Annotated in this window: 45 protein-coding genes and 6 pseudogenes (2 of these 51 only partly in view); 21 read left to right on the top strand and 30 right to left on the bottom strand. The window is 61.6% G+C overall.

From position 1 onward, the window contains the following. Nucleotides 1-98 carry the end of a LysE family translocator gene (locus KI609_RS16760; RefSeq protein ID WP_226444698.1) on the top strand. Its footprint begins 535 nt before the window's first position, so only the last 98 of its 633 coding nucleotides appear in the window; its start codon lies beyond the left edge, outside the window; the stop codon is at nucleotides 96-98. An 18-nt stretch (nucleotides 99-116) separates the two neighbouring features. Here KI609_RS16760 and KI609_RS16755 read toward each other — a convergent pair whose 3' ends face one another. The 6 genes from KI609_RS16755 to KI609_RS16730 all read right to left on the bottom strand — a co-directional run bounded on the left by KI609_RS16755 (nucleotide 117) and on the right by KI609_RS16730 (nucleotide 3,990). Next, nucleotides 117-956 (bottom strand): LytR/AlgR family response regulator transcription factor, encoded by an 840-nt coding sequence (locus tag KI609_RS16755; protein WP_226444697.1) that lies wholly within the window; start codon nucleotides 954-956, stop codon nucleotides 117-119. After that, on the bottom strand, nucleotides 953-2,014 hold the full coding sequence (locus KI609_RS16750; protein WP_226444696.1) for a sensor histidine kinase: 1,062 nt from the start codon (nucleotides 2,012-2,014) through the stop codon (nucleotides 953-955). Before KI609_RS16750 ends, KI609_RS16755 begins: the two co-directional genes overlap by 4 nt. Nucleotides 2,015-2,040: 26 nt before the next feature. Then, nucleotides 2,041-2,331 carry a 2TM domain-containing protein gene (locus KI609_RS16745; RefSeq protein WP_226444695.1) on the bottom strand — a complete coding sequence of 97 codons (291 nt, stop codon included), beginning with the start codon at nucleotides 2,329-2,331 and terminating at the stop codon, nucleotides 2,041-2,043. A 226-nt stretch (nucleotides 2,332-2,557) separates the two neighbouring features. Continuing rightward, nucleotides 2,558-2,854 (bottom strand): 2TM domain-containing protein, encoded by a 297-nt coding sequence (locus KI609_RS16740; RefSeq protein WP_226444694.1) that lies wholly within the window; start codon nucleotides 2,852-2,854, stop codon nucleotides 2,558-2,560. Nucleotides 2,855-2,907: 53 nt separating this feature from the next. Continuing rightward, a complete protein-coding gene (locus tag KI609_RS16735; RefSeq protein WP_226450492.1) occupies nucleotides 2,908-3,516 on the bottom strand; it encodes a DUF6622 family protein in 609 nt (202 codons plus the stop codon). Between the two features lie 60 nt (nucleotides 3,517-3,576). Then, the gene (locus KI609_RS16730; RefSeq protein WP_226444693.1) at nucleotides 3,577-3,990 is read right to left on the bottom strand and encodes a DUF2306 domain-containing protein; all 414 of its coding nucleotides are present in this window, start codon (nucleotides 3,988-3,990) and stop codon (nucleotides 3,577-3,579) included. 287 nt (nucleotides 3,991-4,277) lie between these two features. Here KI609_RS16730 and KI609_RS16725 point away from each other — a divergent pair, with 287 nt between their 5' ends. The 6 genes from KI609_RS16725 (at nucleotide 4,278) to KI609_RS16700 (ending at nucleotide 15,142) form a co-directional block, all read left to right on the top strand. After that, nucleotides 4,278-5,624, top strand: a complete 1,347-nt coding sequence (locus tag KI609_RS16725) for an efflux RND transporter periplasmic adaptor subunit (RefSeq protein ID WP_226444692.1) — start codon at nucleotides 4,278-4,280, stop codon at nucleotides 5,622-5,624. 15 nt (nucleotides 5,625-5,639) lie between these two features. After that, on the top strand, nucleotides 5,640-8,744 hold the full coding sequence (locus KI609_RS16720) for an efflux RND transporter permease subunit (protein ID WP_226444691.1): 3,105 nt from the start codon (nucleotides 5,640-5,642) through the stop codon (nucleotides 8,742-8,744). After that, a complete protein-coding gene (locus tag KI609_RS16715) occupies nucleotides 8,741-11,923 on the top strand; it encodes an efflux RND transporter permease subunit (protein WP_226444690.1) in 3,183 nt (1,060 codons plus the stop codon). Before KI609_RS16720 ends, KI609_RS16715 begins: the two co-directional genes overlap by 4 nt. A 10-nt stretch (nucleotides 11,924-11,933) precedes the next feature. Continuing rightward, the gene (locus KI609_RS16710; protein WP_413463332.1) at nucleotides 11,934-13,367 is read left to right on the top strand and encodes an efflux transporter outer membrane subunit; all 1,434 of its coding nucleotides are present in this window, start codon (nucleotides 11,934-11,936) and stop codon (nucleotides 13,365-13,367) included. A gap of 94 nt (nucleotides 13,368-13,461) precedes the next feature. After that, the gene (locus tag KI609_RS16705) at nucleotides 13,462-14,286 is read left to right on the top strand and encodes an undecaprenyl-diphosphate phosphatase (RefSeq protein ID WP_226444689.1); all 825 of its coding nucleotides are present in this window, start codon (nucleotides 13,462-13,464) and stop codon (nucleotides 14,284-14,286) included. Nucleotides 14,287-14,296: 10 nt separating this feature from the next. Continuing rightward, nucleotides 14,297-15,142, top strand: coding sequence for a MipA/OmpV family protein (locus tag KI609_RS16700; RefSeq protein WP_226444688.1), 846 nt, complete (start codon nucleotides 14,297-14,299; stop codon nucleotides 15,140-15,142). A 25-nt stretch (nucleotides 15,143-15,167) separates the two neighbouring features. Here the strand turns inward: KI609_RS16700 and KI609_RS22970 are convergent, their stop codons facing one another. The 7 genes and pseudogenes from KI609_RS22970 to mutS form a co-directional block, all read right to left on the bottom strand. After that, nucleotides 15,168-16,958 (bottom strand): diguanylate cyclase, encoded by a 1,791-nt coding sequence (locus tag KI609_RS22970; RefSeq protein ID WP_319003112.1) that lies wholly within the window; start codon nucleotides 16,956-16,958, stop codon nucleotides 15,168-15,170. A gap of 283 nt (nucleotides 16,959-17,241) precedes the next feature. Beyond that, entirely contained in the window at nucleotides 17,242-18,063 is an 822-nt protein-coding gene (locus KI609_RS16685) for an alpha/beta fold hydrolase (protein ID WP_226444687.1), read from the bottom strand. Nucleotides 18,064-18,186: 123 nt separating this feature from the next. Beyond that, complete coding sequence (locus KI609_RS16680) at nucleotides 18,187-19,014, bottom strand: proteasome-type protease (RefSeq protein WP_226444686.1); 828 nt, start codon at nucleotides 19,012-19,014, stop codon at nucleotides 18,187-18,189. A gap of 54 nt (nucleotides 19,015-19,068) precedes the next feature. Continuing rightward, nucleotides 19,069-19,332 carry a hypothetical protein gene (locus KI609_RS16675; RefSeq protein WP_226444685.1) on the bottom strand — a complete coding sequence of 88 codons (264 nt, stop codon included), beginning with the start codon at nucleotides 19,330-19,332 and terminating at the stop codon, nucleotides 19,069-19,071. 1 nt (nucleotide 19,333) lies between these two features. Next, nucleotides 19,334-20,239 carry a type IIL restriction-modification enzyme MmeI gene (locus KI609_RS16670; RefSeq protein WP_226444684.1) on the bottom strand — a complete coding sequence of 302 codons (906 nt, stop codon included), beginning with the start codon at nucleotides 20,237-20,239 and terminating at the stop codon, nucleotides 19,334-19,336. Between the two features lie 31 nt (nucleotides 20,240-20,270). Then, nucleotides 20,271-20,750 (bottom strand): annotated as a pseudogene (locus KI609_RS23070) (type IIL restriction-modification enzyme MmeI); the annotation flags it as partial. A 58-nt stretch (nucleotides 20,751-20,808) separates the two neighbouring features. Next, nucleotides 20,809-23,400, bottom strand: a complete 2,592-nt coding sequence (gene mutS / locus KI609_RS16660) for a DNA mismatch repair protein MutS (protein WP_226444682.1) — start codon at nucleotides 23,398-23,400, stop codon at nucleotides 20,809-20,811. A 191-nt stretch (nucleotides 23,401-23,591) separates the two neighbouring features. On the opposite strand from mutS, the gene KI609_RS16655 reads away from it, so the two are divergent. Both KI609_RS16655 and KI609_RS16650 read left to right on the top strand, forming a co-directional pair. Beyond that, the gene (locus KI609_RS16655) at nucleotides 23,592-25,109 is read left to right on the top strand and encodes a tyrosine-type recombinase/integrase (RefSeq protein WP_226444681.1); all 1,518 of its coding nucleotides are present in this window, start codon (nucleotides 23,592-23,594) and stop codon (nucleotides 25,107-25,109) included. 10 nt (nucleotides 25,110-25,119) lie between these two features. Continuing rightward, nucleotides 25,120-25,773 carry a hypothetical protein gene (locus tag KI609_RS16650; protein WP_226444680.1) on the top strand — a complete coding sequence of 218 codons (654 nt, stop codon included), beginning with the start codon at nucleotides 25,120-25,122 and terminating at the stop codon, nucleotides 25,771-25,773. A gap of 7 nt (nucleotides 25,774-25,780) precedes the next feature. On the opposite strand, the gene KI609_RS16645 is transcribed toward KI609_RS16650, so the two are convergent. Then, entirely contained in the window at nucleotides 25,781-26,062 is a 282-nt protein-coding gene (locus KI609_RS16645; protein WP_226444679.1) for a hypothetical protein, read from the bottom strand. Between the two features lie 416 nt (nucleotides 26,063-26,478). Then, nucleotides 26,479-26,736, bottom strand: a complete 258-nt coding sequence (locus KI609_RS16640) for a helix-turn-helix domain-containing protein (protein WP_226444678.1) — start codon at nucleotides 26,734-26,736, stop codon at nucleotides 26,479-26,481. A gap of 144 nt (nucleotides 26,737-26,880) precedes the next feature. Here KI609_RS16640 and KI609_RS22920 point away from each other — a divergent pair, with 144 nt between their 5' ends. Genes KI609_RS22920 through KI609_RS16630 form a run of 3 tightly spaced genes read left to right on the top strand, consistent with a single transcriptional unit; the run spans nucleotide 26,881 to nucleotide 28,312 of the window. After that, nucleotides 26,881-27,003 (top strand): hypothetical protein, encoded by a 123-nt coding sequence (locus tag KI609_RS22920; RefSeq protein WP_264181344.1) that lies wholly within the window; start codon nucleotides 26,881-26,883, stop codon nucleotides 27,001-27,003. Between the two features lie 14 nt (nucleotides 27,004-27,017). Beyond that, complete coding sequence (locus KI609_RS16635; protein WP_226444677.1) at nucleotides 27,018-27,377, top strand: hypothetical protein; 360 nt, start codon at nucleotides 27,018-27,020, stop codon at nucleotides 27,375-27,377. Beyond that, entirely contained in the window at nucleotides 27,314-28,312 is a 999-nt protein-coding gene (locus KI609_RS16630; RefSeq protein ID WP_226444676.1) for a Bug family tripartite tricarboxylate transporter substrate binding protein, read from the top strand. Before KI609_RS16635 ends, KI609_RS16630 begins: the two co-directional genes overlap by 64 nt. A 35-nt stretch (nucleotides 28,313-28,347) precedes the next feature. On the opposite strand, the gene KI609_RS16625 is transcribed toward KI609_RS16630, so the two are convergent. Then, the gene (locus KI609_RS16625; protein ID WP_226444675.1) at nucleotides 28,348-29,256 is read right to left on the bottom strand and encodes a LysR family transcriptional regulator; all 909 of its coding nucleotides are present in this window, start codon (nucleotides 29,254-29,256) and stop codon (nucleotides 28,348-28,350) included. A 134-nt stretch (nucleotides 29,257-29,390) separates the two neighbouring features. On the opposite strand from KI609_RS16625, the pseudogene KI609_RS16620 reads away from it, so the two are divergent. Further along, nucleotides 29,391-30,674 (top strand): annotated as a pseudogene (locus tag KI609_RS16620) (DNA polymerase II); the annotation flags it as partial. 197 nt (nucleotides 30,675-30,871) lie between these two features. Continuing rightward, nucleotides 30,872-31,147 (top strand): annotated as a pseudogene (locus KI609_RS16615) (transposase); the annotation flags it as partial. Between the two features lie 8 nt (nucleotides 31,148-31,155). Here KI609_RS16615 and KI609_RS16610 read toward each other — a convergent pair. From KI609_RS16610 to KI609_RS16600, 3 genes are all read right to left on the bottom strand, one after another. Next, nucleotides 31,156-32,316, bottom strand: coding sequence for an IS30 family transposase (locus KI609_RS16610; protein WP_226450124.1), 1,161 nt, complete (start codon nucleotides 32,314-32,316; stop codon nucleotides 31,156-31,158). Between the two features lie 122 nt (nucleotides 32,317-32,438). After that, nucleotides 32,439-32,834, bottom strand: a complete 396-nt coding sequence (locus KI609_RS16605) for a VOC family protein (RefSeq protein WP_226444674.1) — start codon at nucleotides 32,832-32,834, stop codon at nucleotides 32,439-32,441. Nucleotides 32,835-32,861: 27 nt separating this feature from the next. Beyond that, nucleotides 32,862-33,278 (bottom strand): hypothetical protein, encoded by a 417-nt coding sequence (locus tag KI609_RS16600; RefSeq protein WP_021007135.1) that lies wholly within the window; start codon nucleotides 33,276-33,278, stop codon nucleotides 32,862-32,864. A 98-nt stretch (nucleotides 33,279-33,376) separates the two neighbouring features. Between KI609_RS16600 and KI609_RS16595 the strand changes: the two genes are divergently transcribed. Continuing rightward, a complete protein-coding gene (locus KI609_RS16595) occupies nucleotides 33,377-34,051 on the top strand; it encodes a TetR/AcrR family transcriptional regulator (RefSeq protein ID WP_226444673.1) in 675 nt (224 codons plus the stop codon). A gap of 15 nt (nucleotides 34,052-34,066) precedes the next feature. Here the strand turns inward: KI609_RS16595 and KI609_RS16590 are convergent. The 8 genes and pseudogenes from KI609_RS16590 to KI609_RS23065 form a co-directional block, all read right to left on the bottom strand. After that, nucleotides 34,067-35,605, bottom strand: a pseudogene (locus KI609_RS16590) (IS3 family transposase). A 175-nt stretch (nucleotides 35,606-35,780) separates the two neighbouring features. Further along, nucleotides 35,781-36,314 carry a response regulator gene (locus tag KI609_RS16585; RefSeq protein WP_226444672.1) on the bottom strand — a complete coding sequence of 178 codons (534 nt, stop codon included), beginning with the start codon at nucleotides 36,312-36,314 and terminating at the stop codon, nucleotides 35,781-35,783. 18 nt (nucleotides 36,315-36,332) lie between these two features. After that, the gene (locus KI609_RS16580) at nucleotides 36,333-37,673 is read right to left on the bottom strand and encodes an HD domain-containing phosphohydrolase (protein WP_226444671.1); all 1,341 of its coding nucleotides are present in this window, start codon (nucleotides 37,671-37,673) and stop codon (nucleotides 36,333-36,335) included. Continuing rightward, nucleotides 37,670-38,671 carry an ATP-binding protein gene (locus KI609_RS16575; RefSeq protein ID WP_226444670.1) on the bottom strand — a complete coding sequence of 334 codons (1,002 nt, stop codon included), beginning with the start codon at nucleotides 38,669-38,671 and terminating at the stop codon, nucleotides 37,670-37,672. The genes KI609_RS16580 and KI609_RS16575 overlap by 4 nt, the downstream gene beginning before the upstream one ends. Continuing rightward, a complete protein-coding gene (locus tag KI609_RS16570) occupies nucleotides 38,640-39,482 on the bottom strand; it encodes an HDOD domain-containing protein (RefSeq protein ID WP_226444669.1) in 843 nt (280 codons plus the stop codon). Before KI609_RS16570 ends, KI609_RS16575 begins: the two co-directional genes overlap by 32 nt. After that, nucleotides 39,479-39,805, bottom strand: coding sequence for a hypothetical protein (locus tag KI609_RS16565; protein ID WP_226444668.1), 327 nt, complete (start codon nucleotides 39,803-39,805; stop codon nucleotides 39,479-39,481). Before KI609_RS16565 ends, KI609_RS16570 begins: the two co-directional genes overlap by 4 nt. Nucleotides 39,806-39,814: 9 nt before the next feature. Beyond that, complete coding sequence (locus KI609_RS16560; RefSeq protein ID WP_226444667.1) at nucleotides 39,815-42,751, bottom strand: EAL domain-containing protein; 2,937 nt, start codon at nucleotides 42,749-42,751, stop codon at nucleotides 39,815-39,817. Nucleotides 42,752-43,027: 276 nt separating this feature from the next. Then, nucleotides 43,028-43,364 (bottom strand): annotated as a pseudogene (locus KI609_RS23065) (IS3 family transposase); the annotation flags it as partial. 251 nt (nucleotides 43,365-43,615) lie between these two features. Between KI609_RS23065 and KI609_RS16555 the strand changes: the two are divergent. Together KI609_RS16555 and KI609_RS16550 are read left to right on the top strand one after the other, a co-directional pair. Next, nucleotides 43,616-44,131 carry a chemotaxis protein CheW gene (locus KI609_RS16555; RefSeq protein ID WP_226444666.1) on the top strand — a complete coding sequence of 172 codons (516 nt, stop codon included), beginning with the start codon at nucleotides 43,616-43,618 and terminating at the stop codon, nucleotides 44,129-44,131. Nucleotides 44,132-44,140: 9 nt separating this feature from the next. Next, nucleotides 44,141-45,877 carry a methyl-accepting chemotaxis protein gene (locus KI609_RS16550; protein ID WP_226444665.1) on the top strand — a complete coding sequence of 579 codons (1,737 nt, stop codon included), beginning with the start codon at nucleotides 44,141-44,143 and terminating at the stop codon, nucleotides 45,875-45,877. Nucleotides 45,878-46,005: 128 nt separating this feature from the next. Here KI609_RS16550 and KI609_RS16545 read toward each other — a convergent pair whose 3' ends face one another. Both KI609_RS16545 and KI609_RS16540 read right to left on the bottom strand, forming a co-directional pair. Next, nucleotides 46,006-46,899, bottom strand: a complete 894-nt coding sequence (locus KI609_RS16545) for a hypothetical protein (RefSeq protein WP_226444664.1) — start codon at nucleotides 46,897-46,899, stop codon at nucleotides 46,006-46,008. Further along, a pseudogene (locus KI609_RS16540) lies at nucleotides 46,898-47,020 on the bottom strand (peptide-methionine (S)-S-oxide reductase); the annotation flags it as partial. The pseudogene KI609_RS16540 and the gene KI609_RS16545, both read right to left, overlap by 2 nt. Nucleotides 47,021-47,360: 340 nt before the next feature. Between KI609_RS16540 and KI609_RS16535 the strand changes: the two are divergent. From KI609_RS16535 to KI609_RS16525, 3 genes are all read left to right on the top strand, one after another. Further along, nucleotides 47,361-49,907, top strand: coding sequence for a putative bifunctional diguanylate cyclase/phosphodiesterase (locus tag KI609_RS16535; protein WP_226444663.1), 2,547 nt, complete (start codon nucleotides 47,361-47,363; stop codon nucleotides 49,905-49,907). Between the two features lie 75 nt (nucleotides 49,908-49,982). After that, entirely contained in the window at nucleotides 49,983-54,839 is a 4,857-nt protein-coding gene (locus KI609_RS16530; protein WP_226444662.1) for a PAS domain S-box protein, read from the top strand. 60 nt (nucleotides 54,840-54,899) lie between these two features. Continuing rightward, nucleotides 54,900-56,030, top strand: a complete 1,131-nt coding sequence (locus KI609_RS16525) for a two-component system response regulator (RefSeq protein ID WP_226444661.1) — start codon at nucleotides 54,900-54,902, stop codon at nucleotides 56,028-56,030. 39 nt (nucleotides 56,031-56,069) lie between these two features. Here the strand turns inward: KI609_RS16525 and KI609_RS16520 are convergent, their stop codons facing one another. After that, on the bottom strand, nucleotides 56,070-57,005 hold the full coding sequence (locus KI609_RS16520) for an inositol monophosphatase family protein (protein WP_226444660.1): 936 nt from the start codon (nucleotides 57,003-57,005) through the stop codon (nucleotides 56,070-56,072). A gap of 151 nt (nucleotides 57,006-57,156) precedes the next feature. Here KI609_RS16520 and KI609_RS16515 point away from each other — a divergent pair, with 151 nt between their 5' ends. Next, nucleotides 57,157-57,671, top strand: the 5' portion of a protein-coding gene (locus tag KI609_RS16515) for an RNA methyltransferase (RefSeq protein WP_226444659.1). The gene runs 295 nt beyond the window's last position; only the first 515 of its 810 coding nucleotides appear in the window; the start codon lies at nucleotides 57,157-57,159; its stop codon lies off the right edge, out of view.

Below are 57,671 nucleotides of genomic sequence, written 5' to 3'. Positions count from 1 at the left end.
GGTTTATCCGCACCTCGCAGGGCGTCGTGCGCCTCAACAAGGCCACCGGCGGGTTCTTCATGGGAGCGGGTGGCCTGCTGCTGGCCGCCCAGCGCTGACGCTGACGCCACGGGGGGTTACATCGCCTTGAACAGGTGGGCGTAGAGGCGGCTTACGGGCAGTTTTTCAGCGCGGCCTGCCAGCTCCAGATGCAGCTTGCCCACCTCGTCGCGTGTCACGGTGGTGATGGCGCTGGCGCGCACCAGGGTGCTGCGGTGGATCTGCCAGAACAGCTGGGTATCAAGCTGGGCCGTCAGCTCCTTGAGCGGCGTGCGGATCAAATATTCACGTGCCGCAGTCAGCACCCGCACGTATTTGTCGGCCGCTTCAAAGTACAGCACGTCGGCCACGGGCACCATGTGGATCTGGCTGCCGCTGCTGGCCTGGATGAGGGTGAGGGGCGCGGTGCTGCTCGGCGGTGCTGCCGCGGGCGGCGACGCGATACCGGGCGCTGCCAACAGGTGGCGCAGCTGCTCCATGGTTGCTTCTAAATTGATAGCTGGTTGCGCTTTATTCATAAGCGCTAGCTGCAGTTTTTGCACTGTTTTTTGCAAGCGGGCCGCTTGCACGGGCTTAAGCAGGTAGTCCACGGCCTGTGCTTCAAACGCCTGCACCGCGTACTGGTCGTAGGCCGTCACGAACACCAGCGCGGGAAAGGGACGGCCGGAGGGGCCTTCGGTGGGCCAGGCGTCGGCCAGCTCTACGGCGGCATCCAGCCCGCTCTGGCCGGGCATGCGGATGTCGAAGAACAGCACGTCGGGCAGCAGAGCCAGTGCCTGCTTGACGGCCGACAAGCCATCCCCCACGGTGGCGGCGATCTGCAGCGTGGGCCAGGCACGGGCCAGCTCCTGCTGCAGCGCGGCGGCCAGCAGGGGTTCGTCCTCGGCAATCAGGGCGCGGGGGGCGGGCTGGTTCATGGGTGGGTGACGGATTTCAAAGGAAAAACGACGCTAGCGCTTGTCCCGCCTGCGCTGGCAGCTATCAAATCAAGAGTTCCTGCGGCGCCATGCAAGGTGGCCAGGCGCTCGCGTACCTGGGTCAGGCCAAAACTCTGGCCAGGGCCCGGGGTGGGCAGGGTGCCCTGCAGGCCCGCGCCGGTGTCGTTGACCTCGATCACCAGCAGGGGGCCGCTGGGCGCGGCACGCGTGCTGGCGCGCACGGTGATGTGGCCGCCTTCCACTTGGGGCTCCAGGCCGTGGCGAATGGCGTTTTCCACCAGGGGTTGCAGCAGCAGCGGGGGCACGGGCACATCCCGCAACGCATCGGGCAGGTCCAGCGTGTAGGCCAAACGCGGGCCCATGCGCACGGCCATCAGTTCCAGGTAGTCGTGCAGGCGGTCAAATTCGTTGGCCAGCGGGTGCTGGGTGCTGCGCGATGCGGTGAGTGTGGCGCGCAGGTAGGCAATGATGCGGTCGAGCATGGCCTGCGCGCGCACGGGGTCGGTGCCGATCAGCATGCGCAGGTTGGCCAGCGTGTTGAACAGCATGTGGGGTTCGAGCTGGGTTTCCAGCAGCTTGAGCTGCGCCTCGCTGGCCTGGCTGCGCACCTCATGCACCTTGGCTTGCAGCCAGGCGCTTTTGCCATTGATGTAGAAGTAGTAGATGGCCGCCACACCTGCTAGCAGCGTGATGCCGATGGAGATGCGCAACTGCGCCCGGCCGCGCTCGTCCCAGGACGAGATACCGCACCACCAGTCGGCCAGCAGGGTGCCACCGAGGTAACCGAGAACGATGCCCGCCACCGGCAGCACCACGCCTGCAATGCCTGCGGGCCAGCCCGTGTCGTCGCTCGACGTGAAAAGGTGCCGCCCGAAGTCGATGAGCGCCCAGGTCAGGACGCCGATGGCCAGCGAGTAGCGTGCAGCGATGTCGTAGGGCTTTTCGGGCTGGAACGCATACTGGATCGCCGAGATGGCCAGGCAGAACGCAATCGTCTGCAGCAGGCGGCGCAGCTTGTCGATCCAGTCGATGGTCATGGTGGTGCGGCCGCTGCGCTTGGGGGTCAGTCCCTGTCGCGTTGGCGCTGGAGGCGTTCGCGCTCCTTTTGCACCATGCGCTCGCGCAGGCCACTGCCGGTGCCCAGCACGAACACCGAGATGCCGTGCAGCGCCAGGCCCAGCCCCCAGCCCAGCAGCGGGTACACCGACCAAGGGCGGTTGCCAAAGCCATAGCGCGACATCCCCCAGAGCATCAGATTGACCAGGGTGAAGACGGCCGCGTGCGCGTACCAGCCTAGTTTGGCACCAGCGCGCTTGCGGGCCAGTTGGTCGATATCTTCGGGTGTCATGGGCATGGAGGGATCATTCTAGGGCGGCCCCGTTGCAGGGTGGGCAGGGGCGGCGTTCAGGGGATACCAGCCCGCGCAGGGCGGGCCGTCAGGGCGCGCGGCGCAGTGGGCCCAGCCGTTGGGTGGCGAGGCCGCCCAGCCTCCCAGGCCTGTTCCGGCTTGGCTTGCCGCATGGAGACACAACGCACAAAAGGGCGGTGATCCAGCGCCTTGTCATGGCGGCTCTTTCGTATCAAGAACCGGTGTTCTGCTGGGCAATGCGGTCGCGCTCGGCCCGCACCATGCGCTCGTGCAGGTCAGAGCCCCCCGCCACGAGAAACACAACCACCCCATGCACGGCCAGGCCGATGCCCCAGCCCACGGCCGGGAACACCGCCCAGTGGCGACCGCTGGTGGCCGACAGTGTGACCAGTAGCAGATTGACCACAAGGTACACCCCCGCGTGCATGTACCAGCCCAGTTTGGCCCCGGCGCGCTTGCGGGCCAGGCGTTCGATGGGGTCGGTGATCAGAGGGTGGTGGTTGCGCATGAGAGGCTCCAGAAAGTTCGGGAAAAGGGGGGGCTCAAGACCAGCGTGCTTCTTCACGCCGAAGCGGTTGGGGTGGTTGGTGTGGCGGATGGCGTGGCAGGGGTGGCAGGTGTGGAAAAGGCCGCACTGCGCCGTGCCAGGCGCCACAGGCGCAGTGACCGGGCCGCAAACAGGCCGTTGAATACGCCATACAGTGCGGCGATCTGCAGGGCAAAGCTGCCGTCGCGGGCCAGGGCCGGTTGCATGGCCAGCTCCACCCCCACAAAGTATTTGGTCAGAAAGATGCCCAGGATGAGGGCCAATGGCATGGCGCTGCCCGGGATGTAGAAGCTGCGCGATGCCGCCGCGTACAGGGTGCCGTGGGAGGCAGCGGGTTGCAGCCAGAGCGCCAGGCCTGCGATGCAGGCAGCGGCCGCCAGCCATACGCCCATTGCCGCGCCGGTCTGGCCTGCGCGGCCAAAGGCAGAGGCAATGCCGTACACCGAGAGGCCCGTCATCGCCAGGGGCATGGCCAAGGCCCGTGCCAGGCTGACCGTGCGGTCACGCAGCTGGCTGGCGCCGAGCCCCAGCAGGCCGGCCAAAAGGCCCCAGACCCAGTAGGGGGTGTTCTGGACGATAGGCCCCAGCATCTGGGGTTGTTGGATGAGCAGGTTGAGCAGCATGGTGGTGGTTCCGGTGGAGGGGTTCAACGGGCGAGTTGTCGGACAGCGGGCGAAGGGCGTTCAGACCACAACACCCAACGCGGACCAGAGCGAATGGCCCAGGTAGCGCGATGGCATCAAGGTGAAAGCACCGGCCACGACACAGGCGCCGATGTAGACCCGTTGCATGGCCTGGCGGTGGCCCACGATGTTGCGGCGTGCCAGGTGCGCAAAGGACAGGGCCAGCATGCCCAGCGTCACCGGGATCAGCAGGTGAATCAGGCCAAAGCTGCCCCAGCGAGGGCCGTTGCCGCCACTGATGAAGATGGCGGAGACCGCCGTGGCCACCATGAGCGTGACCCAGGCATACCCTGCCGCACGGTGCAGGCGGGGCCGTTGGGTGGCGCCTTGGCGGGCCCACAGGGCGATGGGACCGATGGCAACCGCAGCCAGGGCAGCGGCAAGGTGGATGGCGATGACGGGGGTGAGTGGCATGGCGGGTGCTCCTGGCGCGTTCGATGGAGCGGACTGTGCCGACACCCCCCGGTTGCTGCCAGCGCCGTGCGACGAAATGCAGGACCGGCACCGTGAAATGCACGAACGCTGCGCGACCTGCAGGGCTTTGCGCAGACCGTGCTTAACCTTCAGGTTTACTTTTCTTCGCACAGCGTTCAACGCAGAGCCGGAGTCGACCCTCTACGATCCGCCATGGCGCGGCCCCACGCCTCTCGCCACCGTGCGAAGGCCCGGCCCGCAGCCCAAGAACACGAATCAGGACCGTCATGAACCCGCAAGAAGTCAAAGCGACCCCGCCATCGGCCATTCCCCCCGCCTCACCCACCCCTTCCGGCAAGCCCGCCAAGCGGTCGCGCTGGGTGGGAAGCCTGGTGGCGCTGGCTCTTGTGGGGCTGGTGGGCGGGGCTGCCTGGTACCTCATCCAGCGCTCGACCAGCGACCCGGCGCAGGGGCCTGGCCGTGCACCGGGGGGCGGGCGGCCCCTGGTGACGGTGGGTGAGGCGGTTGCACGCAAGGCCGAGCTGCCTGTGATCATCGACGCGCTGGGGACCGTGATCCCCGCCACCACGGTCACCCTGCGGCCCCAGGTGTCTGGCCTGCTTACCCAGGTGCTGTTCACCGAGGGGCAAATGGTCAAGAAGGGGCAGTTGCTGGCGCAGATAGACGCCCGCCCTTTTGAGCAGGCCCTGATGCAGGCCGAAGGCACTCGCCGAAGGGACGAGGCGCAACTGGACAACGCGCGCCTGACGCTGGAGCGCTACCGCACGCTGCTGTCGCAAGACTCCATCGCGCGCCAGGATGTGGACACGCAAGCGGCGCTGGTCAAGCAGCTGGAAGGCACGGTGATGACCGACAAGGCCCAGGAGGGCACGGCGCGGCTGAACCTCAACTACACCCGGCTCACAGCGCCCGCCTCGGGGCGCATCGGCTTGCGCACGGTGGATGCCGGCAACTATGTGACGTCCGGGGACACGGCAGGTATTGCCACCATTACCCAGATTGCGCCCATCGATGTGCAGTTTTCGGTGCCGCAAGACCGGGTGGCCGATGTGCTTGCGGCGCAGGCGCAGACCGCATCGCTGGGGGTGACGGCGTTCGACCGCACGCGCAAGGCCGAGCTCGACAAGGGCCTTTTTTCCACGCTCGACAACCTGGTGGACACGAGCACCGGCACGGTCAAGGCCAAGGCCCGCTTCGAGAACGCGGCGGGTGCACTGTTTCCCAATCAGTTCGTGAATGTGCAATTGCTGCTGCGCACGGTGTCGGCCACGGTGGTGCCTGTCACTGCCGTGCGCACAGGCTCTAGTGGCGATTACGTGTATGTCATCAACGAAGACCACACGGTGTCGCTGCGCAAGGTCAAGCGCGGGCTGGCCACGGTGGGGCTCATGGCGATCACCGAAGGGCTCAAGGACGGTGAGCGCGTAGTGACCGAAGGCGGCGACCGTCTGCAGGACGGGATGAAGGTTCAGCTGCCGGGTGCCCAGGCGGCATCGGGCGCGCGCAGCCCCCGTTCCGGAGCGAGCGGGCCAGGCGCTGGCGCGTCGGCGCCCCGCACGGGCGCCTCAGCGGCAGGTGGGCACCGCCGCCAGCGTCCGGCACAGAATCCTTGAGCGCGGGCTTTCAGCATGAGTCCTTCGCGTCCGTTCATTGAAAGGCCTGTGGCCACCGCGCTGCTGATGGTGGCGATCGTGCTGGCCGGTCTGGTGGGTTTTCGTTTCCTGCCGCTGTCGGCCTTGCCCGAGGTGGACTACCCCACCATCCAGGTGCAGACCCTGTACCCCGGGGCCAGCCCCGAGGTGATGAGCCGCACGGTGAGTGCACCACTGGAGCGGCAGTTTGGGCAGATGCCCGGGCTCGAACGCATGGCATCCACCAGTGCCTCGGGCGTGTCCATCGTCACCTTGCAGTTCGGCCTGGGGCTGGCGCTGGACGTGGCCGAGCAGGAAGTGCAGGCGGCCATCAATGCCGGCACCTCGCTGTTGCCGGCCGACCTGCCCGCCCCCCCGGTGTACGCCAAGGTCAACCCCGCCGATGCCCCGGTGCTGACGCTGGCCGTCAGCTCCGACACGCTGCCCCTGACCGAAGTGCAGAACCTGGTCAACACGCGCGTGGCGCAGAAGATCAGCCAGGTCAGCGGTGTGGGGCTGGTGTCGCTGGCGGGCGGGCAACGTCCTGCGGTGCGCATCCAGGCCGACACCAAGGCGCTCGCGTCGTATGGCATTGGCCTCGATACCCTGCGCACAGCCATCACGGCGGCCAATGCCAACAGTGCCAAGGGCAGCTTTGACGGGCCGCAGCGGTCGTACACCATCAATGCCAACGACCAACTCCTCACGGCCGAGGACTACAAGAATCTGATTGTCTCGTGGCGCAACGGTGCCCCGGTGCGCATGCTCGAAGTGGCGCGCGTGGTGGACAGTGCCGAGAACAACCGCCTGGGCGCCTGGGCCAACGAGACACCGGCCATCATCCTCAACGTGCAGCGGCAGCCGGGCGCCAACGTGATTGCCACCGTGGACAGCATCAAGAAACTGCTGCCCGAGCTGCAGGCGGGGCTGCCGGCGTCGCTCAAGGTGCAGGTGCTGTCGGATCGCACCAAGGGTATTCGCTCGTCGGTGGAACACGTCGAGATGGAGCTGGCGCTTGCTGTGCTCATGGTGGTGCTGGTGATTTTCTTTTTTCTGCACAGCCTGCGCGCCACGGTGATCGCGAGCCTGGCCGTCCCCATTTCGTTGATCGGCACCTGTGGCGTGATGTACCTGTTGGGCTACAGCCTCAACAACCTGAGCCTGATGGCGCTGACCATTGCCACGGGGTTTGTGGTGGACGACGCCATCGTGATGATCGAAAACATCGCGCGTTATCTGGAAGAAGGCGAGCCCCCGTTTCAAGCCGCCATGAAGGGCGCCACGCAGATCGGTTTCACGATCATTTCCCTGACGGTGTCGCTGATTGCCGTGCTGATTCCGTTGCTGTTCATGAGCGACGTGGTGGGGCGGCTGTTTCGGGAGTTCGCCGTGACGCTTGCGATCACCATCCTGATCTCGGGCGTGGTGTCGCTCACGCTGGTGCCCATGATGGCGGCACGCTGGTTGCGCCCCGAGCCTGTGGGTGGCCCCACGGGCGTGGCAGGCCGTATCAACAAGGGGTTTGAGCGGGTGATTGCGAGGTATGACCGCTGGTTGCAGTGGGTGTTGCGCCACCAGGGCATCACGTTGGTGGTGGCCGTGCTCACCCTGGCGCTCACCGCCTTGCTGTATGTGGTGATTCCCAAAGGGCTTTTTCCCACACAGGACACGGGGCAGCTGCAGGCGCGTATCGAGGCGTCGCAAGATGTCTCTTATGCCCGCATGGGCGAGCTGCAGATGGCCGCCGTGCGCGCCATCCTGCAGGACCCGGACGTGCAGTCGCTCAGCTCGTTTGCGGGGGTGGACGCGGCCAACAACACCATGCTCAATGCGGGGCGGCTGCTCATCAACCTCAAACCCCAGCGGGATGCGCAAGAAACCATCATGCAGCGCCTGCGCGAGCGTGTGCGGTCTGTCGCAGGCGTCACGCTGTATCTGCAGCCCACGCAGGATCTGACCATTGATGCGGAATCGGGCCCCACGGAATACCGCGTCTCTATTGGTGGTGTGGATTCGAAGCAGGTCAACGACTGGACACATCAATTGGTGGCCCGCCTGCAAAGCGAGCCCAAAGTGCGCAACGCCACCACCGATGCGGGGGCACAGGGGTTGTCGGCTTTTGTCGACATCGACCGCAACACGGCGTCGCGCCTGGCGGTCACTGCCAGTGCGGTGGATGACACGTTGTACAGCGCTTTTGGCCAGCGCATCGTGTCCACCATCTTCACAGAGACCAACCAGTACCGGGTCATCCTGGAGGCGCAGCAGGAGCAACTCAATACCCCCGAGGCACTGGGTACGCTGCAATTGCGCACAGGCTCGGGCTCGCCCACCCCGCTGGCGGCGGTCGCCACCATTCGCGAACAACTGGCGCCGCTGCAGGTGACACGTGTCGCGCAATATCCGTCGGCCACGCTGGGTTTCGACAAGGCTGAAGGGGTATCGCTGGGCACGGCCGTGGACGCCATTCGCGCAGCCGCCAAGGACATTGGCATGCCCCAGGGGCTGTCGATGGAGTTTCTGGGGGCCGCCGGGGCGTATGAAAAATCGCTGTCCAGCCAGCTGTGGCTCATTTTGGCCGCCATGGTCTGTGTTTACATCGTGCTGGGGGTGCTGTACGAGAGCTACATCCACCCGGTGACCATTCTGTCTACCCTGCCTTCGGCGGGCGTTGGCGCCCTGCTTGCGCTCATGGTCACCGGCAATGACCTGGGCGTGATTGGCATCATCGGCATCATCTTGCTGATTGGCATCGTCAAGAAGAACGCGATCATGATGATCGACTTCGCCATCGATGCGGAGCGCCACCAGGGCATGGGCCCGCAGCAGGCGATCCACCAGGCGGCGTTGCTGCGCTTCCGGCCCATCCTGATGACCACGCTGGCGGCGCTGTTTGCGGCGCTGCCGCTGATGCTGGGCTGGGGCGACGGTGCCGAGCTGCGCCGCCCGCTGGGGCTGGCCATTTTCGGGGGGCTGATCCTGAGCCAGATGCTCACGCTGTTCACCACGCCGGTGATCTACCTGGCGTTTGACCGCCTGGGCCGACGCTGGACGGGCCGGGGCACCGCTGCGGCGCCCGTGGCGGGTGGGGAAGTGCCGTGAACCTGTCCCGCCCCTTTGTCGAGCGGCCCGTTGCCACCGTTCTACTCACCGTTGGCGTGGCACTGGCGGGCATCGCCGCCTTTTTTGTGCTGCCAGTGTCGCCTTTGCCCCAGGTGGATTACCCGGCGATTTCGGTGTCGGCCAGTCTGTCGGGCGCCAGCCCCGAGACCATGGCCAGCAGCGTGGCCACGCCGCTGGAGCGCCGCCTGGGGGTGATTGCCGGTGTCAACGAAATGACATCGAGCAGCTCCAACGGCTCGGCGCGTGTGAGCCTGCAGTTCGATCTGAGCCGCAATATCGATGCTGCCGCGCGTGAGGTGCAGGCCGCCATCAACGCCGCGCGTGCCGACCTTCCCGCCACGCTGCGCAGCAACCCCACCTACCGCAAGCGCAATTCGGCCGCATCGCCCGTCATCATCCTGGCGCTGACCTCCAAGACACGCACACCCGGCGAGGTGTACGACGCGGTGTCCAACGTGGTCAGCCAGCGGCTGTCGCAGGTGGATGGCGTGGGAGACGTTGAAATTGGCGGGGGCTCGCTGCCTGCCGTGCGGGTGGAGCTCTTGCCGTTTGCCCTCAACCGCTATGGCATCAGCGCCGAAGACGTGCGTGCCGCCATCCAGGCCTCGAATGCCAATCGACCCAAAGGCGCCATCGAAGGCGAGGGCCGCCGCCTGCAGATCTACACACCGTCGCCCGCGCGCAAGGCGGCCGAATATGCGTCGCTCGTCGTGGCCTGGCGCAACAATGCAGCGGTGCGTCTGGGCGACGTGGCGCGGGTGGAAGACGGGGTGGAGAACCGCCGCACGCTGGGACTTTTCAATGGCGATCCGGCCATCATCGTGCTGATCACGCGCCAGCCTGGGGCCAACATCATCGAGACCGTGGATGCCGTGCGTGCGCTGCTGCCCGATCTGCAGGCGCAGTTGCCGCAGGACATTCAGGTAGCCGTGGCCTCTGACAGCACCAACTCCATCCGCTCATCACTGCACGAGATTGAGTTGACACTGATGGTGTCGATTGCGCTGGTCGTGCTGGTGGTGGGCCTGTTTTTGCGCAAGGCGCGGGCCACAGTGATACCGGCCGTGGCGACCGTGGTGTCGCTGCTGGGCACGTTTGGTGTCATGTATTTTCTGGGCTTCAGCCTGAACAACCTGAGCCTGATGGCACTCACGGTGGCCACGGGTTTTGTGGTGGACGATGCCATCGTGGTGCTGGAAAACACCATGCGCCACATCGAGGCGGGCATGGATCGCATGCAGGCCGCCTTGCAAGGCGCACGCGAGGTGGGCTTCACGGTGTTGTCGATCAGCCTGTCGCTGGTGGCGGTGTTCATTCCGCTGCTGTTCATGGACGGGCAGGTCGGGCGGTTGTTCCGTGAGTTCGCCATCACCTTGTCTGCAGCCGTGATGATTTCGCTGGTGATCTCGCTGACCACCACACCCATGATGTGTGCCTGGCTGCTTGCGGCGCACGACCCGGCCAACGTCAAGCCTCCCTCGCGCGCGGCGCGGTGGGCGGAGCGGGGCTACCAGTGGGTGCTGCGTGGCTATGAGCGCAGCCTGGACTGGGCGCTGGCGAGCAAGGCGCTGGTCATGGTGATCCTGCTGGCCGTCATCGGGCTCAACGTGTACTTGTTTGCCAAAATTCCCAAGGGCTATTTCCCGGAACAGGACAACGGGCAATTGGCGGCGGGCCTGCGTGCTGACCAGAGTATTTCGTCGGATGCGCTGGCACGCAAACTGCGCCAGGCGGTGGACATCATTCGCAAAGACCCGGCCGTGGATACCGTGGTGGGTTTTTCTGGCGGCAGCCGCGCTGGCGGGGGCTTCATGTTTTTGAACCTCAAACCGGCCGGTCAGCGCACCGAGAGCACCCCCACCGTGATTGCGCGCCTGCGGCCGCAGCTCAACCAGATCACGGGCCTGCGCGTGTTTCTCAACCCTGTGCAGGATTTGCGCATGGGTGGCCGCTCCAGCAATTCCACCTACCAGTACACGCTCAAGAGCGACAACCTGGCCGACCTTAAAACATGGGCCACCAAGCTGTCGGATCGTCTCAAGGACGAACCCTTGCTTCAGGATGTGGATACCGATCAGGCCGAGAACGGTGTCGAGACCTATGTGGAAGTGGACCGTGCCAGTGCATCACGCCTGGGCGTGACGTCAGCCGCCGTTGACAACGCGCTGTACAACGCCTTTGGCCAACGCTCGGTGGCCACCATTTACGAAGAGCTCAATCAGTATTCCGTCATCATGGAATGGGCTCCCGAGTACGCGCTGGGCCCGCCAGCGCTCAAGGACATCTACGTGGCGGCCAACCCGAAAGGCACCACTGGCACGGCTGCCAACCCCGGCCAGCGCGGCGCATCCACCGGGCAGGTGATCAGCACGGCGGCGTCCACCATGGTGCCGCTCAGTGCGATCGCACACGTGGTGGAGCGCGCTTCACCCACATCCATCAACCACCAGGACGGCGAACTGGCGACCACCATCTCGTTCAACATCGACCCCACCACGTCACTGGGGCAGGCGCGCCAGGTCATCGAGCAGGCCGAGGCCGACATTGCCATGCCCACCAATGTGCGCGGAAGTTTTCAGGGGACTGCGCTGAGTGCCCAGCAGTCGCAAGGGCAGCAGTTGTTCCTGATCATCACCGCCATCGTGGTGATCTACATCGTGCTGGGGGTGCTGTACGAAAGCCTGATTCACCCCATCACGGTGCTTACCACCTTGCCTTCGGCGGGAGTGGGGGCTGTGCTGGCGCTGCTGTTATTCAACATGCAATTCACCATCATTGCCCTCATCGGTGTCTTCCTGCTGATCGGTATCGTCAAGAAGAACGCCATCATGATCATTGACTTTGCGCTGGAGGCCGAACGTTCGCGTGGCATCACGGCACTGGAGGCGGTGCGCGAGGCGTGTTTGCTGCGTTTTCGCCCCATCCTCATGACCACGATGGCGGCAGCCCTGGGGGCCTTGCCGCTGGCCATCGGGTTTGGCCAGGGTTCCGAGCTGCGCCAACCGTTGGGCGTTGCCATCATTGGCGGGCTCGTGGCCAGCCAGCTGTTGACGTTGCTGACGACCCCGGTGGTGTATGTGTTGCTCGACAAATTGCGCAGCCCCGCACCCAATGAAAAACACCTGAGCCGCGCCGCAACGCCCGGCGCGGCCCACTGATTTGCGCACCATGACATCGTCTTCCCCCATGCCCAGCCCCCGGTCTCGCACTGCACGCCTGGCACCGCTGTGCCTTGCGATGGCCTTTTTGTCGGCGTGCTCGACCGCCCCTTCGTATCAGCGCCCAGATCTTCCCGTGCCCGCCACGTTCAAAGAGTCGGGTGTCAACTGGGCACCTGCTGCCCCGGCCGATGCGCTGGATCGGGGGGCATGGTGGGAGCTGTTCGGAGACACCGAGCTCAACCGTCTGGCCGAGCAGGTGCAACTGTCCAACCAGAACATCGCGGCAGCCGTGGCCGCCTACGCCCAGGCCCAGGCGGTGGTGCGTCAGGAGCGTGCAGGGTTTTTTCCGTCCGTTGGCCTGTCGGGCAGTGCAACGCGTGCGGGGGGGGATGGTTCCAGCCGCTCTGGCACCAGCACCCAGGCCGCGCTGGGTGTGGACTGGGCGCCCGATCTGTGGGGGCGTCTGGAGGGCAGTGTGAACAATGCCCAGGCCAGTGCGCAAGCCAGCGAAGCCGATCTGGCGTCTGCCCGGCTGTCGGCCGTGGGCTCGTTGGCGTCGGCGTATTTTCAGCTGCGCGAGGCCGATGCGGAGGGCGAACTGCTGCGCTCCACGGTGGAGGGCTATGAACGCAGCCTGCAAATCGTCCAAAACCGCTATGCCGCCGGTGTGGTGGCACAGACGGATGTGCTGCAGGCGCAAACGCAGCTGGCCAATGCGCGAGCGGATCTGGCGACGGTTCGGCAAAACCGCACGCGTTTCGAGCATGCCGTGGCGGTGCTCACGGGGCAAGCGCCCGCCGCATTTGATCTGTCCATGGTGCAGTGGGTGGCCTCAGTGCCCGATGTGCCGCTGGGGGTGCCCTCTGCATTGCTGCAGCGCCGGCCCGATATTGCATCGGCCGAGCGTGCCGTGGCGGCTGCCAACGCGCAGATCGGCGTTCAACGGTCTGCGTATTTCCCCACCATCGGGCTCACTGCGTCGCTGGGCAGCGCGGGCTCGAGCGTGGCTGATCTGTTCAAGGCATCCAACGCCGTGTGGTCGCTCGGGTTGTCGGTGGCGCAGACCTTGTTTGATGCCGGTGCCACTGCGGCCAAGGTGGAGCAGGCCCAAGCCGCGCGGGATGTGCGGGTGGCCACTTACCGCCAGACGGTGCTCACCGCCTTTCAAGGGGTGGAGGACCAACTCACGACATTGCGCACCTTTCAAGAGCAGGAGCCCCTGCGGCTGCAAGCCGTGTCTGCCGCCGAGCGCACGGCGCAGCAGTTGCTCAACCGCTATCGCGCAGGGCAGGTGAGTTTTACCGAGGTGGTGACGGCGCAGGCGTCTGCCTTGTCGGCACAGCGGTCGCTCTTGCAGTTGCAGGTGAACCGGCAGCTCGCGGTGGTGGCGCTGATCCAGGCGCTGGGCGGGGGTTGGCAAGCACCATGGCAGGAGCCGTGACATGGGTGAGCTTATACTCCTGTTTTGATAGCTGCCAGCGCTTGATGTGCAAACGCTGGAGGCCGATTTGGCTTAAATTTTTCTAGGAGCGCGCGTGGACGCTGTATTGCTGGTCAAGGCCGCCATCATGGGCGTGGTTGAAGGGCTGACCGAGTTTTTGCCTATTTCTTCTACCGGGCACCTGATTTTGGCGGGCTCGTTGTTGGGGTTTGACGATGCCAAGGCCAAGGTGTTTGACATCGCCATCCAGACCGGCGCCATCTTTGCCGTGATTCTGGTGTATTGGTCAAAAATCCGGGCCACGCTGGTGGCCCTGCCCACGGAGCGCCAGGCCCAGCGGTTTGCGCTCAACGTGCTGATCGGGTTTGTGCCCGCGGTGGTTTTGGGGCTGTTGTTTGGCAAAGCCATCAAGGCGCATCTTTTCACCCCCGTGGTGGTTGCCAGCACCTTCATCGTCGGGGGCTTCATTATTTTGTGGGCCGAGCGACGCCCGCCGGCCGCCACCCGCGTGTACAGCGTGGACGCGATGACGCCATGGGATGCCCTCAAGGTGGGCCTGGTGCAGTGTCTGGCCATGGTGCCGGGCACCAGCCGCAGCGGCTCGACCATCATTGGCGGCATGCTGCTGGGCCTGTCGCGGCAGGCTGCCACCGATTTTTCCTTTTTTCTGGCCATTCCCACCCTGATCGGCGCGGGCGTTTACAGCCTCTACAAAGAGCGCGCGCTGCTGTCCATGGCGGACCTTCCCTTGTTCATCACGGGGCTGGTCTTTTCTTTCCTCAGCGCCTGGTTGTGCGTGCGTTGGCTGTTGCGCTACATCAGCACCCATAACTTTGTGCCGTTTGCGTATTACCGCATTGTGTTCGGGATCATCGTTTTGGTGACGGCATGGACTGGATGGGTGCAGTGGGCGGGCTGATAATGCGCCCATGCGCCGTCCTGCTCCATTTGCCAGCCTCGTTTTAACTGCCACTGCGCTCGCGTGCGTCTGTTCCTGGCAACCGGCGCATGCGGCGGACTCGCCTGCCGCCCAAGATCCGTCCAAACCGCTGTTCAACTATGCATTGGGCTTCATCGTGGGTTCCGGCCCGGACTACGAAGGCGGCGCGGGGCACAAGACCAGCCTGCGGCCGGCATGGGCCATTGAGCACGGACGCTTCAGGCTGAGTACATCGCGAGGCAGTGCCTTCATGGCGCATGGCTTGGGTCCGATCGAATCAGGCGCCAGCGCCACCCTGGCCGAGGGAGACCGGTTCCACCTGAGCGCTTCTCTGCGCATCGACAATGGCCGTGACGGTTCGGACGCGCAGATCCTGGAAGGACTGCCCCCGGTCCGGTCCACACTGCGTGCGAAGTTGAGCGCAGGGTATGCGCTGACGCAACGCTGGTCCGTGGGCGCGGGCCTCTCGCAAGACATTCTGGGGCGCGATGGAGGTGCGCAGTTGTCCACCAGCGTGGGCTACACATGGCCTGTGACCGATCAGACCAAGGTGACATTCGGCGCGGGCGCCACCTTTGGTGATCGAACCTATATGCGCAGCCATTTTGGCGTGCCTGCCGGCGGGGCCACTGCCTTGCCGGCCTTTGATGCAGGCGCGGGCCTTTCCAGCGTGGATGCTGGTGTGGAGGTCATGACGGCCATCAATCGGCGCTGGGCGGTTCTGGGGACGGCGCGCGTATCGCAATTGAAGGGCGACGCCCGCCGCAGCCCCATCACGGTGGAGCCCACCGGGTATTCCATTTCCGTCGGCCTAGCGTATCGCTGCTGTCGTTAGCAGGCGCTTTGCCCAGGCAATACCCTCAGGTCGATGAAAGCGCCAGGTCTCCGGTATTGCGCCGCACGCAAAATTTTCCGTTCTGTTTGCCGCTGTACATCGCGGCGTCTGCCAGCTTGAGCAGGCCGATGGCGTCGTTGCTGTCCTGGGGCGCGATGGCGTAGCCAATGGTGAGCCCCACCGTGACCTGAACGTGGGCCACCGGAAAAGTCGTGCGAAAAGCCTCCAGCAATTTCTGGCCGAGATCCTGCGCTTGTTGTGCACTGCCCAGATGGCCGGCCATCACCACAAATTCATCGCCGCCGATGCGCGCCACAACGTCGCTTTGGCGTGTCTGGCTTTGCAGCCGCCGGGCCACGGCCACCAGCAATGCATCGCCCACATCGTGGCCGTGCTGGTCATTGACGGGTTTGAACCCGTCCAGATCCATCACATAGACGGCGAGCATTTTCTCTGCGCTGCAGCGCGACAGGGCCGAGGTCAGCGCGATGTTCAGGCCGCGCCGGTTGGGCAATCCCGTCAGGGCGTCGGAGTGTGCCAGGGAGCGCATCACATCGCGTTCGCGGTGCGCATCCAGGGCTGCGAGGCGCAGGGCCTTGGTGCGCAAACCGAGCACCCGCATGAAAAGAGGCATGTCTACCGTGGCACCGAATTCGAACGAATGCAGGGTCCAGAAATTGACCGGCAGCCAGCCGCGAATGATCCCGATCACTGTGGCGGTCGCCAGAAAATAGACCAGCCATGCCAGCAGCAGGCTCATGCCTACGGCGTCGCCACGGCGAGCCCGATGAACAGCCCCAGGAATGCCCATGAGCGCCGGTACAAGCCCCAGAATGCTGACGATGGCTGCCATGGTGGGCGTGCTGAGCAGGTCCAGTGCATACGCCACGGCCAGCACCACGCACAACACGGCGCCCGCACGCATGGTTCGCAGCAAGCGGCTTTGGAGTCTGTGCCCCGCCAGCGCCTGGCTGATGAACAGAAACGAGCCGCAGGTGGCCGTCAACGCGGCAAGGCTCGCCGCGTGTATTTCTGCCCAGGGTGCGTCACGCCAGAGGTACTGCGTGCCCAAGCCAAAAAAATGCAGTGAGAAAAGCAGGCTTCCCGTGATGAGCAACGCGTATTGGAGGAAAAGCACGTCGCGCAGGTTGAACCACTGTGCAATGCTGTAGATAAGCAGGCACAGCGCCAGCCCGGTCAGAATGCCCTGCAGCATTTGTTCATCCACCCCCTGGCTGTGCCATGTGGCGCGTTTGTTGAGGGTGATCGGCAAGATCATGGCGCCCCGTGTTTCGACCCGCAGCAAGAGGTCATACGCGTGCCCGGACGACATATCGAGCGCGATGGCATGTGAGCGGCTGCGAAGCGGGCGTTGGCTGAAGGGCTGCAGGCTTCCCAGCGTGGCCTGTTGGCTTATGTGGCCGTCGGTGGTGAGGTACACCTCGACCCGGTTGAGTACCGGGTAATCGATGTCCAGGATCCACAAACCGTCGGAACTGGGCGACACCACCACCGGAATGCGAATCCACACGGGCTCGGTGCGGATACCCAGCGTGCCGCTGGTGCCGGGCGGCGCCTGAAAGCGTGGCAGCAGGGTCAGTGCGTCTTGCACGGAAAGCACCCGGCTGGGATCTGCCAGCACGCTGACCGCCGACCAGACCTCGTGGGATGGAGAGTCGTCGCGCAGCACCACCGGCTTGGCAGCCGCTGCGCTGGCCACGCCGCACAGCGTGATCAGCAGCAGCCATGCCGCGAGCCATGGCCGCAAGGTGGCTGGCATTGCACGCCATGCGACCGAAATGGGAGCGTTAGACATGGGAGGTTCAATGCCCGCGCTCGTTCAGCGAGCACGGGCGGGGCAGGGTGGGCTGTTGTGCTTGTATCACGCGGTAACAGTTCCCCAGTGTAGGGGATCGCGTGATTTTTCGAGCTCCCTGTTTGCCCTGAGCACGGTACACCGCCTGGCACGGATGGCGCCCTTGGGTGTTGTGGCGGCGCGGTTGTGTCTGCCCCCGCCGCCGCATCGGCTGTGCGGACCCGTCCGGCGCTACATGTCAGCGTTACTGGTTGGCGTCACTGGTCGGCACTACGTGCTGGCACTAGGTGCCGAGGGGTGTCAGGGCCGCCAGATTGAGCAGCGACGCCTCGATGGCCGCTGCCGTGGTCATCGGCTGCTCCATGGGGAAAAGGTGGCTGCCGTCGAGCATCATCGTGCGGCCTTTGGTGACGCGCAACGTCATCGCCATCCCCACCTGTTTCATCTCTTCGGAGTCGAGCGCCCCGATAAAGGCCACGGGGCACTTCAGCGGGTGGCTGCTGAGCAGGCTACCCAGGTTGTGGGGCAGGGTGTTGTAGATGGCAGTCTCCACCGCCCGGTCGAAGCCCAGCACACGTTTGCCGTCTTCGTCCTTCAGGCCATGGGTGACATAGTCCAGCAGCACCTCGGGGCTCCAGTGGGCAAAAGCCTTTTTCTTGCGAAAGTGCTCCAGCGCTTCCTCATTGCTGGCCCAGCTGAAACGCCGCTGGCGGCTCACCTTGCCTGGCGAGATGGAGCCCACCACCTGCGTGCGCTTGGCCATCCCCACGGCGTTGGCTTTCCACCCACCCAGCAAAGGCGAATCCATCAGCAGCACGCCCCGCACCAGTTCGGGGTGCCGTGCCGCTGCCATCACGCTCAGAAAGCCCCCCAGCGAGTGGCCCACCAGAAACACCGGTTCACCCAGGCGAGCCACTTGCGGGCTGGCGAAGTCTGCAAGTTGCTGCACCAGGTGTGGCCAGTTGTTGGTAACCGGGTAGCGGGCGTCGTGGCCGTAACGCTCTACCGCACTCACCTCGAACCCCCGGTCTTTGAGAAGCTGGAACAACACACGGTAGGTGCTGGCCGGAAAACTGTTGGCGTGCGAAAAAACAATGGGAAGCATGGTGCGTACCGACAAAAACCTGGTGTGGGGGAGAAGAAAAAAACGCAGCCGCCCACGGTGGCCGGTGCTGCCGGGTTCCGCAGTCAGGCGCTCAAGCGCCCAAGCGATTCACGATTCAGTGTCTTAGATGAGCTTGTCCAAGGGGGTGGTGATTTTCTTGAGCGGCTTGCTGCGCGCCGGGTTGCCCATGAGGGGCACATTGGTCGCCCCGCCGCCCCAGGCCGGGTCCTCGATGCTGTCGAACACCTCGCGCAGCTTTTGGCCCCAGCTGTCGTGCAGCATTCGAAAATACGGGTTATTCTCGTCAATACAAACCACCTTGTCGCTGGAAAAGCGGTTGACCTCATAGACCACCAGATCCAGCGGCAACCCTACCGAAAGGTTGGACTTGAGCGTGCTGTCCATCGACACCAGCGCACATTTGGCGGCTTCGTCCAGCGGGGTCTCGGGGGAGATGACGCGGTCGAGCACGGGCTTGCCGTATTTGGATTCGCCCACCTGAAAATACGGTGTCTCGGTGGTGGCCTCGATGAAGTTGCCGGCCGAATACACCTGAAACAGGCGCATGCCTTCGCCCTTGATCTGGCCCCCGAACGCCATCGACACGTTGAAATCCACACCGGAGCGCTTGAGTGCCGCGCCGTCGCGCTCATGCACATGGCGCACGGCAGCGCCCAGCACGCGGGCGGCGTCGAACATGCTTTTGGCGTTCCAGATCGTGATGGGCTCGCCGGTTTCGCCGTCCTTGATCTGCTCGGTCTGCAGGATCTCGCGCACGGACTGGGAGATAGACAGGTTTCCGGCCGACAACAGCACCATGAAGCGGTCCCCCGCTTTTTCGTAGATCATCATCTTGCGAAAAGAGCTGATCTGATCGAGGCCGGCGTTGGTGCGCGAATCGGACAGGAAAACCAGCCCGGCGTTGAGTTTGATGGCGACGCAATACGTCATGAGGAAAGAGTGGGGCGATGTGGGGACCCCGCGAGTTTAGGACAAGGCGCGAGATCAGGCCTCCCAGAACGCCTCGATGAGCTCGCCCTGCGCATCCAGCAGCCACCATTCGATCACCACATCGCGCTTGCCCACGCCCAGAATGCCCAGCGCCCCGCGTGGTGCAGACAGGCGCGGGCAGCGCCACAGTTCGTCGCCCGGCTGGGCCATGGCCAGTGCCTTGGCGCGCACGCCTGCGGGCACCTCGGGCGAGTGCAGATCGACGGGGCGGTCTTCGCCGTCTCCTATTTCTTCAGGGGTGGCGGGGCGTGCGCGCATATCAGGCTCCGGTGGGTGTGCTGCGTTGCAGGTTCAGCGCCAGCAGGCGGCGCAGGATTTCATCATCAGGCAGGTCCGCCGTGTAGCCGGCCCAACCATAGGCCGCAGCGACGGCGGCGTCCAGCTGCGCGTGGGCGGCGGCCAGCCAGGCGGGGCGTTGGTTGTAGAGATTGGTCAACGTGCGCTTGGCCAGTTCTTTTTCAAAACCTGGCTTGGGCACGATGCGGTCGGGGTAGGGTGATGCGCTCAGGCCCAGCAGCACCACCTCGGGCACGGTGTCCGTCCACTCGGGCGGGTTCAGCCAGGCCTGGCGCAGGGTGTTCAGGCGCTGCGCGGCCTGCGCGATGGCGGTGGCTGTCTGGCGTGTTGGTATGATTTTGATAGCTGCTTGCGATTTCTGGACGGGCGCTAGAGGCTGATTTGGCTTGGAATCTCCTTCAGCCAAGGTATCCGGGAGGTCCGCCGGGTCCGTGTAGTGCGCGCCCAGCTGGCTGCGTTTGGCGGGGTCGAGCCCGCGCTCGAACAGCGTGCCGAAGATGGAGACGTCAATGGCGCTCCAGTTCAGGTCGGCAGCGCGGCGCAGTTCGGCCAGGTCGGGCGCGGAGAGGGGCGGCACGGCGATGGTCTGGAACAGGCCACCGTTGAACCACGGAATATCGTCCACGCCATACAGGCCACCGCTTTGCATGGTGCCAAAGAGCTGCGTGAGGTCCTGGGTCAGCCGCTCGGGCGTGGCCTGCTGGTTGTTGACCAGGCGCTCGAACATGCGGCCAGGCAGCAGGCCCACGTCTTCCGCAAAAAAGCAGAACAGGCACTGCGTGAGGAAGTGCGCCACCTGGTTGGCGTGCTGTTGCTGGCCGGTGATGCTTTCGCCGGGCGTGGCGCAGACCTTCGGCCAGGGCGGCAAAGCTTTGCGCGGCGGCTTCGGTGATGTCGCGGTTGGTCTGCCGGGGCTTGAAGCTCTCGGGCGCCAGCCAGATGCGGCGCAGCAGGGCCAGGTTGGCTGGCTGGTCCATCTCGGCAATGCGCACTTCGTGCGTGGCACTGGGGTGGCCGGTGAACTGGGTGTGGATGCGAATGGTGAGACGGTCAGACACCACCAGAATCGGCGGGTTGGACAGGGCCAGGCTGTAGGTGAGCAGCTGCTTGAGCGCGGTGTCGAGGTTTTTGCCCGGCGCCTTGTTCTCCCACGCAAACACGCCGCGCATGAAGACGTCGGCATAGCCCGTCTTGCCGCCGATGACGGCGCTCTTTTCTTCAAACCGGTAGCCCTCGGCGCTGCCAGGCTTGGGCACGCCGAGCAGTTTGCACAGGTCCAGAAAGTGGCTTTGCGCGCCTTGCTCTTCGTTGAGGGCGTAGGCGGGGCCGGGCACGCCACCGGGCGCGCCCCATTTGGCGATGAAATCTTGGGGGGTCATGGAATAGGGTTGTGAGTCCGCTGAGGCGCAGGCGGGACGGGAAGGCTGTTGCGTTGCCTCAAGCCCCCACCATCTTCTTGAGCTGGTACAGCGCATCCAGCGCTTCACGCGGGCTCAGTACATCGGGGTTGATGCCTGCCAACGCGGCTTCCAGCGGGCTGGCGCCTGCGCTCTCGGGCACCTCGGGCGTGGCGAACAGGTCCACCTGCAATTCATCTTCGCCAGCCCGCGTCTCCAGCGCCGCCAGCGCGTGGCGTGCGTGGTGCAGCACGGGCGAGGGCATGCCCGCCAGCTTGGCCACCTGGATACCGTAGCTGCGGCTGGCCGGGCCGGGCTGGATTTCGTGCAGAAAGACGATGTCGGCGCCCGATTCGGTGGCGCTCACGTGCATGTTGATCGCGTGGCGCGCCTTGGCGGGCAGTTCCGTCAGCTCGAAATAGTGCGTGGCAAACAGCGTGAAGGCGCGCGTTTTGTCGTGCAGGTGGGTGGCAATGCCGCTGGCCAGTGCCAGGCCGTCAAACGTGCTGGTGCCGCGGCCGATCTCGTCCATCAGCACCAGGCTGTGGGGCGTGGCGGCGTGCAATATCTGCGCGGCCTCGGTCATCTCGAGCATGAAGGTCGATTGCGCATTGGCCAGGTCGTCGGCGGCGCCAATGCGGGTGTGGATGGCGTCGATGGGCCCCAGGCGGCAGCTGGCCGCTGGCACATGGCTACCAATACACGCCAGCAGCACGATGAGCGCCACCTGCCGCATGTAGGTCGATTTACCGCCCATGTTGGGGCCGGTGATGATCTGCATGCGGCTGTTGGTGTTCAGGCGCGTGTGGTTGGCGATGAAGCTGGCGTGCGAGGTTTCGGCCAGCCGGGCTTCGACCACCGGGTGCCGGCCCGCCTCGATCTCGATACATGGCTCGGGCGTGAATTGCGGCGCGCACCAGTTCAGGGTGAGCGAGCGTTCTGCCAGCGCACACAGCACATCCAGCGCCGCCAGGGCCTGCGCCAGCTGGGTGAGGGCGGGCACATGGGGTTGCAATTCGTCCAGAATTTTTTCGTACAGCCATTTTTCGCGCGCCAGGGCGCGCTCATTGGCCGACAGGGCCTTGTCTTCGAAGGCCTTGAGTTCGGGCGTGATGAAGCGCTCGGCGTTCTTGAGCGTCTGGCGGCGGCGGTAATCGTCGGGCACGTTGGCCAGATGGCTGCTGGTGACCTCGATATAAAAACCATGCACCTTGTTGAATTGCACCCGCAGGTTGGTGATGCCGGTGCGGGCTTTCTCGCGGGTCTCCAGGTCCAGCAAAAAGCCGTCGCAATTGGTCTGGATGGCCCGCAGCTCATCCAGCTCGGTGTCAAAGCCGTTGGCAATCACGCCCCCGTCACGCACCAGGGCGGCGGGCTCGGGCGCGATGGCGCGCTGCAGCAGGTCGGTGCACCCGGCAGGGGGCTGCAGTTGGCTAAAAATTTGAGCCAAATAGGGCTCTGGCGCTTGTGCAGAAAGCGCAAGCAGCTCTGATTTTTGTAGCGTAATACCCAATGCCACCAACTCACGCGGGCGCACCTGGCGCAGCGCAGTGCGGGCGGTGATGCGTTCCACATCACTCACGCCCTTGAGTTCGCCGCGCAGTTGCGCCCAGGGGCCCGAGCCACCCCCTGCGCCCCCGGCCCCACGCAATGCCGTGGTGGCCGACAGGCGCCGGCGCGCCTCGGTGCGGTCGCGCTGGGGCTCCAGTAGCCAGGCCTTGAGCAGCCGGCTGCCCATGCCAGTCATGCAGGTGTCCAGCAGCGAAAACAGGGTGGGCGCGTCTTCACCACGCAGGGTCTTGACCAGCTCCAGGTTGCGGCGCGTGGTGGCGGGCAGGTCGATCAGGTCGTCGCCGCGCTGCACCTGCACGCTGTGCACGTGGGTGAGCGCGCGGCCCTGGGTGTGTTCGGCGTATTGCAGCAGCGCGGCGGCGGCGGCGTGGGCCTCGCCCAGCCCATGGGCGCCCCAGGCCTGCAGGCTGGCGGCGCCCAGGTGCTCCAGCAGCTTGCGCTCGCCCAGGGCACTGTCAAACTGCCAGTCGGGCCGCAGGCTCATGGGGCCGGTGAAGGCGCCCCCCTGGCGCAGCGCTTGCAACTGTTGCTCGAAGCGCTCGGTCACTCCCGCGCTGTAGATCACCTCGCTGGGCGCCACGCGCGCCAGCCACGCGCCCAGTTCATCGTGTGCGCACTCGGCCAGATACACGCGCCCTTGTGTCACGCTCAGCCAGGCCAGGCCACAGCGCGCGCGCGGCCCTTGGTGCACGGCCAGCAGCATCGATTCGGCTTTGTCTGGCAGCAGCGCGGTGTCGGTCAGCGTGCCGGGGGTGACCACACGCACTACCTTGCGCTCCACCGGGCCCTTGGCGGCGCCGACTTCGCCCACCTGCTCGGCAATGGCCACCGATTCGCCCATCTTGATGAGGCGCGCGAGGTAGTTCTCGAGCGCATGAAACGGCACACCCGCCATCACCACGGGCTGCCCACCCGACTGCCCGCGCTGGGTGAGCGTGATGTCGAGCAGGCGCGCGGCCTTTTCGGCATCGGCGTAGAACACCTCGTAGAAATCACCCATGCGATAGAACAGAAGCGTGTCGGGGTACCCGGCCTTGAGGGCCTGGTACTGCTGCATCATCGGCGTATGATTTTTTAGGTCGTCGGCGTGTGATGCGTTTTCTTCGTAAGTTGTTGATTTTTCTATGTTCATTGCCAACCGAAGACCTTTTGTAAACAGTGAAAAGCATCAAGAAGCTTCACGAACCGGCAGTTTGATGTAGCTAAAATGTAGATAAAATCATACTGCCATAACAACTGCCCAAGGGGTGTATGCGCTTCACTTTCACCCAAGACAACCTAGCTAAACTCTCCCCAGCGGTTCGCCCCATCGTCAAAGATGGCAGGATGGTCGGCATCGAAAAAGTAGCTGTTCCCAAGCAGTACATTGTCTATGACGCGGGTGCGAATGTTGCCCCGGGCTTCGGCATGTATGTAGGGGCACGGCGCAAGACGTTCGTGTTGCAGACCCGTGTTGGCCCGAGAGTGACCAAGGTGGTGTTAGGCGACTATCCCCGTTTGAACGTGAATACGGGAGACGCATTGACAGATGCCCGTCTCATTGCCAGCGATACCCGCTTCGCCATGAAGCGGGGCGAGGACATCCAGCAATTGCGAACCGAAGAGCGGGTGATCGTCGCGACCACGTTGGGCGACGTCCTGCGAAACTATTTGCACCAATATCTGCGCGGAAAGAATCCGCGGCCCAACTCCATCAAAGCCATCGAAGCGGCCATCCGGCGGTTGCAACCCTGGCTTGGCAAGTCTTTACGGTCGATTGGCAGCGCCACCGTTGACGACATTTGGCAACTGATTGCCGTGGACCAAGGTCATCGCACAGCCGCAGAGCAAACACTGATGTGGTGCCGCGCCGCGTTCAATGTGCATATTGAAAGGCAGCAGGCTGACAGGAATCGCGCCTCGTTCGATAGCGAATTGCTGGTCAACCCGTTCAACATCGCTCGCCGCAAGATGCGCACCCGCAGCGAACTGGAAGCTCAGTACGACGACAACAAAGTCCGCAACCCCGTGGCAAACACTCCTGAACGCCTGGGGGTATGGCTGGATGCGCTTTGGGCTAAACGAAGTCAGAACCGCGATGCCGTGGACTACATGGTGCTGACACTGTTGCTGGGCGCGCGGCGTAGCGAAACGGCGCAACTTGTATGGCGTGACAGATTGCTCGCAGCAGGGCAAAAAGAGGTGGATTGCAGTGTGCTGACGCTGCCAGATGGCGATGGTCTCGGGCAGGTCACGTTTCGCGGCACCAAGAGTGGTTCCACGCACAGCGTTCCGCTGGGGCGTTTCGCTACATGGCTGATGCGCCTGCGCCACGGCGACTACCACGATCAGCTATATGTGTTCCCGTCTTCATCCAAGAACCCGGCCACCAAGAGCCCGCACTACAACAGTCCGCGTGAGTTCGTGGACTCAATGCGCACGACCTTGGAGAAACATAGCTTGCTGGCGGCCTGGGGCACATATTCCATGGCTTACACCGCCAAAGGGCAAGAGCCGCCGTTGCCATTCGAGCAGTTCGCGTTAACCTTTCCGCCGCAATGGAAGTTCACCATGCACGACCTGCGGCGGACGTTCTGCACAGTGGCTGTCAACATTGAGGGCATGCCGTACGCCGTGGTGCAGCAACTGATGAATCACAGCCAAATGGGTAACATAACGGCACGGTATGGCAAGCCAAACCAGGAGGCACTGCGCAAGCACATGCAAGAACTGGAAAACGAATTATTGCGGCACGCGACCACGTTGCCGAAGATGCAGATGAAAGCATGATCGATGAGCGATGAGCGATGACTTTGCAACCGATTACAACAAACTGGTGATCGACATCATGGCCTTGCCTGAGGCTGTGCGTGGCGTAAAGCTGCTGTCCACAGCGAAGGCCGCGCTTTTTTTACAGTCCTCCGTCAGCACCTTGGAGCGTCGGCGCAGAAGCCACCAGCCGCCGCCGCCAGCGCCCAACTTTGCGGGTGGGCGCAAGGGAGATGATGTGATGTACTTGGCTAGCACGCTGGTGGAGTTCATTCGCGGGGAGTCAATCACCCAACCCAGCCCTTATCCTGAGGTGCAGCCTTCGCTTCTGGCGATGAACGCTGCGGCATCCCGCCGTGCTGCGCTTTCGGCGACCGGCGCTCGTCGCCACTTGGCGAAGTATGCAGGCGGATCGGCAGTAGAGAATGAAGCATCGAACATGCCATTCTTTGTGGACCAAGACCGTTTGGTGCTTGCGCCCTGCTGGGATGAGCCAGCGACCATGCTGGAATTTTTTCTAGATGATTCTACGGAGGTGGTCTGGATGGCATGGTCGGATGCGCTTGCCTCTGTGTGGCAAAAGGAGTCTGATCGTCAGGGTTGGCTGGCAACGGCAGACCAATTGGTGCCAGGGTTGCCGCAGCGCGCAGAGGGTATACGCCACGCGCGCCTATCCAGCATTTGAGGTCAGTCTAACCGTCCAAAAAGTCGTTTGGCAGCGGTAGTTCCTGCATGTCCATGAGGAACCCATCAAGCGCTGCACACACTCCCCCTGCAACAAGGTCTGGCGGTAGGTTCATGGCCATCAGCTCTGGCAAACGGGGGAACTTGGTCGCAGCTTTGGCAAGGATGTTTGGGTAGGGGCGGCAGAACTCCACGCCCTGCTCTGTCGCAAAGGCTTCCAGGCACTGTTGCGCCGTGGGCGCAGGATAGAGCAGGAGATAGTCGGGTCGGATGCGAGGAGAGAGGCGCATGCGACAGTATGCCCCCGTCTGTTTGCTTTCGAGCAGGGGCTTTTCTCCCCCACACGTACCACGCGTAGCGTCTCGACCGGCTGAACAGCTCAATTTTGCCAACGCCGGATACAGTGCCTTGACCTGCTGATGGAAGCTAACCTCTTGGCTCGCGCTTGGTGACCGGCGCGGACAGCACTCAAGGCTTGCGCCGGAGATTTGCCGCAATCGACAGCCCCTTGCCGCGTTCGCCTACCAGCAGCCATTTTTTGGTGGGGGCGGGCACTGGGGATGTTGAAGGCTGGCATGCGTTTCGTCAAAGCGGCGGACATCGAACAGCAAAACATAGAGGCAGCCAGCTGCCTGAATTCCGGCAGCTCCAAGGTCCAACCTCAACTGCGGCCCGTGAAGCGCGCCGACACCAGACTTGGTGAAGCTCAACGCTTCGATTGGTCTAGCGCTTTAAAAAACTCGGATGGCTGCATGTCCAGCGCTTTGACGACTCTGTCGATGTTGACCATCGCAATGTTGCGCTCACCCCTCTCGACTCCGCCCATATAGCTTCGATCAATTCCGCATTCATCGGCGAATGCTTCTTGGGACAGACCACGAGCCTTACGGAACTGTCTGACAGCTAGTCCGAACGCGACCAGTACAGGAGATCGTTCTTCTTTGGGTGGAGGTACGCGAGCCATCTTCGAATGGTTTGCGTATGAGGACTAAAACACCACGGTCCATGAGTACACTGTGTAAAAGTTCACGGTCCATAAGTACCATTTTGTTATACGATCCCTCCACGAGCGGCGCAGTGCCGCCACCAACCGAGGAGGAAACCATCCATGAAACGAGCCCTGGTAATCCTGGCCGCAGCCCTTGCGCTGGCCGCCTGTTCTACGTCTCCCGCGCCAACGCCCGCGCCCCCGAAGCCCTCTTGGGACGTCTCAGGCCACATGGCCGACTGATGCAGGCGGACCCCATGCGCAAAATGACCATCGTCAAAATCGCCGCCGCTGTGCTGTTCGCCCTGTGGCTCTTCTTCGGCGACGGCAAGACCTCGCACCGCTTCGTAGTGCTGGTGGCCGTCTTCGTGGGCTACCAAGTCTTTTCTCGCGTCAAAGCGCAGCACGCCGTGCAGGAGGGCGCGCGGCTTGGAATGAGCGCCGTCCTCACACAGAGATTCATGCACAGGCAAAGCGCGCAACACGTGCGCTACGGCCGAAGCTTGCCCAAAAAAAGAGTTCGTTCACTACAGAAGCCAATAGGAGACAAATCATGCACGCAAAGAAGCAGTTCAACGCCAGAATCGCGCGCCTGGCCTTCAGCACCTTGGGACTGACATTGAGCCTGGCGGCACAGGCTGATAGCTACCCAGAGAAGCCTCTTACCTTGATCGTTCCTTACACAGCTGGCGGGGCAACCGACGTTCTGGCAAGAATGCTGGCGAAGGGTTTGTCGCAGGAATTGAAGCAGCCTATCGTGGTAGAAAACGTCCCTGGTGCCGGCGGTTCGATCGGTCAAACACGCTTTTCAAGAGCTGCTGCAGACGGCTACACGGTGCTCATGGGCAACGTCGGTACGCTAGCCGCCAATGGATCTGTGTACAAGAACCTGCCTTACGACGTCCTCAAAGACTTCACGCCGCTTGCATCCGTTGGCGATGCCCCGCAGGTACTTTCTGTGCGCGCCAATTTTCCGGCATCCAATTTGGATGAGTTTGCGGCATACGCCAAGGTGCATGGCGCAAAGATGAACTTTGGTGATGCGGGAGTCGGCTCAGGGGCTTTTCTGGGAGGCGTATTGCTCAATGCAACTCTCGGCACTAACGTACCACCTGTTCACTACCGCGGTGCCGCTCAAGCAACTTCCGATGTGATGGCTGGGCAAATCGACTACACGGTGGAAAGCAGCAGTACTGCTGTCAGCTCGATTGCATCCGGAAAGATAAAAGGACTCGTTGTACTGAGTGCGCAACGTGTGGGCGTTTTGCCGAACGTTCCAGCGGTCAGTGAGACCTCCTACAAATCGCTGAACTACACGATCTGGAACATGCTTTTGGTCAGAAAGGGGGTGCCGAAGACCATGGTCAACACTCTAAATGACGCCATCAACAAGACTCTTACGCAACCAGATTTACTGGATCGGTACAAGCAGATGGGCCTGGCTGTTCCCAGTGCCAACCAGCGCACCACGCAGGGTGCTCAAAAGCTGCTGGCTGAAGAGGTAACTCGCTGGCAAAAGCTCTTAAGCGAAGCCGGCGTGACGCCGGAGTAGAGCTCGACACATAAGAGACCAGTGGGCTCGCGCAGTCAAGATTTGTCGAAGGTGGAGATATTCTTGGCCAGTGCGACAAGCTTCCGAATCACTGTCTGACTCTGATCGATGCCCCAGGCTGCGTTGAAAGCGATGCGTTGAAAGGCTGGTGCGCCTTTCAATGCAACAAGTTCGCCATTTCGCAGTTCCGATTCAATCATCGGATAGGTCATCAAGCCTATGCCTGAGCCACTGCGAAGCAGTTGTTTCAACGTCAACACATCTGCGCATACATCAAATTTTGTGCGCAGATTGTTGTCCCTTGCTAGCTTTATCAACATGGGGTACATGGGCGACTCTTTTGAAAGCGACCACACCGGCTTTGAGCGCATCAACTCCAGCCAAGATGTCGCAGAGTATTTCCCTTTGCGCCCAACTAGGTTTGGAGATCCGACCAGAAGGACATTCACGGAGCCTATGGGCTCCACATGAAAGCGGTCTGAAGTGAGCGAAGCCGTAGCCATGAACACCAGATCCAGATGACCGGTCTCCAGCTTACTGACACTCAGGGAGGTCTGTCCGACCTCTATCTCGAAGTTGAGCTGTGGCATGGCAGCCCTCGCTGCTGCTATGAATTCAGGCAGCCAAGTCTGAGCTATCAAACCAGCGATACCCAGGCGAATCAGCCCTGAAACATGAGAGGCGTCGTCAAGGGTGTGAATGACGTCTTCCAGAGCCGCCAGCAAGGGCTTGACTTGCTGAACCAGTTCCCGGCCTTGCGTGGTCAGGTCCATTCTCCTGCCGCGTTTGTGAAACACAGGAAAGCCTAGCCTGCCCTCCAGCTCGCGCATCCGCGCGGACACGGTGGGCTGGGTGGTGTACATGTGATCTGCAGCAGCCTGAAAACTACCAAGCTGAGCAATGTGGCACAGCGTCTGCAAATGCAGGATGTTAATTGTTGCCATTTAGAGTGTGAGTCCGTTCAAGACTTTCCCTCCGCAATCATCCAATGTCCGTTGTCAAAATCAGGGGGCGGCAGCAGTTACGTGGATCGGAGAGACGGTGATTTTGTCAGCTAATGCGTTACACGTTTCTCAACACTCGTATGCAGATAGATCACTTTGGCGGTTCTATCGCCGCGTTCAGCCACCATTACCTGCCGCGCATGCATCGCCTGGGTTATGTGGCACCGAACGTGGGTGACATCGCGGCCAAGGCGTTTCCCGGCGGCTATGTGATGGACTCCACGCCGGGCTTCTACGACTCCGTCGTGGTCCTGGACTACAAGAGCCTGTACCCCTCCATCATCCGGACCTTCCTAGTGGACCCCGTGGGTCTGGCCGAGGGAGCAAACGCCGACGCCCAGAGTAGGCCCATACCGGGGCCGCAAGGCACGCTGTTCTCCCGTGACAAGCACTGCCTTCCAGACATCGTGACCACGCTCTCGAGCGCCCGGGACGAGGCCAAGCGAGTGCGGAACCAGCCGCTGTCGCAGGCCCTGAAGCTGCTCATGAACTCCTTTGCCGGGGTGCTGGGCGCGTCCGATTGCCGCTTCTTTAATCCGAAGCTGGTGTCCGCCGTGACCCTGCGCGGCCACGAGGTGATGAAGCTCACCCGGGTGTTTGTGGAGCAGCGCGGATACCAGGTCATCTACGGAGACACTGACTCTATCTTCATCTGGCTCAAACGCACTTATCCCAATACGGAGGCGCACAGCATTGCGGCCGGCCTGGTGCAGGAGATCAACGCGTGGTGGACCCGCAAGCTGCGCGAGGAGCAGCAGTTGGAGAACTTCCTCGAAATCGAGTTTGACACCCACTACGCCAAATTCTTCATGCCCACCATCCGAGGCTCGGACGTCGGCAGCAAGAAGCGCTACGCCGGCCTGAGCGTCGATGCAGAAGGGCGGGAGGAGATGGTCTATCGCGGGCTGGAGATGGCCCGCAGCGACTGGACCCTGTTGGCACGCCAGTTCCAGGAGGGTTTGCTGTCACGCATCTTCCACGGTGAGCCCTACCGGGAGTTCGTGGCCGACTATGCGCGGTCCATGTTGGATGGACATATGGATGCGCTGCTCGTCTACCGAAAACGGCTGCGCCACCGACTCGATGCCTACGAGGTCAACGTACCGCCCCAGGTGCGCGCGGCGCGCATCGCTGATGCACACAACGCGAAGTTGAACCGTCCCCAGCAGTACCAGCGTGGTGGTTGGATCCAGTACGTGATGACGCAGAGCGGCCCCGAACCCCTGGAAGCCCGGCAGTCACGGATTGATTATGAACACTACCTCGTCAAGCAACTACAGCCCATCGCCGACGCGATTCTTCAGCCCCTGGGAGAGAGCTTTGAGGCATTGACGAGCGCGCAGAAGGTGCTTTTTTAGCGGCTGCAGGGAGAGCAGCCTGGGGGCGATACCCAACGACGGAACCGGCTGACCAAGTACAGGGTGACGTGGCAGAGTGCCTTCAATCAATGTCCGGAAACGGGCACCCGAACTATCTCGCAAAGTACATGGCGGAGATTTAAGGCAATGCTGAAAAAGTCCCCGCTGCTTCTTGAGCTTGGGTAAATTACTGGGCCATGAAGCAGCAGACCCTTGCTATGGCGGCCGACACGCAGTCGGGCTTGGAACTACACCGCAAGCCCACGCGGCGCGATAAATTCCTCAACACCATGCAAGCGCTGGTGCCTTGGGCTGCACTGTGCGATGAAGTTGCGCCGCACTACCCCAAAGCTGGCAATGGACGCCCTCCCATTGGGTTGGAGCGAATGCTGCGGATTCATTTCATTCAGCATTGGTTCAACCTCGCCGACTTGGCGTGTGAGGAGGCCCTGTACGACAGTGCCAGCCTGCGCCGGCAGATTCAACCGGTCGATGCAACACATTCGCTGAACATCTCAGCGGGTGTGTGGAAGCCCAGCGTCTTGCGCGGCCTCTCATTCAATTGTCTCGCAATGGCGTTGAGCTGAAGCTGTGAGAGACCCGAGAGATTCATGCCCTTGGGCATGTACTGCCTGAGTAAGCCGTTCGTGTTCTCGTTGCTTCCCCGCTGCCATGGGCTTCGCGGGTCGCAGAAGTACACCTGGATGTCGGTAGCCATCGTGAATTGCTTGTGAGCATGCATCTCCGAGCCTCTGTCCCAGGTCAGTGACTTGTACAGTTCCTGCGGTAGCTTGCTGGCGCTCTTGATGAGTGCCTTGACGACCGACTGCGAGTCTTTGCCATTCAGCTTCACCAGCATCACGTATCGCGTTTGACGTTCAACCAGTGTCGCAATTTGGCTGTTGCCACTGCCAAAGACCAAGTCGCCTTCCCAGTGACCAGGCACTGCCCGGTCCTCGACGCAAGCGGGGCGCTCGCTGATCGAAACAGCGTCAACGATCTTTCCGTGAATTGCCGTCTTCTGTGTGTAGTGCCGTGATCGGCGCATTCCACGAGTGCGTCTGAGGTGCTCCAACAGCTCCTTCTTCAAGGCGCCACGCGCTTGAATGAACAGACTGCGGTAGATGGTCTCGTGTGACACGTGCTGGCTCTCGTCGCAAGGATAAGTTTGCTTGAGCCAACCTGCAATTTGCTCCGGCGACCACAGCATCCGCAGCTTGTGAGCCACGATCCGGGCCAATGCACGGTTCTGCCTGAGCTTGCAGCGCTTTGGGCGCTGCGCTCGATTCCAAGCCGCTTCATCTGCCTGAGTTGCACGGTAGCCATCACAGCCGCCATTGCGCTTGATCTCTCGGCTGATCGTCGACGGTGCTCGCCCGAGCCGCGTTGCGATGGAGCGAATCGATTCGCCTGACACCATCGCCCGCGAGATCTCCTCGCGCTCTGCCAACGTCAATGCAATTGCTGCACGTGATCGCTGCGCAGGCCGGAATCCGCCCGTCTCTGCAAGTATCCGATGGATCGACGAGTGGGCGCGATCAAAGAGCTTGCCGATCTCATGCAGCGTCCAGCCTTGCTTCCAGCGCTCCCACATCAGCGCCTTCTGGGTATCTGAATAGTAGATTCTTGGTCGCTGTTTCATCTGCAACACTCCTTGCGCCTACGCGGTGGTTAGTGTGTTGCATCGACCGGTTGAATCTGCCGCCTAAAGCGGTACTACGACAGTTCACGAAGCAGTCATCCGCAACTGGGCCGGCAACGCTCTTACTCAGCGCAGTTCAGCATCCACTGAACACCGAACCGGTCGGTCAATTTGCCGTAGTAGTCCCCCCACGGCTGAATGCCCAAAGGGGTCGTGACCGTTCCACCTGCAGCCAAAGCTCGGAAGAGATTGTTCGTTGAATCTCGACCGTTCATCGCAAGCAAATGCGCGGAGCCTCGCATCGGCTCAGCATCATCGTTGTCGGAGGCATAGAAGAGCAAGCCTGGTCCCTCGAACTTGGCATGCATGACCTTGCCGCGCATGGCCTCGTTCTTCACGGGCATGCCATCGACCCCGTAGCGAAGCACCTCGATGACACGACCAAGACCACATTGAGTATAGAAAGCCAGGGCGTCATCACAGGTCGTGGTGAAAAACAAATAGTTCGAGAGTTGCATGTTGGTATCCCCAGACGTAGATGGGCGTCAGGCCGATGCGGCTCCTTCGCCGAGCTGCGCATTGGTGAGAGCCATCCCGGCGATGCCCCAGGCCCCGTCTACCGCGTGCACGACGTTGACCCATATACGCTCCTTCGGGTGCTGCGCGCCTGACAGCTCATGAATGATGTTCGTGGCTTCTTCTATGTAGCCAACTTGAACCTCCCGACTGGCGAACGCGAAGGACGGGACCTTCCATTCGACGAACGCCACGGAGGCCTCCTTTGATCCGGAGTACGTGTGCTCCGTTGGCAAGACGTGGATCGAGCCCACGATGTTGGGCGTCATCGCCTTGTTTCCTGCCAAGCCATGCCATCTAAGCATGGCATCTGACAGGCGGCTGAAGGCGATTTTTTCCTGGCCCTTGGGAAGAACGCCCTCAGTGAGGGTGAGAGTAAGTGGCATGGGTACTCCAAACAGAAAGAACGGCGTCGCTCATGCGCTGCGAACCGCAGAACATTTCAAGTAACGACCGTTATTCTATAATACATAACGATCGTGTTTTGAACAACTACAATCGTCAGCTTCACATATTGAAAGAGCCCCTCGTGTCAAGGTCAGAACAGAAGGTGCAGACGCGGCAACGCATACTGGACGGCGCAGGGCGCGGGTTTCGCAAGGCAGGATTTGGCGGGATTGGGGTTGACGGCCTGGCGAAGGAAGCAGGCCTGACATCGGGTGCCTTCTACGTTCATTTCGACTCGAAGGCCCACGCATTCCGGGAGTCGGTCGCACAGGGCATGGCCGAATTGCGAGGCGGCGTGCTGCACTTCCAGGAAAAGCACGGACGCACGTGGTGGCCGGAGTTTGTGCGCTTCTACCTCAGTGCCAAGCGGACCTGTGACTTGTCAGAGAGTTGCACGCTTCAGACGATGCCGGCAGAAGTCGCGCGATCGGATGAAGGTTCCCGTGAGACGTTTGAAAAGGCTTTGCGCGACGTTGCGCAGGTGATCGTCGACGGTCCAGCCTCGCCAAATGCACCACGAGACATTGGAGCCGCTTGCGCCGCCCTCTCTTCGCTTGCGGGAGCGGTTACTCTGGCACGTTCCGTAGGAAGTAACTTCGCAGACCAGATAGCCGCAGCAACAGAACACGCGCTGCTAGGGTCGCTAGGCGGAAAGAGTCGATCAACGCCTGTTAGTGCCAACCCAAAACTGACCAGCTGGGGGTGCGGATAAAAACTTGGACTGGTTTTATGCCGTGAGTCCAAGGCTCTCTCGGTATTCGATGGGACTGAGTGAGCCAAGGGAGATCTTGATCCGCTTCTCGTTGTACCAGCGGATGTAGTCGTCGACTGCCTCAATGAACTGCGCAAGGGTGACGCTCTTCCAGTCCCGAGGATAGAACAGTTCGTTCTTCAGCCGACCGAAGAACCCCTCGCAGGCTGCGTTGTCAGGGGAGCATGCCTTGCGAGACATCGAGCGGGTGAAGTTGGCATCGCGCATCCTCGATATCCAGCCTGGCCAGCGGTAGTGCCCCCCGCGGTCGAAGTGAACCACAGGCCGGTCAGCGGTGTCTGTCACCGTCTCGATGGCTGCATCCAGCATGGTATTGACCAGCTCAGCATCCGGGCTCGTGCCAATGGTCCAGCTCACCACCATCCCATCGAAGCAGTCGATGATCGGCGACAGGTAGACCTTACCTGCAGGGATCTGGAACTCCGTGATGTCCGTGAGCCACTTCTTGTTCGGTGCCGCGGCCTGGAAGTCTCGGTCGATGATGTTCTCAGGCGCGGGGCTGATCTCGCCAAGGTAGGACGCATACCTGCGCCGCTTGGGCTTAGCCACGACTAGGCTCTCTTGCTTCATCAGGCGCTGCACCACCTTCTCGGAGATTGTGACGTCTTGCCTAGTCAGCGAGGCCTGCAGCCTGCGGTAGCCGTAGCAGCGATGGTTCGACTCGAAGATATCGGTGATGGACTGCCTTACTTCAAGGTACTTGTCGCCGGCGGCCGCTCGGACCCGATGGTAGAAGTACGAGCTGCGTGCAAGACCCAACTGTCCAAGGAGCTTTGGCAGACCATAGTGCTCCTTGAGGGCGTCAATCAGCAGTGTCTTCTCCCGGTTGGACAGGAGCTGCAGATCGACGCCCAGGCCTTTTTTTAGCAGTTCATTGGCCTTGTTCAAGAGGTCCTGCTCAAGGCGCAGTTGCCTGACTTCGCGGCGCAACGCCTCAACCTCGCGCTCGAGCTCATCGCGCTCTTGAGCCCGCGGGGACTGATTGGTGTGTTTCATGGATGCGGGTGCCTCACGTCCCAGAAGCTGGTTCTTCTAGTTGTACAACGTCGGCCTGCTCACGCCAAGCTTCTGAGCAACCGCCTGCGCACTTCCCTCACGAGTGCACAGCTCGAGGACTGCCTGCTTCTTCAGTTGCGGCAGCCGAGGCGCACTGACGGCTCTGCCGACAACGCGCTGGCGGGAGTCAGGGTCCAGTTCATCAATCCAGGCACGCAGCAAATCGCGGCACGGATAGCCCAGCGCCTTGACCGTGGCGACGATGCAGCGCCCGTGCTCGGCGTAGTGTTCGACAGCCTTCTTCTTCTGAATTTGAGAATACTTCGGCTTTGAGCGCGCGTAGCCGGACGGCAGGTCCAGGCGCCGCTCGTACTCCTCATGCCAGCTCATCAACGAGTTCTTCGTCGGATATCCCAACTGGCGGATAGTGGCACCGGTGCGCTTGCCCAGTTTGATGTAGAGCTCGACCGCTCGGATTCGATCTTCGTAGGAATACATGAACTACCTCCTGGTAGTCCAAGTTTTTGTCCGCACCCCCAGCTGGTCAAGATTGGATCGGCTCTAACAGATCAAGATATCCCTTGGCTCTCTCGGCCCCATCGAATACCGAGAGAGCCTCAGACTTTCAGCATAAAACGAGTCCAGGTTTTTATCCGGCCCCTTTGGACGGACTTCAGCTTTCAGGTCCCAAGACCTCGCCGTTGGGTCCCCAGGCCACATGGGTGAGACCCGGTTCCAACGCTTCCAATCTGCGCCGCTCCAGCTCCGTGGCACTGATCTCTCCAAACTCATACCGACCTACTTCAGCAAGCGCGACGTCACGGCGCAGTTGGTCTGCACGCTCAAGCGCGGCACGGACATGGCCTATTAGGTCCTTTTCGTCCCACGGCTTGAGCACATACCGGAACACCTCAGCGTCATTTACCGCACGCATCAGCGCTTCAGAATCAGAGGACGCACTGAGCACCATACGCACGGCCAGGGGCTGGATGGTCCGCACCAGGCTCAGGAACTCCACACCCGTCATGAGCGGCATGCGGTAGTCTGAAATCACGACATCGAACACAGCTTCTCTCAAGCGGGCCAATGCGACCTCCGGGGCCACTGTTTCTTCAATGCGCACCTCCGTTCCCAACCCCGCCCGCAAGCTTCGCTTGATCGCGGAAAGCACATGGGGTTCGTCATCCAACAATAGGATTTTTGGCATGGTTAACCGATCCAGGGGTTAAAGTTTGATCGGCAAGATCAGCTCGATGCCGTCTCGCCCCTCGCGCAGTCGCAATCGTTTGATAAGCTCGGTCGTAAGGACATGATCCACGGTAAGCAACACGGCCCCTTCGGGGGAAAGTAGGTCGCGTGCCAGGACCATGCCTGGCTTTAGGAACTGCGTCTTGAGCATGAGGGGCTGCGGCTCTACACCAGGGGCCGCCTTCAAAAGCATTTGCAGAAAGACATCGACCACTTCAGGGTGAAACTGCGTTCCCCGGCCTCTTGCAATCATGGAACGGGCATCTACCGCATTCAATGGCGTGGAACTCAGATGCCCGATCTGCAGATCGTCATAGGTATCAACGACAGCCAGTATGGCAGCCCCCATGGGGATCCTCCCTGAGGCCAACCCATCGGGATATCCAAGGCCATCGTGGCGTTCATGGTGGCTCCGGATGATATTGGCGACAACCTGCATGTCATCGAGTGCCATGAGTGCCTGCTCTCCCAAGCTGGCGTGCCGCCTGTACTGAATGCCTTCCTCTTCGGACAACCTGGGTACGGGCCGGGCAAGCAAGGAATCAGGCAATCCAATCTGGCCGATGTCGTGCAAAAGCCCCGCAATAAAAGCGTCTTGCTGATCCGCCTCACTCATACCCATGGCGCGGGCGGTGCGGCGAGCTAGGTCGGCGACGCGGCGCGAGTGGCCAGAAAGCAGGCCCCCACGCCACTCCAAAAGGTTTGAAAACACCTTGATCGAACTAAGGTAGTTCTTCTTAATCTTCTGGCTAAGCTGGAGAAGCTCACTCGTGCGCGCCGCGACTTTTTCCTCCAGTGTTTCGTTGAGTTCCGTGAGCGCCTGATTTTTTGCCACCAGCAGTAGTTCAAGACGAACTTTCTCCTGTTCCAGCGCCATACGCTCGAAGACTTGGTGGGCTGTTGCAAGCACCTCCCCGTCATCCCAGGGCTTGGTGATGTAGCGGTACACCTCTCCGTTGTTGATGGCTGCAATGGTCGAACCGATGTCGGCGTACCCTGTCAGAAGCACGCGTGCGGTTCTAGGCCAGCGCACTCGAATCTGCGCCAGCAGCTCTGCGCCATCCATCCCCGGCATTCTCATATCTGAGAAGACCAGATCCACAGGCTCATGCTCCAGATAGGCAATCGCTTCAAGGCCACTGGTTGCGGTGGCGACTTGGTATCCGCTACCGCGAAACAGGCGCTTGAGTGCTGCCACGATGTTGGGCTCGTCATCGACACAGAGAATGCGCCAGACTTGAATCGTTTCCTGCGGGGTAGCGGTGGTATTGATATCTGCGGCGGCAGCCGTGGATGTCGTATCAGTGAATGAACTCACGCATCGGCCTCCGGCGGATGACGAATCGGTAGAGTGACGCGAAACCGGGTACCGACCCCTCTCTCGCTGAAGACATCGATGCTGCCGAAGTGCTTTTTTACGATACCGTAGGACAACGACAGCCCCAACCCGGTTCCTTTGCCAACGGCCTTCGTCGTAAAGAATGGATCGAAAATTCGCCCGATATTCTCCTTAGCGATGCCCTCTCCGTTATCCTGCACTTCTATCCAGATACGGTCACTCTGAGTGCCGGTACGGATGGTGATAGTTCCTCGGTCCTTCTGGATAGCATGGGCGGCATTGACAAGAAGGTTCATGAACACCTGGTTAAGTTCCGATGGGAGGCACTCTATGTCGGGTATCTCGCCGTAGGTCTTGACCACCTCCGCCTTGTACTTAATCTCGTTGTTTACGATATTGAGCGTCGAGTCAAGCCCGTGATGGATATCCGCCAGCACCCAATTCTGGGAGGTATCGACTCGTGAAAAATCCTTGAGGTTCTGAACGATGTTGCGCACCCTAGTGATGCCATCCTTGGACTCGGACATTAAGGACGGAATGTCTTCCTTCAGGAATTCCAGTTCTATCTTGTCACGCAACCCCTTCAGGCGAGCGGCTGCTGGAGTGCCCGCCAGTTCGGATTCAGCCTCCTCGTAGGCCGCGAGCATTTGGAAGAGATCGCCCAGGTAGCGCTCCAGCGTTCCGAAGTTCGAGAAAATGAATCCGATGGGGTTGTTGATTTCGTGTGCGACGCCTGCGGCGAGTTGACCAATGGAGGCCATCCTTTCCGATTGCATCAGCTTGTCCTGAGCGTCCGAGAGTTGGGAGTTGAGTTGCTTGAGTTCTTCGTTGGCCCTGAGCAGCTCTTTGACCCGGTCAGCCGTCGCTTCGCTAGAGGACAAGATACCGGATGCCACGCCAGGGGCGGTTGCCAATGAATCGGGTGAGTTCACAGGAGATACCTCTTCAGGCCAGCAATGCAGCGCAGACGCTTTCATGCTGTTGTTCCACCACATCAAAAACGTCCAGGTAATCACTGCCGCTAAGCGCCATGCGCGCCCACGCATCCAGCCCCAGCAGCGGCACCATGTCATCTTCCTTGCGAGAAAGATCCAGGCCATGTGCGATGTTGTCTGCCACGTGCAGCAGATCGCCCAGGCATCTGGTGCGAGCCCCTTGGGGGCGGTGGTGATCTGAAATGGCCGCGACGATCTCGGGCGCAAAGTGCCAATGCTCTGCCACCACTCCACCCACATCCGCATGATCGACTCCGAATTGGAGGCGCTCGGCGACATGCATCAGGCAGTCGTGCTCCAACTGGTATGCGATGGCCTGTGCGTACTCGGACTCATAGGAACTAACCAGCACCAGACGACCGATGTCATGCAGAAGTCCCATTGTAAAAGCGGTATCTTCGTCCAGATTGCTGCGTTGCGCCAAGGTCCGCGCGGTAATCGCCGTAGCAATGGAGTGGCGCCAGAACGCCTCGAAATGAAAACCCGGGCACTGCAGGCTCGAAAAGCCTCCAACCACACCCGCTGCTGTCGCCACACTGCGAAGGGTTCGCAGGCCAAGTATTGTTGTCGCCTCCGGGATGGAGGTCACCTGCCGAGGCAGTCCGTAGAACGACGAGTTGGCAAGCCGCAATGTCTTTGCGGCAATCGCTTGGTCGTGTGATATTTTTGCCGCCAACTGCTCAGCGGAAATGTGGCTGTCCCCGAACGACTGGATCAGCTCCAGCACCACGGCCGGGAGTGCCGGCAACTCGCGGATGCTTCGCCGTATACCCTCAACAGTCAGGGCATTCATGGCTTCTCCTTCAGCCGATATTCCGCGATCAGGTGGAAAAGCGGATTGAGTTGCCCCGCCTTCAGGGCTGGCCGGAACAAATGCCGCAACCGCTTGTCGATCTGGGCCTGAAGAACCTGGGGGGGTATTTTTCCCGGACTCAAGGTAACTTCAGGAGCCGCCACCATGACCGTTTCGACACCGCGCTGTCGCAGGCTTCTCAGGGTGTCGTTCGTGATGTTTGCCCCCGCTGGCAGTAGAAGCTGACCATGCAGATCCAATACCGACTGCGCCAGGATGACTCCGTCAGGGGCTATGTCACTGTTGGTTGCAAGAGCTTGCATGGCGATTGATTAGTTGGGCGCGGAACTGCAGGGAACCAGAACCAGCAGCCGTCCGCGTGAATGGCCTTCCCCCCCGACAGCCCGGCACACCACACGAAACGCATGGTCTGCAATCTGCACCTCGTGATAACTTTGGTCTGCGGCACGCCACACATTGCCCAGCCCCTGGGGCAAAACCTTTTCGGCATCTTGTCCCAGCAAGGCCAATGTCGCGCCAAACAGTGCTTCGGCGTCGGCATTGACGAAGGCAATCATGCCCTCAAGATCCACACCGATGACCGCTGCAGGGATATTGTCCAGAACCTCTCTGGCCACACCAAGGCTACTCTCTTCGCGGTGGATCTGTTCACGCTGATGGGTGAGCAACTGTTGCAGACGCTCGTTCACTGCACTCAGCTCCTGATTTGCTGCCAGCACTGCGCCAGCCAGGCGGCGGTTTTCATCGGCCATTTCCTTCTGTGAAAATGCCTCCGCAATGTGACTGCGAAGTCGTTCGTCATCCCATGGTTTGGTCAGGAACTTGTAGATGGCACCTTCGTTGACTGCGTCAGTGATGGATTGCAGCTCTGTATATCCGGAGAGCACCATCCGGACGGTATCGGGATATAGCTCCTTGGCGCGGCGCAGGAAATCCACGCCCGTCATAGTGGGCATGCGCTGATCCGAAACGATCACATCTACTGAGTTTTCAGCCAGCCTCTGCAATCCCTGCGCACCACTGTTGGCTGTCACGATATGGTAGCCGTCAGGGCGCAGCAGCCGACGCAGCGCCGAGACAATACTCTCCTCATCGTCAACGAGAAGCAGCGTTCTCTGGCGGGAATTACGCATCACCAGATGCTCTGGGAGCGCTCTCTTGTCCTGAAGCAACGCATTCATGGCATCCACGGGAACCGGCCCGCTGAAATAGCGGCCCTGCATTTGATCGCAGCGATTGGCAATGAGCAGGGCCAGCTGCCCTTCGGTTTCCACCCCTTCGGCAAGCACCTTCATCTGCAGGCTGTGCGCCATGTTGATAATTGCACGCGTAATGGAGACATCCTGCGACGCCGCGGTGACGTCGTGCACGAAGGTGCGGTCCACTTTCACCACGTCGATAGGCAAGGTGCGCAGGTAGCTCAGGCTGGAGTAGCCCGTGCCAAAATCATCCAGCGAGATCTCGATACCCAAGGCCTTGAGGTCGCTCAGTATCCGCGCAATCCGCGCGCTTTCCCCCATCAAGGCACCTTCGGTGATCTCCAAGCCTAGCAACCGGGGATCCAGCCCTGTTTCAACCAAAATCTTCTGCACCCGCTGGGTGATGTCCGGCTGCTGGAGCTGGCGTGCCGAGAGATTAACCGAAACCCTTAGCATGGCGTGGCCAGTGCGCTGCCACTCTAGTGCCTGGAGGCAGGCCGTGCGTAGCACCCACTCACCGATGGGCACAATCAGCCCCGTCTCCTCCGCCACACGGATAACGCTCGATCGTGAAAACAACTCCCCGTCCGGAGAATTCCACTCCAGGAACGCCTCGGCTCCAATGACCGTTCCGTCGAGTAGATCCAGCTTGGGCTGATAGTGCAGTTCAAGTTCCTTGCGCTCAAGGGCACGGCGTAGTCCAGACTCCATCGCCAGCCGCGAGATCGCTTTGGATCGCATGCCGTAGCGGAAGACGCACACTTGGTTCCTGCCCAATTCATGGGCGTGGTACATCGCCGCCTGCGCTTGCTGAAGCAGACTTTCCGGCGCGTCTCCATGGGACGGATATAGGGCTACGCCAATATCGCAGGTTACCTTGATCTCATTGTCTCCAATGGAAACCGGCAGCGCAAAGGTTTCGCTGAGCGACGTAGCGATAGCACTAGCTAGGTGCTCGTCCACATCCCCTTCGCGCACCAGCACGAGTGCGAACTCGCCGCTTCCAAAGTGCCCCAACAGATCGTCCCGCGTTGCGTGAGCCTGCAGCCTCGCCCCTACCTCCATCAGTAATTGGTCCCCGGCCGCATTGCCCAACGATTCGCTGACCAGTTTCAACCGGTCTATCTCTATGCTCAGCACTGCAATCTGTCGCTCCTCACGGGCGGCTTCCCGTAGGCGGGTGTCAAGGTACTCGGTCAGCGCATTGCGGTTAGGCAGTCCGGTTGTTTTATCGGTGTTGGCCAGCTTGTCAAGGCGCTGCTCGGCCGCTCGCTGCAACGTTATGTCCTGCAGCAGGGTCACGGTCCTAATTACTTTTCCCTGGGCATCGGCATCCGCCATCACGCGGTGCAGCACGGTGCGTAGGCTGCCGTCCGAATGAACTATTCGGTGCTGGAATTCGCAAGCTTCGTCCGGAGAAACACCTTCGCTGATTGCCTGAACATAGGGCCGCTCTACCGCAGGGACGCGGGACAGCAGCCAACCCTTGTCTGCGATGGCATCCGTTTGTGTTATCCCGAAGATCGCATGCATGCCCGAGGAAATGGTCACTGAACCCGAGACCAAATCGACTTCGGCAGAGCCGATACGCGCGAGATCCTCCGCGTTGCGAAACAACTGGTCGCGCTGCTGTGCGAAGCGTATCGCAAGCTTGATGGCGCTGACGTCGTGAAGCGTGACCAAATCCGCGATCTCGCCAGCCAGCACTATCCTCGCGCCCCACACTTGGGCGCAGAACCTTTCGCCATTTTTTCGGAGGCAGTCGATCTCGTACGCGTGTCCGGGGACACCCGCAACCCGCGCAATCGTCTGCGCGCGCGCATGGTCACGATGTTCGGGGGCGCAAAGCAGCATTGGGTCCAGGCCATTGAGCATTTCCTCCTTGCAATACCCGAAAAGCTCGACGAGCTTCGGGTTTACGAAAAGAAACCGGCTGTGCTGGATAACAAACACTGCTGTCTGGGCCTCATCGACTATCAGGCGGTAGTCCTCTGCGGAGAGGTCTCTCGCAGAATTCAATGAATCGACATTCAATGGCTGACTGCTCATGGTGGTGTGCAACCTTTAGCAGCATTCGACCCCAAGTCGAACCAACTTCGCGCTGAAAGTCGCAGGGGATATCAAGTTTCGCCTTCCGTTCCTGAAGCAGAAAGAAACTGCACGAGCGACACCCTTCATTCGGGATGTGGCAGGCAACGCGCAGATCATCGGTGGGATACCGGAAAACTGCAAGACCAGTGCTGCAAGCTTAGTTTTGCACCAAATGCGGCCTTCACAGCCACAGTTTTTTTGAAGCGAATGCTCAGTGCCATTCGAGTGAGCTGGTCTCAGGACTTCAAACGGTGGTCGAGTTCCGCCTGGGCGAAAAACGCACTGGACAGCTTCAAGATCTCATTGGCCTTTCGTAATTCCTTGTTCTCAAGCTCGGGATCCTTCAGGTGCTGCAGGTCGGGCGTGGTGATGCCGTCCCCTGCACCCGAATCGATCTCGTCGCGCTTGACCCCATTCGTAAATGGGTCTGGGGTACGCTGCCGATCTTGGGAGCAATCGATTCAATGGCTGTTCAAAGCGATGGGTACTCGCCTCGGTGCTTTTGCACCAAGCGCACAGCAAGGCGTAGCGCATGATGGTATTTGGAATTGATGTTTTTATCACTTTGCATCTAATTCTACTCAACCAGGCAGCGAGTTAGGGTTTGTACATGAGTCAGGTTTGGATAGACGTTCTGGGGGTTAGCAGGTCACTTTCGGGCCGAAATCAATAGCGTGTCCTCACGAATTGCTACGCGTCTTCGCTCGCGCAATGTGAAGCACTAGCTTTTAGAAATCGATACAAACGATATAAATATCTTGACACTTCATTTTTATCATTTATATTTCGCATCACTTTTGTTTCACTCATGAAGAAAAACAAGTGCATGCCACCCTCGCACCCCCGTCCGCCTCCACAGAGGCATCTACCGAGCCCGCCGCAAGCGGCGAATACCTCGTCTTTCAACTCGGCACTGAAGCCTATGGAGTCAACATCCTTGGCGTTCAGGAAATCCACTCATATGAACAACCCACACGAATAGCCGGTTGCTCTTCTCACGTGCTCGGCGTGATCGACCTCAGAGGAGTAAGCGCTCCAGTCTTGGATTTGCGGGTTTGCCTCGGTCTTAAGGCGCCTTTCGATGCCTCTACGGTCACCGTTGTGATCACCCCGGACAACCATCAGACGGTTGGTATGGTTGTTGACTCCGTTTCCGACGTGATTGCGCTGCGCGAAGATCAATTGCGGCCCATGCCCGATCTGAACGAAGACGACCCAAGTCACTACGTGCAGGGTCTCGCATGTATCCAGCAAGAAGGTGCCGAACGTACCCTTCTGCTCCTTGACATTCCCCAGTTGATGACACGTGTGAATAGCGGTATCACTGAAACGCGCTGAAAGAATTCGATGAATTTCAACAATCTGACTGTGCGAACAAAACTCGCACTTGGCTTCGGCGGCCTTGCCTTCCTGCTGCTGCTGATTTCCGGCATTTCCTGGCGAGCACTGTCTCAGGCCCACCTTGACTTCGAGCACTACATACAGGGCATCAGTGCTCGCGCAAGCATGGCTCAAGGAGTCCACACCGCCGTCGACCGTCGGGCTATCGCAGCGCGAAATCTCGTGTTGGTTACGTCTCCTGAGGAACAGGCCAAAGAAAAAGCTGCAGTGCTGAAGGCCCACGAAGACGTCAAAGAGCGTTTGGGCAAGTTCAAGGACATGATTGCCAAGGCCGATGATGCGAGCGACAAGGCACGTGCCCTCGTAGCGGACATCGATGGAATCGAAACACGCTACGGGCCGGTGGCCCTCGCCATCGTTGATCTGGCGGTGAATGGCAAACGCGACGAGGCCGTCTCCAAGATGAATGATGAATGTCGTCCGCTTCTCGCAGCGCTCGTTGGAAAGGCTAATGAGTACGAGGAGTTGGCTCAGAAGCGCGCACACGAGATGACGGTCGATTCGGATAAACGCTTTGCCGATCAGCGCAATTTGCTTTTGGCGGGTTGTGTCGTAGCCATCCTTATAGCCATCATCGCAGGGGTGGTGATCACCCGAAGCCTGACACGCGCATTAGGCGCGGAGCCTGCTGACTTGGGCAACGCGGCTCGTCGGGTTGCGGATGGCGATTTGAGTACGGTGCAAGGTGTTGCCAGCGCGCCCAGCGGAAGCGTGCTCGCTTCGTTGGGCAGCATGCAAGCCAAGTTGGCGGAAATAGTCGGCCAAGTGCGGGGAGCCTCGGACTCGATCGCGACGGGATCTACCCAGATCGCCACTGGCAATACCGATCTGAGTCAACGCACCGAGGAACAGGCCAGCGCCTTGCAGCAGTTTGCGGCAACGATGGAAGAGATGAGTGCGACGGTTCGTCACAACGCCAATAATGCCAATCAGGCGAACCAGTTGGCCCTGGGCGCCAGCCAGGTAGCCGTGAAGGGTGGCGAAGTGGTCGACAAAGTCGTCGACACAATGAAGGGAATCAACGATAGCAGCAAGAAGATCGTTGACATCATTGGAGTTATCGATTCCATTGCGTTCCAGACCAACATCCTTGCCTTGAACGCTGCCGTCGAGGCTGCCCGAGCTGGGGAGCAAGGCCGGGGGTTCGCCGTCGTGGCCAGCGAGGTGCGCAACCTCGCTCAGCGTTCCGCGCAGGCGGCCAAGGAAATCAAGACGCTCATCACGGACAGTGTGACGCAAGTGGAAGACGGGTCGGCTTTGGTGGACCAGGCTGGCAGAACGATGCAGGAGGTCGTGGACTCTATCCGCCGCGTGACCGACATCATGGGTGAAATCAGTTCAGCCAGCCGAGAGCAAAGCGCAGGTGTCACTTCTTTGGGGGACTCCGTCGCTCAAATGGATCAGGTCACTCAGCAGAACGCAGCTTTGGTAGAGGAAAGCGCAGCAGCAGCCCAGAGCTTGCAGGTCCAGGCCAAGCAACTGGTGCAAGCCGTTGCCGTATTTAGGCTTCACGGGAACGATGGAATGAGTGCATCAGCCGCACCGCAAGTTTCCACTGATCGCCGTAAGACCCCGAGAATTAGATCCTCGAGCAATTCGCGCCTTCAGAACCCTCCCAGGCTAAACACCGCTTTAGCAACTCCTAGCGCAAATGCAGGTGGGGGCGATTGGGAGAACTTCTGATATCCAGATCCACTTCTGCGACTCGCCAAGCCCGTGGCAGCGGGATGCGAGCCCTGTCAAGTTCTGCCGCCAACCGGGTCTGGGCAGCATTGGCTTCCAGGAGTTTGACGTGTTGATCCCGCATGGTCTCAGAGAGCTTGCTCTGCATTTCTTTCAGCTGCTTTTCCATCTGCGCGCCCACGTGCGCTCACGACCAATTTGAGGGCAAGCCGGGATACTGCCAGTTTTAGCTCATAAGCGATCTGGCTATTTAGGTGACTGCCTCGAACTGCTCGCGCTTGATATCGCTGGGGTAATCTTTTTTCACCTCGCGAGCTTCTCACCGCTCTACGAGACTTTGAACACGTTCTTAGCCGCTGGTTACCTTGATCTTCCCACCACGTCCAGTAGGTGGCCAACACTTGCTGGACGGTGCTGCAATGGGCCAAGTGAGGAACATTGGCAACTTCGCCGGGTTCCAGTGATGCATCGAAGCCGAGCTTGGGCCAGACTTTATAGCCGACGTACTGGTCGTCGAATCCGCAGCCTCCTGCCGCCGCCAGTGACACTTGGGACAGCCCGGTGAGGTACGCCGTGATCGCGCACAGAGCGAACGCGATGGTGCCGAGCGTAGGCGGGGTCTGGTGCCCGTTCAGGAAGTAGTGATCGACATGCAGGCCGTCGATGAAGAGGTCGGCTTCGCCTCTCTGGTCGGTGTAGATGCCCAGCCGGTTCTTGTGCGGGCTCTGAATGACGTGGTTGTTGACCACCGTGAAGTAGAGGCCGGGCGGGGCATCCTGCACAGGTTCCTTGGCAGCCTGTTGATGCACGCGGCTGCCGTTGAATACCGAGAACAGATGGGCGAACTCCACTGTGGAGAAGCTACCGAACGGTAACTCGAATTGGTCGTCGGGCGCCAGGTCCACGCCATCGAAGCGTATGCCTGTGCCCGTGAGGTATGCGCGTGCGATCGGGCTGTTCTGCAACTGTTGGTGCAGACCAGCCAGGTGTGTTTGGTAGAAGTCAGAAGGTGCGTGCGGCACGTGGGTTTTCGACCAGAAAGTCCTGGTGGTAGGTCTCTGCCGGAAAGAAGCTGGGCTTGTCTTCCAGGCGTGTCACGATGGGTTTGCTGAAAAGATGCGCCGCATCAAGCTGGGCCACATAGGGACGCCAAGCATCCATACGGAAGCAAGGGGGCGTCCGATGGATATTCCTGCCCCGACGCCGTGGTAGCCAAGGGGCTGGCGCGCTGACCACGCAGCGGTCGCAGGCATGCAGACAGCGTTTTGGGCGCTCAATGGATGCGCCCTGGGACAGGTTGCTGTGTCCAGCACAGCCCGGCCAGCGTGGAGGTTCCGGGTTTCCCCTGCATGGCTGGCGGGCAGGTTTTTGTTGTTCGTTACGTTTTGACATACTCTTGGCTGTATGCTGCCACTTTGGCTTTGGCCCGTGGGCTTGGTCTCATTGTGTGTCGGCCCCTACCATCTGAGGTTTCGCAGCGACCGTGATTTCGTCCGAACTGTTGTCCGATCTTCTTGCCCTTTCGGGCGACGGCGCCATCGAGCCCTTGGCACAAGCGCGGCTGCAGGCGCTGGTAGATGCCGTGCCGGTGGCGCTGATCGAGTTCAGGCTGCAGGACGATCGCTTGCTGCTGCTGGCGGCCAATGCAGCGGCACGGCGCATGCCGGGGTTGGGTGTGGTGCGCACCCCGGGGGTGGATGCGTCTGATGTGTTTGACCAACTGGCCAACACCCCACTCATCGACCAACTGTATGGAGTGGCCCGGCTGGGCGCACCGCTGGAGTGCCGGCAGGTGGTGCGTGAGGCCGGTCGCTTGCTGCTGGCATGGGACCTGACAGCCAGGCGTGTGACTGCCGATTGCATCATGGTCACGGTGCGCGACGCGACCGAAGCCGAGACGCTGCGCGCGGCGCTGGCTGCCTCCGAGCGGGCGCTTGAAGACGTGCGCCGCGAGCTGCGGGAGCAGACAGAAGTTTTCAACACCATGGAGAGCCTGGCGCATGCGGGCCACTGGCGGCGTATCGAGGATCCGGGTGAAACGGTGTTGTTGTGGTCACCCGGCCTGTGCGACATCGCCGGGTTTGAGCACCAGGAATGGGTAGACCCCGAGCGGGCGGTCAGCGGAATCCTGCCAGAGGATATGCGTGTCTTCAAGAGGACGAAAGAGGGGGGGGCAAGCCTGGATGTCGAATACCGCTGGCGCCGCCCCGACGGTGAGGTGCGGTGGATGCGGTCGCGGGTGCGGCGCACGCTGCCACGCGACGGCGTTCAGGTGGTGATGGGCGTCGTGCAAGACGTGACGGACGAACACCGGGCCGCCGAGCAACTGCGCGAGCAGTTGCTGTTTATTCAGCGCATTGCCAGTCGCATACCAGGTTTCATCTACGAATATCGCCAGCACCGCGATGGCAGCACCAGCGTGCAGTACGTCAGCGATGCCGTGCGTGAATTCATGGGCGTGGGGCCTGAAGAGGTGACGGCCGACTACGGTGTCCTCCTTCGCCGGGTGGTGGAGGAAGACCAGCCGAGGGTGCAGCGCTCTGCCATCATGTCCATGCGCAGGCTGGTGCCGTGGCAGTGTGAATACCGCGTGCGAATGGTGGATGGCAGCATTCGCTGGCACATGTCCAATGCGATTCCACACCGTGAGCCCGACGGCTCGGTGGTGTCGCATGGTTTCACCATGGACATCACAGACCGCAAGCGTTCAGAGCAAGAGATCGAGCGCCTGGCGTTCTACGACGCGCTGACAGGGCTGCCCAACCGCAGGCTGCTTCTGGATCGCCTGCAACGCTCCATCGCAGCATGCCAGCGCACCAAGAACCTCGGGGCCTTGCTGTTCATCGACCTCGACAACTTCAAAGACCTCAACGACACCCTGGGCCACGACATGGGCGACCAGCTCTTGGCACAAGTGGCCACCCGGCTGGTGGGCAGCGTGCGCGAAGCCGACACCGTCGCCCGCTTCGGGGGCGACGAATTCGTCGTCATGCTCGAAGCCCTGGCCCCCGACGTACAAAGCGCAGCCAACCAGACAGAAACCATCGCAGAAAAACTCCTGGCCAGCCTGAACCAGCCCTTCGCGCTCGATGGCGGCCAGCACTACAGCACCCCCAGCATCGGCATCACCCTGTTTGGCGACGAACGCCTCACGGTGGACGAACTGCTCAAACGCGCAGACCTGGCCATGTACCAGGCCAAAGCCGCAGGGCGCAACACCCAGCGCTTCTTCGACCCCGACATGCAAGCGGCCGTCAACGCCCGCTCCAACCTGGAAGCAGACCTGCGCCAAGGCCTGGCGCGGGGTGAACTGCTCGTGCACTACCAACCCGTGGTGGACCACCAAAGCCAACTGCTGGGGGCAGAAGCCCTCGTACGCTGGCGCCACCCAGAGCGCGGCATGATCAGCCCCGGCGACTTCATCCCCCTGGCCGAACAGACCGGCCTCATCCTGCCCCTGGGCCAATACGTCCTGCAAACCGCGTGCGAACAGCTGCAGCACTGGGGCCGACACCCGAGCACCGCCCACCTTACGGTCGCCGTCAACGTCAGCGCCCGGCAATTTCGGCAACCGGACTTCGTGGCCCAAGTGCTGCAGACCCTGCAAAACCACAACGCCGACCCACGCAAACTCAAACTCGAACTGACCGAAAGCCTGCTGCTCGGAGACATCGAAGACACCATCGCACGCATGGTGCAGCTCAAGAGCGAAGGCGTGGGGTTTGCGCTGGATGACTTTGGCACCGGGTACTCGTCCCTAAGCTACCTCAAGCGCCTGCCGCTCGACCAGGTCAAGATCGACCAGAGCTTCGTGCGGGACGTGCTGACGGACCCGAACGACGCGGCGATAGTGCGGACCATTCTTGCGTTGGCCAAGAGCCTGGACCTGCAGGTGGTGGCCGAGGGGGTGGAGACGGTGGGGCAGCTGACGTTCCTGCGGCTGCATGGCTGTGAGGCGTTTCAGGGGTTTCTTTTTGGCCGCCCGGGGTCTGCGGGGGACATAAATGCCATCTTGTACCCCGCCGGTTGACGGTGTGTCTGGCAGCGCTGCGGGCCCCATCGGGGCGGCGGCAGGGTTCGGTGCATGACACGCGCAGGCAAGGATATGGGCATAGTTTTTGACAAAGTGCAAGAACGCAAGGGGCCCGGGTTTCGTGGGCTGCTGCTGGTCGCTGCCTGTGCCTTGTTGGGTGCCTGGCTGGCGGTGCAGGGAGCGGTCCAATGGCGCAGCGCAGATCGCGCAGCCGAACGAGCACGCGTGGTGCATCAGGTGGATGAAACACTGCTCAGCCAGACCATGGGTGGCGCCATGCTGGGGGCCGTCTCGTTGTTGGGGCTCAGCGAGCCGCTGCTCAAGGAGATGGCGCTCGGCCATTTGCCGCCGGACGATCCGCAGGCGCTGGCCCGGTTGGCGGTGGCGCGCGGGCGTTTCATGGTCAGCGGGGTGTACGTGATCGCAGCGGACGGCACGGTGGTGGCGCATGAGACGACGGGCGACCGGGCCACGGGGCGAGACCTCGCATTTCGCCCCTATTTTCAGCAAGCGATCCAGGGCGCCGTCAGTGTGTACGCGGGCGTGGGCATCACCACACAAGAGCGTAGCCTCTACTACGCTGCGCCACTCTATGAAAGCGATACGCCTTCGAGTTCGATCATTGGCGCGGTGATGTTTCAGGCGGGCTTCGAAAGCGTCGATCTTCTGCTCAAGCGCTCGGGTCTGCCCATGGTGCTGTTGTCGCCGCAGGGGGCCGTGTTTGCATCCACCCGCCCTGAATGGCAGTTCGCGGTGGCGCCTCCGCTCACGCAGGCACGCATTGATGCCATTCGCGCATCCGGCCAGTTTGGGCAGCATTTCGACAACGGGGTGGCCTCGGCTTTGCCCTTTGCACCCGATGCGGGCGAGGTGGTGCTCAATGGCGTGGTGTACGCCGTGGAACATCGGAGCATCAACTGGAACGACCCCGGTGGCCCCTGGCAGCTGGTGGCGCTGGACGACGTCAGCGCGCTGATGACGCCCACCCAGCGTGCGCAGGTGGGGGCCGCTGCATTTGTGCTTGTCGCGCTGCTGGGCTTGTTGCTGCTGGATCTGCTGCGCAGCCGCGCGCGGGTGGCTGCGGCGATGGAACGCTTTCGGGTGTTGGGTGCGGCGCTGGAGAGCAGCCCTGTGTCCGTGGTCATTACCGGAGGTGATGGCTGCATTGACTGGGTCAACCCCCAGTATGAGCGCACGACCGGCTACACGCTGGACGAAGTCCGGGGCAAGAAGCCCTCCTTGGTGGCCAGTGGGCAAACCCCGCCGCAAGCCTACCAGGCGATGTGGTCCAAGCTGCTTTCGGGGCAGTCCTGGCGGGGGCATTTCGTCAACCGCCGCAAGGATGGAAGCATCTACCACGACGAAGCAACCCTGTCGCCCGTGTTCGATGGGCGGGGCAAACGCATTGGCATTGTGGGGCTGCAAGAAGACGTGACCGAGCGCATCCAGGCGCAAAAAGAGCTGGAGCGGCGCGAGCGACTGCTCAATGAACTGCTGGAGCAGCAGACCGCCATTTTTGACAACGCGCCGCCCATTATTCTGGTGTGCGACGGGCAGTTCCGGCAGTTCAACCCGGCTTTTGTGGAACTCATGGGAGCCACCGCCTCGCAACTGCAGGGGCGTTCCGTTTCGGTGCTGTTTGGAGGGGGGGCGAGCGATTCTGATGTGTTCACGACGCGTGTCACTCCTGCGTTGGCGGCGGGCGAGGAATTGCGCGAAACACTCACCCTGTGCCGCCTGGATGGCAGCCGCTTTGAAGCGCGCCTGGCGGGGCGGGGTCTCCAGGTCGAGGGCTTTAACTCGGCATCCATCTGGGTGATTGAGGATGTCAGCGAACAGCGCCGTGCGGAGCTGGCGATAGCACAGGCAAAGGAACGCCTGGAGCTGGCCCAGGAGGCCGGGAAAATCGGGGTTTTTGACCTCAACCTGCAGACCGGTGAGGTTTTGTGGACGGACAAAATGGCTGTGATGATGGGGTTGCCCGCAGGCACACAGCCAGCGCACCGTGATGGATGGCTGGACTGCCTGCATCCCGATGATCGCCAACGCGCCGCAGCGTACTTTGACGCCTGCCTTGCCGGGGCCGACGATTACTTGCGTGACTCCTGGCGCATTGTCCGCCCCGATGGCGAAGTGCGCTGGTTTCTGGAAGCGGCGCGCATCTTCCGCGATGCCGACGGAAAACCACTGCGTGTAGTGGGCGTCAACGTGGACATTCACGAGCAAAAACTGCTCGAAGAGCAGGTGGCGGGTCAGCTGGATTTTCAGCAGGCCCTGATCGATGCCATCCCCATCCCCCTTTTCTATAAAGACGCCAACGGGCGTTTTGTGGGGGTCAACCGAGCCTATGAACAGGCCTTTGGGGTTGCGCGCCATGCATTGATCGGTAAAACGGTGATGGATCTGGATTACCTGCCGCAAGAGGCCAGAGCACAGTTTGAGCGCGACGCCATTGGCGCTGTGAGGGAAGGTCGATCGGTGCACAGGGAGGTAGACCTGCCCTATGCGGATGGGCTACTGCACCACACATTGTTCTGGCTGCATGGTTTTGCCCGCGCCGATGGAGTGCCCGGCGGCACCATTGGTACCTTTGTGGATATCACTGACCGGCAGCTTGCTGAGCAGGAGTTGCGCCGCGCCAAGGAGCTTGCTGAGGAGTCCACCGCGCTCAAGTCCAATTTCCTGGCCAATATGAGCCATGAAATCCGCACGCCCATGAACGCCATCATCGGGATGTCGCACCTGGCGCTCAAGTCGGGACTCAGTCCGCGCCAGCACGATTACGTCAGCAAGATCCAGCAAGCGGGACAACACCTTTTGGGGGTCATCAACGACATCCTGGATTTTTCCAAAATCGAGGCCGGCAAGCTGGTGGTGGAGCGGCAGCCTTTTCTGCTCGACCGCATGCTTGAAAGTGTGTCGGATGTTGTCGGCTACAAGGCCGGGACCAAAGGCCTGGAGCTGGTGTGTGACGTGGCCGCAGACGTGCCGCCCAACCTGGTCGGGGATGCCCTGCGCCTGGGACAGATTCTCATCAACTACGCCAACAACGCCATCAAGTTCACCGACTCGGGCGAGATCAGCATCGCGGTGCGGCTACTGCATGCTGCGGGCGATCTGGTGACGCTGCGCTTTAAGGTGCGCGACACCGGCATTGGCTTGACCGACGAGCAGAAGGGCCGTTTGTTCCAGAGCTTTCAGCAGGCCGACACGTCCACGACACGCCGTTACGGCGGCACGGGCCTGGGGCTGGCTATTTGCAAGAGCCTGGCCGAGTTGATGGGGGGCGAAGTGGGTGTGGAGAGCCAATTTGGCAAGGGATCGACGTTTTGGGTGAGCGTGCCGCTGGAGCGTGGTGCCCCCGCGCGGGCCTTGTTGCCGCCGCCCGACTTGCGCGGCAGCCGTGTTCTGGTGGTGGACGACAACCATACGGCAGCCACCGTGTTGTCAGACATACTCCTTGCCATGGGGTTTGAGGTGGACCAGGTGCATTCGGGCCTGGAGGCGCTCGATACGTTGCGTGATTCCATGGCCCGGCAGCGGCCTTTTGGTTTGCTGTTGCTTGACTGGCACATGCCGGGAATGGACGGTGTCGAGCTGGCCGGGCATATCCGCAGCCTGGGCATGGCGAAAGTGCCGCAGATGCTCATGGTCACCGCCTATGGCCGTGAAGATGTCATGCGCGCCGCCCGGGCCCAGGGGATCGAGACGGTGCTGATCAAGCCCGTCAATGCTTCGGTCTTGTTCGACACGCTCATGCAGCCGCTGGAGCACGCCATTGACGTGGACCGCCGCGTGCCCACTGCGGCGCCCGCGCCTGACGAATTGTCGCCGGAGATACGCGGTGCGAGTGTGCTTTTGGTTGAGGACAACGAGCTCAACCAGATGGTGGCCATGGAGTTGTTGCTGGATGCCGGTTTTGCCGTGGATGTGGCTGAAAACGGGCAGATAGCGGTGGATCGCATCGAACGCAAGCGATATGACGCCGTGCTGATGGACATGCAGATGCCCATCATGGACGGAGAAACTGCCACCCGCATCCTGCGCAACAACCCGTTGAACGCACTGCTGCCCATCATCGCCATGACGGCGAACGCCATGGACGCCGATCGCCAGCGCTGCTTTGCGGCGGGCATGAATGACCACGTGGCCAAACCCATCGAGCCACGGCTTTTGTGGGCGGCCCTGGGGCGGTGGATCAGGCCGCGTCCGGGGCTGGGCGGCGCCTTGCAGCCACCCACTGCACCCGTCGGGCCTGCAGGCGCCCAGGCGCCGGTAAGCCCGCCGCTCAAGGCGGCCGTTGGCGGCACCGTTGCGCATATTGACTTGCCAACCGTGGAAGGGCTGGACACCGGGCTGGGTCTGCGCCGAGCGTTGGGCAAACCGGACCTCTATGTCGAGCTGTTGCGCCGTTTCTCCATGGGACAGGAGACGGTTCTGGCAGAGCTGCAACAGGCGCTGTCTGCGAACAATACGCACCTGGCCGAGCGCCTGGCGCACACGCTGCGGTCGGTAGCCGCCAACATCGGTGCCCAAGCGGTGTCGGACCGTGCCCAGGCTCTGGAGCATGCCTTGCGTTTTAGGCGGGGTAACGAGGCCGTGGTTCATTTGCTGGGCGATGTGCGTGCGGTGCTGCAGCCGGTGCTCCATGCCCTGCACGACTGGAGCGCATTGAACACGGCGCAGCAGAACACCATGGGCGTAAGCGCTGAAGACGCGCCGGTGGACAGCGACACGGTCGCCCAGGCCCTGGAGCATTTGCGCAGCCTGCTCGGGCGCGATGACCCTGCGGCGCCGGAGTTTTTCCAACACAATGGCATCGTGCTGAAGGCGGCACTGGGAGGCGCCTTCCACTTGGTGGAGATGCACACGCTGAATTTTGATTTCGAAAAGGCACTGGACGCCATGGCGACCGTGTCCGGCCCTTAAATAGGTTTTTCTCCCACGCCGCCACGCCTCTTTCACGGTTCAACACGCAGGACACTTTTCATGGACAACGCGCCTTTTGCCTCCAGCCCGGCGACACTCGTTGACAAGCCGATTGCCACGGTCCTGGTGGTGGATGACACCCCCGAAAACCTGACCTTGATGGGCAGCCTGCTGCGTGAGCACTTTGTGGTGAAGGTGGCCAACCATGGGGAAAAAGCGCTCAAGATTGCCCAGTCCGACACGCCGCCCGACCTGATCCTGTTGGACATCATGATGCCGCAGATGGATGGCTACGAGGTCTGTCGGCGCCTGAAGGCCAGTGCCGCCACGCGCGACATCCCGGTGATCTTCCTGACGGCACGCTCCGACACGGACGACGAGCGCAACGGGCTGGCTCTGGGGGCGGTGGACTACATCACCAAGCCCATCAGCCCTCCCATCTTGCTGGCGCGGGTCAACACCCACCTGGCGCTCAAGGCCACCGCCGATTTTCTGCGCGACAAAAGTGCTTATCTGGAGCGTGAAGTGGCTCTGCGCACGCTGGAGGTGCAGGCCATACAGGACGTCACCATCATGGCCATGACCTCACTGGCCGAGACGCGCGACAACGAGACGGGCAACCACATCCGGCGCACCCAGCTGTATGTGAAGACGCTGGCCGAGCGGCTGCGCCATCACCCGCGTTTTGAACAGGTGCTGAACGACCGCATGATCGAACTGCTCTACAAGTCGGCGCCCCTGCACGACATCGGCAAGATCGGCATTCCCGACCGGATCCTGCTCAAGCCGGGCAAGCTCACCGTCGAAGAGTTCGAGGTCATGAAAACCCACACCACGCTGGGCCGCAATGCCATCGACGAGGCAGAGCGGCGCCTTGGTATGCGTGTGGCGTTCTTGAGCGTATCCAAGGAGATCGCGTACAGCCACCAGGAGAAGTGGGATGGGTCTGGTTATCCCCAGGGGCTCCAGGGCGATGCCATCCCTGTTTCGGCGCGGCTGATGGCCGTGGCGGACGTGTATGACGCCCTCATCAGCAAGCGGGTCTACAAACCCGCGTTCTCACACGACCAGGCGGCTGGCACCATCGTGCGGGGCAAGGGCACACACTTTGACCCGGACATGGTGGACGCGTTTGTGGACATTGCGGAGGACTTCCGCAGCATTGCCCAGAAATACCCGGATCCAGGCTGAACAGCACCCACCCGTGGGTGGGCGCGTGGCAAAAAGGCGTCAGAGTGGCGCGTCTTCGCCTTTGGCGGCATCGGCGGTAGCCGCCGGGGCATCGGCATCGGCGGCTGGATCGCCTGCGGGGGCATCAGCGGCCTCTGCCTGGCGCACGGCGGCCTTGTCGCCAGCGCTCGCAAACTTGCTGTACTTGCCCAGAATCGGCACCAGCTGGCCATAGATGCGTGGATTGCCGGCCAGGCATTCGCGCTGCTCCAGAAAGTCGGCCTCGCCCGTGAAGTTGCCCACCAGGCCACCGGCCTCGGTCACCAGCAGCGAGCCTGCGGCCACGTCCCAGATCGACAGGCCGGTTTCAAAGAATCCATCGGTGAAGCCCGCTGCCACATAGGCCAGATCCAACGCGGCGGCGCCGGGGCGGCGCAGGCCAGCCGTGCGCTGGATCACGTCGCTCATCATGTTCAGGTAGCTCTTGAAGTTGTCGCCCGGGCGGAACGGGAAGCCCGTGGAGATCAGGCAGTCCTTGAGCTGGGTGCGCTTGCTCACGCGAATGCGGCGCTCGTTCACATAGGCGCCACGGCCTTTGGTGGCGGTGAACAGGTCATTGCGTGTGGGGTCGTACACCACGGCCTGCTCGACTTTGCCTTTCACGGCCAGGGCAATGCTCACGCAATATACGGGGAAGCCGTGGATGAAGTTGGTGGTGCCGTCCAGCGGGTCGATGATCCAGACAAACTCTGAATCCTTGGCGCCAAATTCCTTACCCGACTCTTCGGCCAGGATGCCGTGGCCGGGGTAGGCCGTCAGCAGCGTCTCGATGATGATTTTCTCGGACGCGTGGTCCACTTCGGTCACAAAGTCGTTGATCTGCTTTTGCGAGATCCGCACCGATTCCACGTCAAGGGCCGCGCGGTTGATGATGGCGCCGGCGGCGCGTGCGGCCTTGATGGCCACGTTAAGCATGGGGTGCAGGTTGGACGACATAAATTGTGGTGGTGAGCAGGGCGCCACAAAAGCGGGCGCCATGCGAATCAGGAGCGGGTTCGGCCCGACCCGGCGATGCGGGCGGCGACAATGAGGGCAAGATTTTACCTGCAGTGCCCGTTTTTCACCTAACCGCCTCCTTGCCCAGCCCATGAAGACCCGTTTCGTCCTGATCAACACCAGCCACGCCGGCAATGTGGGCGCCGCCGCCCGCGCCATGAAAACCATGGGTTTTGACGACCTGGTGCTGGTGGCGCCGCGCTGGCCCAACGTGCTGCGGCGCGAAGAAACCATCCAGCGTGCGAGTGGTGCCCTTGACGTGCTGGAAAACGCCCGCATCGTCGCCACGCTCGACGAGGCCCTGGACGGCATGAGCCACCTGTGCGCCACGGCCATGACCCCGCGCGACTTTGGCCCGCCCACCGTGGAGCCCCGCGCGCACTTCGAGATGCTATTAAAAAAAGAGCGCCTGGCGCAGGCTGTTGCTCCCCTGCAGGCCGAAAATGCCAAAGAAGGTGATGCGGCAGAGCCCGCGCAACCCTCCGCGGGGAACACGGGGGTGGCGTTTTTGTTTGGCTCGGAGCGGTTCGGCATGACCAACGACGATGTGTACCGTTGCCATGCGGCGCTCTCCATTCCCACCAATCCGCATTTTGGGTCCCTCAA

This window comes from Acidovorax radicis (assembly GCF_020510705.1).
Classification (GTDB): domain Bacteria; phylum Pseudomonadota; class Gammaproteobacteria; order Burkholderiales; family Burkholderiaceae_C; genus Acidovorax; species Acidovorax radicis_A.
Note: the sequence above shows the minus strand (reverse complement) of the source record. Positions and strands in the feature narration are given on the sequence as shown.

What these genes read in the sequence shown, in the direction of transcription:
- KI609_RS16755 (WP_226444697.1), bottom strand. Translation starts at nt 956, where the DNA reads ATGAACCAGCCCGCCCCCCGCGCCCTGATTGCCGAGGACGAACCCCTG.
- KI609_RS16750 (WP_226444696.1), bottom strand. Translation starts at nt 2,014, where the DNA reads ATGACCATCGACTGGATCGACAAGCTGCGCCGCCTGCTGCAGACGATT.
- KI609_RS16745 (WP_226444695.1), bottom strand. Translation starts at nt 2,331, where the DNA reads ATGCCCATGACACCCGAAGATATCGACCAACTGGCCCGCAAGCGCGCT.
- KI609_RS16740 (WP_226444694.1), bottom strand. Translation starts at nt 2,854, where the DNA reads ATGCGCAACCACCACCCTCTGATCACCGACCCCATCGAACGCCTGGCC.
- KI609_RS16735 (WP_226450492.1), bottom strand. Translation starts at nt 3,516, where the DNA reads ATGCTGCTCAACCTGCTCATCCAACAACCCCAGATGCTGGGGCCTATC.
- KI609_RS16730 (WP_226444693.1), bottom strand. Translation starts at nt 3,990, where the DNA reads ATGCCACTCACCCCCGTCATCGCCATCCACCTTGCCGCTGCCCTGGCT.
- KI609_RS16725 (WP_226444692.1), top strand. Translation starts at nt 4,278, where the DNA reads ATGAACCCGCAAGAAGTCAAAGCGACCCCGCCATCGGCCATTCCCCCC.
- KI609_RS16720 (WP_226444691.1), top strand. Translation starts at nt 5,640, where the DNA reads ATGAGTCCTTCGCGTCCGTTCATTGAAAGGCCTGTGGCCACCGCGCTG.
- KI609_RS16710 (WP_413463332.1), top strand. Translation starts at nt 11,934, where the DNA reads ATGACATCGTCTTCCCCCATGCCCAGCCCCCGGTCTCGCACTGCACGC.
- KI609_RS16700 (WP_226444688.1), top strand. Translation starts at nt 14,297, where the DNA reads ATGCGCCGTCCTGCTCCATTTGCCAGCCTCGTTTTAACTGCCACTGCG.
- KI609_RS22970 (WP_319003112.1), bottom strand. Translation starts at nt 16,958, where the DNA reads ATGTCTAACGCTCCCATTTCGGTCGCATGGCGTGCAATGCCAGCCACC.
- KI609_RS16685 (WP_226444687.1), bottom strand. Translation starts at nt 18,063, where the DNA reads ATGCTTCCCATTGTTTTTTCGCACGCCAACAGTTTTCCGGCCAGCACC.
- KI609_RS16680 (WP_226444686.1), bottom strand. Translation starts at nt 19,014, where the DNA reads ATGACGTATTGCGTCGCCATCAAACTCAACGCCGGGCTGGTTTTCCTG.
- KI609_RS16675 (WP_226444685.1), bottom strand. Translation starts at nt 19,332, where the DNA reads ATGCGCGCACGCCCCGCCACCCCTGAAGAAATAGGAGACGGCGAAGAC.
- mutS (WP_226444682.1), bottom strand. Translation starts at nt 23,400, where the DNA reads ATGATGCAGCAGTACCAGGCCCTCAAGGCCGGGTACCCCGACACGCTT.
- KI609_RS16655 (WP_226444681.1), top strand. Translation starts at nt 23,592, where the DNA reads ATGCGCTTCACTTTCACCCAAGACAACCTAGCTAAACTCTCCCCAGCG.
- KI609_RS16650 (WP_226444680.1), top strand. Translation starts at nt 25,120, where the DNA reads ATGAGCGATGACTTTGCAACCGATTACAACAAACTGGTGATCGACATC.
- KI609_RS16645 (WP_226444679.1), bottom strand. Translation starts at nt 26,062, where the DNA reads ATGCGCCTCTCTCCTCGCATCCGACCCGACTATCTCCTGCTCTATCCT.
- KI609_RS16640 (WP_226444678.1), bottom strand. Translation starts at nt 26,736, where the DNA reads ATGGCTCGCGTACCTCCACCCAAAGAAGAACGATCTCCTGTACTGGTC.
- KI609_RS22920 (WP_264181344.1), top strand. Translation starts at nt 26,881, where the DNA reads ATGAAACGAGCCCTGGTAATCCTGGCCGCAGCCCTTGCGCTGGCCGCC.
- KI609_RS16635 (WP_226444677.1), top strand. Translation starts at nt 27,018, where the DNA reads ATGCGCAAAATGACCATCGTCAAAATCGCCGCCGCTGTGCTGTTCGCC.
- KI609_RS16630 (WP_226444676.1), top strand. Translation starts at nt 27,314, where the DNA reads ATGCACGCAAAGAAGCAGTTCAACGCCAGAATCGCGCGCCTGGCCTTC.
- KI609_RS16625 (WP_226444675.1), bottom strand. Translation starts at nt 29,256, where the DNA reads ATGGCAACAATTAACATCCTGCATTTGCAGACGCTGTGCCACATTGCT.
- KI609_RS16610 (WP_226450124.1), bottom strand. Translation starts at nt 32,316, where the DNA reads ATGAAACAGCGACCAAGAATCTACTATTCAGATACCCAGAAGGCGCTG.
- KI609_RS16605 (WP_226444674.1), bottom strand. Translation starts at nt 32,834, where the DNA reads ATGCAACTCTCGAACTATTTGTTTTTCACCACGACCTGTGATGACGCC.
- KI609_RS16600 (WP_021007135.1), bottom strand. Translation starts at nt 33,278, where the DNA reads ATGCCACTTACTCTCACCCTCACTGAGGGCGTTCTTCCCAAGGGCCAG.
- KI609_RS16585 (WP_226444672.1), bottom strand. Translation starts at nt 36,314, where the DNA reads ATGCCAAAAATCCTATTGTTGGATGACGAACCCCATGTGCTTTCCGCG.
- KI609_RS16575 (WP_226444670.1), bottom strand. Translation starts at nt 38,671, where the DNA reads ATGAAAGCGTCTGCGCTGCATTGCTGGCCTGAAGAGGTATCTCCTGTG.
- KI609_RS16570 (WP_226444669.1), bottom strand. Translation starts at nt 39,482, where the DNA reads ATGAATGCCCTGACTGTTGAGGGTATACGGCGAAGCATCCGCGAGTTG.
- KI609_RS16565 (WP_226444668.1), bottom strand. Translation starts at nt 39,805, where the DNA reads ATGCAAGCTCTTGCAACCAACAGTGACATAGCCCCTGACGGAGTCATC.
- KI609_RS16560 (WP_226444667.1), bottom strand. Translation starts at nt 42,751, where the DNA reads ATGAGCAGTCAGCCATTGAATGTCGATTCATTGAATTCTGCGAGAGAC.
- KI609_RS16550 (WP_226444665.1), top strand. Translation starts at nt 44,141, where the DNA reads ATGAATTTCAACAATCTGACTGTGCGAACAAAACTCGCACTTGGCTTC.
- KI609_RS16530 (WP_226444662.1), top strand. Translation starts at nt 49,983, where the DNA reads ATGGGCATAGTTTTTGACAAAGTGCAAGAACGCAAGGGGCCCGGGTTT.
- KI609_RS16525 (WP_226444661.1), top strand. Translation starts at nt 54,900, where the DNA reads ATGGACAACGCGCCTTTTGCCTCCAGCCCGGCGACACTCGTTGACAAG.
- KI609_RS16520 (WP_226444660.1), bottom strand. Translation starts at nt 57,005, where the DNA reads ATGTCGTCCAACCTGCACCCCATGCTTAACGTGGCCATCAAGGCCGCA.